Annotated in this window: 46 protein-coding genes and 1 tRNA gene (1 of these 47 only partly in view); 29 read left to right on the forward strand and 18 right to left on the reverse strand. The window is 56.2% G+C overall.

Annotated elements, in window-relative coordinates; genetic code table 11:
- The 16 genes from K3767_RS04345 to K3767_RS04420 all read left to right on the forward strand — a co-directional run.
- Nucleotides 1-3,191, forward strand: partial view of an acyl-CoA dehydratase activase gene (locus K3767_RS04345; RefSeq protein WP_221172318.1) — the 3' portion only. The gene continues 973 nt to the left of window position 1, outside the view; the window shows 3,191 of its 4,164 coding nt (coding positions 974-4,164); its start codon lies off the left edge, out of view; the stop codon is at nt 3,189-3,191.
- Nucleotides 3,192-3,319: 128 nt separating this feature from the next.
- Complete coding sequence (locus K3767_RS04350) at nt 3,320-3,559, forward strand: AtpZ/AtpI family protein (protein WP_221172319.1); 240 nt, start codon at nt 3,320-3,322, stop codon at nt 3,557-3,559.
- Nucleotides 3,556-3,987, forward strand: a complete 432-nt coding sequence (locus K3767_RS04355; protein WP_221172320.1) for an ATP synthase subunit I — start codon at nt 3,556-3,558, stop codon at nt 3,985-3,987. The genes K3767_RS04350 and K3767_RS04355 overlap by 4 nt, the downstream gene beginning before the upstream one ends.
- Nucleotides 3,980-4,759, forward strand: coding sequence for a F0F1 ATP synthase subunit A (gene atpB / locus K3767_RS04360; protein WP_221172321.1), 780 nt, complete (start codon nt 3,980-3,982; stop codon nt 4,757-4,759). The genes K3767_RS04355 and atpB overlap by 8 nt, the downstream gene beginning before the upstream one ends.
- An 80-nt stretch (nt 4,760-4,839) precedes the next feature.
- Nucleotides 4,840-5,199 (forward strand): ATP synthase F0 subunit C, encoded by a 360-nt coding sequence (gene atpE, locus K3767_RS04365; protein ID WP_221172322.1) that lies wholly within the window; start codon nt 4,840-4,842, stop codon nt 5,197-5,199.
- A gap of 81 nt (nt 5,200-5,280) precedes the next feature.
- Nucleotides 5,281-6,804 carry a YifB family Mg chelatase-like AAA ATPase gene (locus K3767_RS04370; protein ID WP_221172323.1) on the forward strand — a complete coding sequence of 508 codons (1,524 nt, stop codon included), beginning with the start codon at nt 5,281-5,283 and terminating at the stop codon, nt 6,802-6,804.
- Nucleotides 6,805-6,818: 14 nt separating this feature from the next.
- On the forward strand, nt 6,819-7,400 hold the full coding sequence (locus K3767_RS04375) for a CDP-alcohol phosphatidyltransferase family protein (protein ID WP_221172324.1): 582 nt from the start codon (nt 6,819-6,821) through the stop codon (nt 7,398-7,400).
- Nucleotides 7,375-8,274 (forward strand): 16S rRNA (cytidine(1402)-2'-O)-methyltransferase, encoded by a 900-nt coding sequence (gene rsmI, locus K3767_RS04380; protein WP_221172325.1) that lies wholly within the window; start codon nt 7,375-7,377, stop codon nt 8,272-8,274. The genes K3767_RS04375 and rsmI overlap by 26 nt, the downstream gene beginning before the upstream one ends.
- The gene (locus tag K3767_RS04385; RefSeq protein WP_221172326.1) at nt 8,234-9,244 is read left to right on the forward strand and encodes a radical SAM protein; all 1,011 of its coding nucleotides are present in this window, start codon (nt 8,234-8,236) and stop codon (nt 9,242-9,244) included. Before rsmI ends, K3767_RS04385 begins: the two co-directional genes overlap by 41 nt.
- Nucleotides 9,201-9,539 (forward strand): hypothetical protein, encoded by a 339-nt coding sequence (locus tag K3767_RS04390; RefSeq protein WP_221172327.1) that lies wholly within the window; start codon nt 9,201-9,203, stop codon nt 9,537-9,539. The genes K3767_RS04385 and K3767_RS04390 overlap by 44 nt, the downstream gene beginning before the upstream one ends.
- Nucleotides 9,540-9,557: 18 nt before the next feature.
- The gene (locus tag K3767_RS04395; protein ID WP_221172328.1) at nt 9,558-10,565 is read left to right on the forward strand and encodes a glycosyltransferase family 4 protein; all 1,008 of its coding nucleotides are present in this window, start codon (nt 9,558-9,560) and stop codon (nt 10,563-10,565) included.
- Nucleotides 10,562-11,635 carry a glycosyltransferase gene (locus tag K3767_RS04400; RefSeq protein WP_221172329.1) on the forward strand — a complete coding sequence of 358 codons (1,074 nt, stop codon included), beginning with the start codon at nt 10,562-10,564 and terminating at the stop codon, nt 11,633-11,635. Before K3767_RS04395 ends, K3767_RS04400 begins: the two co-directional genes overlap by 4 nt.
- Nucleotides 11,632-12,339, forward strand: a complete 708-nt coding sequence (locus K3767_RS04405) for a class I SAM-dependent methyltransferase (RefSeq protein ID WP_221172330.1) — start codon at nt 11,632-11,634, stop codon at nt 12,337-12,339. The genes K3767_RS04400 and K3767_RS04405 overlap by 4 nt, the downstream gene beginning before the upstream one ends.
- A 95-nt stretch (nt 12,340-12,434) precedes the next feature.
- A complete protein-coding gene (locus K3767_RS04410) occupies nt 12,435-13,898 on the forward strand; it encodes a glycosyltransferase family 39 protein (protein ID WP_221172331.1) in 1,464 nt (487 codons plus the stop codon).
- Complete coding sequence (locus K3767_RS04415) at nt 13,895-14,599, forward strand: lipopolysaccharide kinase InaA family protein (RefSeq protein ID WP_221172332.1); 705 nt, start codon at nt 13,895-13,897, stop codon at nt 14,597-14,599. The genes K3767_RS04410 and K3767_RS04415 overlap by 4 nt, the downstream gene beginning before the upstream one ends.
- Entirely contained in the window at nt 14,572-16,059 is a 1,488-nt protein-coding gene (locus K3767_RS04420) for an asparagine synthase C-terminal domain-containing protein (RefSeq protein WP_221172333.1), read from the forward strand. The genes K3767_RS04415 and K3767_RS04420 overlap by 28 nt, the downstream gene beginning before the upstream one ends.
- Here K3767_RS04420 and K3767_RS04425 read toward each other — a convergent pair.
- Genes K3767_RS04425 through K3767_RS04460 form a run of 8 tightly spaced genes read right to left on the reverse strand, consistent with a single transcriptional unit; the run spans nt 16,049 to nt 24,573 of the window.
- Nucleotides 16,049-17,185 carry a glycosyltransferase family 4 protein gene (locus tag K3767_RS04425; RefSeq protein WP_221172334.1) on the reverse strand — a complete coding sequence of 379 codons (1,137 nt, stop codon included), beginning with the start codon at nt 17,183-17,185 and terminating at the stop codon, nt 16,049-16,051. The two genes, K3767_RS04420 and K3767_RS04425, sit on opposite strands and share 11 nt — an antisense overlap.
- The gene (locus K3767_RS04430; RefSeq protein ID WP_221172335.1) at nt 17,151-18,419 is read right to left on the reverse strand and encodes an O-antigen ligase; all 1,269 of its coding nucleotides are present in this window, start codon (nt 18,417-18,419) and stop codon (nt 17,151-17,153) included. The genes K3767_RS04425 and K3767_RS04430 overlap by 35 nt, the downstream gene beginning before the upstream one ends.
- Nucleotides 18,403-19,305: a glycosyltransferase family 2 protein gene (locus tag K3767_RS04435; protein ID WP_221172336.1), complete on the reverse strand. Its 903-nt coding sequence runs from the start codon at nt 19,303-19,305 to the stop codon at nt 18,403-18,405. Before K3767_RS04435 ends, K3767_RS04430 begins: the two co-directional genes overlap by 17 nt.
- Entirely contained in the window at nt 19,302-19,685 is a 384-nt protein-coding gene (locus K3767_RS04440; protein ID WP_221172337.1) for a retropepsin-like aspartic protease, read from the reverse strand. Before K3767_RS04440 ends, K3767_RS04435 begins: the two co-directional genes overlap by 4 nt.
- 8 nt (nt 19,686-19,693) lie before the next feature.
- Nucleotides 19,694-20,812, reverse strand: coding sequence for a DegT/DnrJ/EryC1/StrS aminotransferase family protein (locus K3767_RS04445; RefSeq protein WP_221172338.1), 1,119 nt, complete (start codon nt 20,810-20,812; stop codon nt 19,694-19,696).
- Nucleotides 20,813-20,816: 4 nt separating this feature from the next.
- Complete coding sequence (locus tag K3767_RS04450) at nt 20,817-21,908, reverse strand: Gfo/Idh/MocA family protein (protein WP_221172339.1); 1,092 nt, start codon at nt 21,906-21,908, stop codon at nt 20,817-20,819.
- On the reverse strand, nt 21,884-23,509 hold the full coding sequence (locus K3767_RS04455) for a glycosyltransferase family 39 protein (protein ID WP_221172340.1): 1,626 nt from the start codon (nt 23,507-23,509) through the stop codon (nt 21,884-21,886). The genes K3767_RS04450 and K3767_RS04455 overlap by 25 nt, the downstream gene beginning before the upstream one ends.
- Nucleotides 23,509-24,573 carry a glycosyltransferase family 39 protein gene (locus K3767_RS04460; RefSeq protein ID WP_221172341.1) on the reverse strand — a complete coding sequence of 355 codons (1,065 nt, stop codon included), beginning with the start codon at nt 24,571-24,573 and terminating at the stop codon, nt 23,509-23,511. Before K3767_RS04460 ends, K3767_RS04455 begins: the two co-directional genes overlap by 1 nt.
- Nucleotides 24,574-24,683: 110 nt before the next feature.
- On the opposite strand from K3767_RS04460, the gene K3767_RS04465 reads away from it, so the two are divergent.
- Genes K3767_RS04465 through K3767_RS04495 form a run of 7 tightly spaced genes read left to right on the forward strand, consistent with a single transcriptional unit; the run spans nt 24,684 to nt 34,555 of the window.
- Nucleotides 24,684-25,370 (forward strand): response regulator transcription factor, encoded by a 687-nt coding sequence (locus tag K3767_RS04465; protein ID WP_221172342.1) that lies wholly within the window; start codon nt 24,684-24,686, stop codon nt 25,368-25,370.
- A 28-nt stretch (nt 25,371-25,398) separates the two neighbouring features.
- A complete protein-coding gene (locus K3767_RS04470) occupies nt 25,399-26,730 on the forward strand; it encodes a sensor histidine kinase KdpD (RefSeq protein ID WP_221172343.1) in 1,332 nt (443 codons plus the stop codon).
- A complete protein-coding gene (locus K3767_RS04475) occupies nt 26,727-28,112 on the forward strand; it encodes a TolC family protein (protein WP_221172344.1) in 1,386 nt (461 codons plus the stop codon). The genes K3767_RS04470 and K3767_RS04475 overlap by 4 nt, the downstream gene beginning before the upstream one ends.
- The gene (locus K3767_RS04480) at nt 28,102-29,151 is read left to right on the forward strand and encodes an efflux RND transporter periplasmic adaptor subunit (protein WP_221172345.1); all 1,050 of its coding nucleotides are present in this window, start codon (nt 28,102-28,104) and stop codon (nt 29,149-29,151) included. The genes K3767_RS04475 and K3767_RS04480 overlap by 11 nt, the downstream gene beginning before the upstream one ends.
- An 8-nt stretch (nt 29,152-29,159) precedes the next feature.
- Nucleotides 29,160-30,158, forward strand: coding sequence for a metallophosphoesterase (locus K3767_RS04485; RefSeq protein WP_221172346.1), 999 nt, complete (start codon nt 29,160-29,162; stop codon nt 30,156-30,158).
- Nucleotides 30,159-33,194 carry an efflux RND transporter permease subunit gene (locus tag K3767_RS04490; protein WP_221172347.1) on the forward strand — a complete coding sequence of 1,012 codons (3,036 nt, stop codon included), beginning with the start codon at nt 30,159-30,161 and terminating at the stop codon, nt 33,192-33,194.
- 17 nt (nt 33,195-33,211) lie between these two features.
- Nucleotides 33,212-34,555 (forward strand): glycosyltransferase family 39 protein, encoded by a 1,344-nt coding sequence (locus K3767_RS04495; RefSeq protein ID WP_221172348.1) that lies wholly within the window; start codon nt 33,212-33,214, stop codon nt 34,553-34,555.
- On the opposite strand, the gene K3767_RS04500 is transcribed toward K3767_RS04495, so the two are convergent.
- The 8 genes from K3767_RS04500 to K3767_RS04535 all read right to left on the reverse strand — a co-directional run bounded on the left by K3767_RS04500 (nt 34,501) and on the right by K3767_RS04535 (nt 42,463).
- Nucleotides 34,501-35,259, reverse strand: a complete 759-nt coding sequence (locus tag K3767_RS04500) for a zinc ribbon domain-containing protein (RefSeq protein ID WP_221172349.1) — start codon at nt 35,257-35,259, stop codon at nt 34,501-34,503. The genes K3767_RS04495 and K3767_RS04500 overlap by 55 nt on opposite strands.
- Before the next feature lies 1 nt (nt 35,260).
- Nucleotides 35,261-36,064, reverse strand: coding sequence for a Nif3-like dinuclear metal center hexameric protein (locus K3767_RS04505; protein WP_221172350.1), 804 nt, complete (start codon nt 36,062-36,064; stop codon nt 35,261-35,263).
- Nucleotides 36,065-36,086: 22 nt separating this feature from the next.
- Nucleotides 36,087-36,160, reverse strand: a tRNA-Ile gene (locus K3767_RS04510).
- Between the two features lie 45 nt (nt 36,161-36,205).
- The gene (rpoD, locus tag K3767_RS12195) at nt 36,206-37,786 is read right to left on the reverse strand and encodes an RNA polymerase sigma factor RpoD (RefSeq protein WP_221172351.1); all 1,581 of its coding nucleotides are present in this window, start codon (nt 37,784-37,786) and stop codon (nt 36,206-36,208) included.
- Entirely contained in the window at nt 37,752-39,506 is a 1,755-nt protein-coding gene (dnaG, locus tag K3767_RS04520; protein WP_221172352.1) for a DNA primase, read from the reverse strand. The genes rpoD and dnaG overlap by 35 nt, the downstream gene beginning before the upstream one ends.
- Nucleotides 39,503-41,800, reverse strand: a complete 2,298-nt coding sequence (locus tag K3767_RS04525) for an endonuclease MutS2 (RefSeq protein ID WP_221172353.1) — start codon at nt 41,798-41,800, stop codon at nt 39,503-39,505. The genes dnaG and K3767_RS04525 overlap by 4 nt, the downstream gene beginning before the upstream one ends.
- A gap of 4 nt (nt 41,801-41,804) precedes the next feature.
- Complete coding sequence (rpsU, locus tag K3767_RS04530) at nt 41,805-42,008, reverse strand: 30S ribosomal protein S21 (protein WP_221172354.1); 204 nt, start codon at nt 42,006-42,008, stop codon at nt 41,805-41,807.
- 56 nt (nt 42,009-42,064) lie between these two features.
- Nucleotides 42,065-42,463: a thioesterase family protein gene (locus K3767_RS04535; RefSeq protein ID WP_221172355.1), complete on the reverse strand. Its 399-nt coding sequence runs from the start codon at nt 42,461-42,463 to the stop codon at nt 42,065-42,067.
- A gap of 219 nt (nt 42,464-42,682) precedes the next feature.
- On the opposite strand from K3767_RS04535, the gene K3767_RS04540 reads away from it, so the two are divergent.
- From K3767_RS04540 to K3767_RS04565, 6 genes are read left to right on the forward strand one after another with little or no spacing between them, the layout of a single operon-like run.
- Nucleotides 42,683-44,167, forward strand: coding sequence for a glutamate synthase-related protein (locus K3767_RS04540; protein ID WP_370630438.1), 1,485 nt, complete (start codon nt 42,683-42,685; stop codon nt 44,165-44,167).
- 1 nt (nt 44,168) lies between these two features.
- Nucleotides 44,169-45,326 carry a glutamine amidotransferase family protein gene (locus tag K3767_RS04545; protein WP_221172357.1) on the forward strand — a complete coding sequence of 386 codons (1,158 nt, stop codon included), beginning with the start codon at nt 44,169-44,171 and terminating at the stop codon, nt 45,324-45,326.
- Nucleotides 45,327-45,342: 16 nt separating this feature from the next.
- Nucleotides 45,343-46,086, forward strand: coding sequence for a hypothetical protein (locus tag K3767_RS04550; RefSeq protein WP_221172358.1), 744 nt, complete (start codon nt 45,343-45,345; stop codon nt 46,084-46,086).
- Between the two features lie 7 nt (nt 46,087-46,093).
- Nucleotides 46,094-47,140 (forward strand): phosphoribosylformylglycinamidine cyclo-ligase, encoded by a 1,047-nt coding sequence (gene purM, locus K3767_RS04555; RefSeq protein ID WP_221172359.1) that lies wholly within the window; start codon nt 46,094-46,096, stop codon nt 47,138-47,140.
- A complete protein-coding gene (locus K3767_RS04560) occupies nt 47,137-47,547 on the forward strand; it encodes a DUF523 domain-containing protein (RefSeq protein ID WP_221172360.1) in 411 nt (136 codons plus the stop codon). The genes purM and K3767_RS04560 overlap by 4 nt, the downstream gene beginning before the upstream one ends.
- 32 nt (nt 47,548-47,579) lie before the next feature.
- Nucleotides 47,580-48,155 (forward strand): Uma2 family endonuclease, encoded by a 576-nt coding sequence (locus K3767_RS04565; protein ID WP_221172361.1) that lies wholly within the window; start codon nt 47,580-47,582, stop codon nt 48,153-48,155.
- Here the strand turns inward: K3767_RS04565 and K3767_RS04570 are convergent.
- Complete coding sequence (locus K3767_RS04570; RefSeq protein WP_370630439.1) at nt 48,148-49,617, reverse strand: menaquinone biosynthesis decarboxylase; 1,470 nt, start codon at nt 49,615-49,617, stop codon at nt 48,148-48,150. The two genes, K3767_RS04565 and K3767_RS04570, sit on opposite strands and share 8 nt — an antisense overlap.
- The gene (purF, locus tag K3767_RS04575; protein ID WP_221172363.1) at nt 49,617-50,993 is read right to left on the reverse strand and encodes an amidophosphoribosyltransferase; all 1,377 of its coding nucleotides are present in this window, start codon (nt 50,991-50,993) and stop codon (nt 49,617-49,619) included. Before purF ends, K3767_RS04570 begins: the two co-directional genes overlap by 1 nt.
- Between the last annotated feature and the right edge of the window lie 187 nt (nt 50,994-51,180).

The following is a 51,180-nucleotide window of genomic DNA, read 5'->3' on the forward strand; positions in this document are numbered from 1 at the left end:
AGTTGGTGGCCGTAAGCGAAGAGGGGGCCCTGGTGGCCAAGGTTTACATGCTCCATCACGGCAAACCCCTTGAAAGCGTAAAGGAAGGACTGGCCCGCCTGGCGGAAAAACTCCCCCCCGAGGTGGAGGTCCTGGGGGTGGGCACCACCGGCTCGGGGCGCTATCTCGTGGGAGACTTCGTGGGAGCGGATGTGATCCGCAACGAGATCACCGCCCAGGCCACCGGAGCCCTGGCCCTGGATCCCGAGGTGGACACCATCTTCGAGATCGGCGGTCAGGACTCCAAGTACATTCGTCTGGAAAAGGGCACCGTGGTGGACTTCACCATGAACAAGGCCTGCGCCGCCGGCACCGGTTCCTTCCTGGAGGAGCAGGCCGTGCGGCTGGGGGTCCCCATCGAACGGTTCGGAGAGTTCGCCTTAAAGAGCGAGGCCCCCCTCCGGATGGGCGAGCGCTGCACGGTGTTCATGCAGTCGGACCTCCTTCACTACCAGCAGCAGGGACTTCCCAAGGAGGACCTCATCGCCGGGCTCTGTTACGCCATCGTTTACAACTATCTGAACAAGGTGGTGGAGGATCGCCGGATCGGCAGGAGGATCTTCTTCCAGGGGGCCACGGCCTTCAACCGGGGTATCGTGGCGGCCTTCGAGAAGGTCCTGGGGCGCCCCATTACCGTCCCTCCCCATCACGAGGTCACCGGAGCCATAGGAGCGGCGTTGCTGGCCCGCAACGAGCGCACCTGGGAAAAGAGTCGCTTCAAGGGGTTTGACCTCACCCGGGTGCGTTACGAGATCTCCACCTTCGAGTGTCGGGCCTGTCCCAACCGGTGCGAAATCCACAGGGTATCCGTGGAGGGACACCCCCCCTATTACTACGGGGGACGCTGCGAGCGTTACGAGGTCGAACACCGGAAACCCCCGGCCCACCTCCCCAATCCGGTTCTGGAGCGGGAACGCAGGTTGCTTTCCTATGTAAAGGAGGACGGAAACTTCCCCCGCGGAGAAATCGGGATCCCTCGCCTCTTATTCTTCTGGGAAAGACTTCCCTTTTTCGCCACCCTGTTTCAGGAGCTGGGGTTTCGGGTGGTGCTTTCCTCTCCCACCAGCAAGGAGGTCATCCGGGAGGGTTGCGAGATAGTGGCCGCGGAGACCTGCTTTCCGGTAAAGCTCGCTCACGGACATGTTCTGGACCTTCTGAAGCGCGGAATAAAACGGATTTTCGTGCCCCAGATCACCGATCTTCCCTCGGATCATCCCCGGCTTGGCAGCGGGAAGATATGTCCCTATGTGCAGGGCTTTCCCTGGGCCATGCACGCGTCCATTTCCTTCAGGGACTTCGGGGCCGAGGCCATCTCCCCGGTCTTTCACTTCGGCACCGGGGGGGCGCTTCTGCGGGAGGAGTTTCGGGAACTGGCCCGGAAACTCGAGGTCTCCTGGAGGGAAATGAAGCGGGCCCTTGAGGCGGCCTTTGCCGCCCAGGAGGACTTTCAGCGCTGGTGCCGGGAGCGTGGGCGGGAGATCCTGGAGGGTCTTTCCGGAGACGAGGTGGCTCTGGTAATCGTGGGGCGTCCCTACAACGCCTTCGATCCCGGGGCCAATCTGGCCATTCACAACAAGATCCGGAGTCTGGGGGTGGTGGGGCTTCCGGTGGACATGTTGCCCCTTGACGAGATCAAGGATCTCGACGGCCTCGAGGGCATGTACTGGCGCTACGGTCAGAGGATCCTCCTTGCGGCCCATTACTGCCGGGAACACCCCCGGCTCTTTCCGCTCTTTATCACCAACTTTTCCTGCGGGCCGGATTCCTTCATCGAGCACTTCTTTGAGGAACTGCTGGCGGGCAAACCCTATCTCCAGATCGAAATCGACGAACACAGTGCCGACGCCGGGGTGGTCACCCGGATAGAGGCCTTTCTGGACAGCATAAGGGGGAAGAGCGCCCGTTATCCCAGGCCGCAGAAGCCGCCCCGGCCCAGGGTTCGGCCCGGAGACGGAAGAATTCTTTACATCCCCTACATGGCGGATCACGCCCGGGTGCTGGCGGCGGCCTTCAGGGCCTGCGGGGTACACGCCGAGGTGCTTCCCGAGCCCGACGAGGAGGTTCTTCTTCTGGGAAGACGCTACACCAGCGGAAAGGAATGCTATCCCACGGTGCTCACCACCGGCGACATGCTCAAACTCCTAAATCAACCGGGGATAGATCCCCGGCGGGTAGCTTTCTTCATGCCCTCCGGGGCCGGCCCCTGTCGTTTCGGCCAGTACAACCGTCTTCACCGCAAGATCCTGGACGAGCTGGGCTATCAGGATGTTCCCATCTACTCTCCCACCCAGGATGTGAAGCTCTACGAGGACCTGGGTATGATCGGAGGCGACTTCACCCGGCTCACCTGGAAAGGGCTCATCTGCATGGATCTTCTGGACAAGCTCCTGCGCGAGACCCGTCCCTACGAGGAAAATCCCGGTGAGACCGAGAAGGTCTATTGGGAATGCGTGGCCCGTCTGGAGCGGGCCGTGGAGAGACGAGAGGATCTCCTTGCGGTCATGGGGGAGATACGGGATCGGTTTGCCGCCATCCCCACCCGGGGCCGGGGGGAAAAGCCCGTGGTGGGCATAGTGGGGGAAATATATGTGCGTTCCAATCGGTTCGCCAACGAGAACATCGTGAAGGTTCTGGAGGGTCTGGGGGCCGAGGTGTGGCTGCCCACCATTGCGGAGTGGTTTTATTACATCAACTACACCTCCAAGCGCTGGGCCAAGCGTTTCCGGCTCTACAGGAATCTCCTAAAACTCGTCATAGAGAATCGGGTGCAACTTCAGGACGAACATCGGTTCGTGGAGATCGTGAGGGATCTCCTGCGCACCGCCGAGGAACCCACGGTGGAGGAACTGCTGTCCCTGGCCCGCAGGTACATGAACGACGAATTCGAGGGCGAGGCCATCCTTTCGGTGGGAAAGTCCCTGGACTATCTCCGGCACGGGGTAAACGGCATCGTGAATGTGATCCCCTTCACCTGCATGCCCGGCACGGTGGCGGGGATGCTCCTCAAACGGGTGCGGGAGGACCGGGGTTATGTTCCGGTTCTTACGGTGCCGTGCGACGGGCAGCGCTCCATGGGCACCCGCATGCGGATCGAGGCCTTTATGTATCAGGTGCGCGAGCACTTTGAGGGACGGGGATCTCGAGAAGTCTGAGGGAAGGCAAAAGAGAAATTCGGGGCCTGCGGGGCTAAAAAGCGGACCTCTTTTCCGATTTTTTTGCGGAACGCCGTTTATTTCCGGTTGACTTAAAGGGGCTTTCCTGCTAAGCGTAAGGGGCGTGAATGGGAAAAGGGACCTGGGAGTATTTCTGGGAGCTGGTGGGCGAGGCCTTCAGCGTGGGTCTCGCCATGGTGGGCTCGGTGCTGGCCGGGGCGGTGTTCGGGTGGCTGCTAGACGAAAAGGTCTTTCACGGTCGCACCTCTCCCTGGTTCACCGTGATAGGAATAGGTCTGGGGGCGGCAGGGGGCATTAAAAATGTGTTTTACTTTCAGCGTCGCATGAACCGGGAGAAGGAAAGGTGAACTTCGCGCAGGCCCCGGAAAAGGTATTGCGGGAATTCGAGGTGCGCAATGTGGTACTGGGGGTGTCCATGGCCGCGGCGGTGGCGGTTTTCACCCGGGATCCCGGGGCCACGGGGAGCGTGCTCGCCGGGCTCTTTCTGAGTCTCCTTCTCTTCCAGTACCTCAAGAAGGACGGCCGATGGATTGCCTCGCAGGCCATGGCCGGAGTTCCCCACGGAAAGATAGTGCGCGGTTTCCTGATCAAGTATTACCTGCGACTCCTGGTGGTGGGTTTTCTTATGGGGTTTGCGTTTTACTTCCGGATACTTCATCCCCTTTATCTCACCCTCGGGCTTTCGGTGGTGGTCATTCAGGGCTTCCTGGTGGTGGCCGAAGCCCTTTTTAACCGAATTTTTCCAATAGCCCGCAAGGAGGTCGTCCATGACTGAGCCGCTTTATCTGTTGTGTCTTCTTCTTCAAAAACTGGGACTTCCCTCCGGAGAGCACTTCTATGTCCATGCGCATCCGGAGGGCAGTCTCTTTGCGGATCTTTTCCGCCTGAAGCTGGAATATCTGGTGGCGCCGCACATGGTTTACGGGTATCTCACGCTGGCCATCATCCTGGTGCTCACCTTTCTAGGGGCTCGACGGGGGGAGTTCATTCCCAGCGGTCTTCAGAACTTCTGGGAGTTCGTGATGGAGACCCTCTACAACTTCACGCGGGAAAACCTGCCCGATCCCAAGCACCTCAAGCGGGATGTGTTTCCTCTGGTCTTTCCCCTTATCGTTTACTTTGCCCTCTTTATCGGCATTTCCAACTTTATGGGGCTCATTCCGGGGTTTGCCTGTCCCACGGCCAACATCAATGTGACCCTGGGGCTTACCCTCATTACCATCGTTTACTATCACATTCTGGGAATCTGGTTTCACGGACCGGGGTACATCAAACACTTTCTCGGGCCCATCAAGTGGCTGGCTCCGCTCATGTTCTTCATCGAGGTCTTCAGTCATCTGGGGCGGATTATTTCCCTGTCGGTACGACTCTTTGCCAACATGTATTCCAAGGAGCTTCTGGTGGGAATTCTTCTCTTTCTGGCCGGGAAGTATCTGGCGCCGCTGCCCATTCTCCTTCTGGGTGTAATTGTGGCCTTCGTGCAGATGCTGATCTTTATTGCGCTTTCGCTGGCCTACTTTGCGGGTGCGGTGGAGGAGGCCCATTAAAGGAGGCGAAGGGTGCGGGGGAGGACCTCGCATTCGGTGGAGATACGAAAATCTAAAATCTCAAAAGAAGGAGGGAGGAGATGCGGAAGGTTTTGGGATTGATGGCCATGTTCGTGCTGATGGGAGCCGGTCTTGCCTTCGCGGCGGAGGGTGGAGCGGCCACCCAGCTGGGTTTCGGGTTCCTGGGAGCCGTGGTGCTGGGGGCCTGTCTGGGAGTGGGTATCGCGGCCAGTGGCTGCGGAGTGGGCATGGGTCACGCCACCCGGGGTGCCTGTGAGGGTATCGCCCGGAATCCGGAGCTGGCCGGAAAGCTCACCGTGACCATGATTCTGGGTCTGGCCTTCATCGAGGCGCTGACCCTTTACGCTCTGGTGCTGGGCTTCTACCTGATCTTCGCGAAGCTCGGAAGCTTCATGGCGCTGGCCGGGCTCGGCGGCTAGAGAGAACTTACTTTCCCGATCATCCGGGCCGTGGGGGGACAAGACTTCCACGGCCCTTTTTCTTTTGTTATAACCTTTCCCATGCCCCGTCGGGTATTCACCGCCACGGTGGTGGGAATCGAGGCCTTTCCCGTGGAGGTGGAGGTGGATCTCGCCTTCGGCCTTCCGGGGACCACCATCGTGGGGCTTCCGGACAGTGCCGTTCGGGAAAGCCGGGAACGCATCCGGGCGGCCCTGCGCAATTCCGGTTACGATTATCCGGACCGCAAGATCACCATTAACCTGGCTCCGGCGGATGTGCGCAAGGAGGGGGCGGGGTTCGATCTGCCCATGGCCGTGGGATTGCTCGCCGCCACCGGAAGCCTGCCGGAGACCGCGGTGGAAGGACGAATCTTCCTGGGGGAACTGGCCCTTGACGGTCGTCTCAAGCCGGTTCGGGGCGTGCTTCCCGTGGCCCTTCTCGCCCGCCGGAAGGGGTTCTCCGAGCTGGTGGTGCCCCGGGAAAACGGTCCGGAGGCGGCCCTGGTGCCGGGGGTGCGGGTGCTGGCCTTTGCTCATCTCAGCGAACTGGTGGAGTTTTTTCACGGCCGCTTCGAGCCGGAACCGGTGACCCCCCCCTCCTTCTCCTCGGGATCCCTCGCGGAGGTGGATCTCGCGGACATTATCGGGCAGGAGGCGGCCCGGCGGGCGCTTGAGGTGGCCGCAGCCGGAGGTCACAACCTCCTGATGATCGGTCCTCCCGGAGCGGGAAAGACCATGCTTGCCCGGCGACTTCCCACCATCCTTCCGGAAATGAGTTTCGAGGAGGCCCTGGAGACCACCCGTATTTACAGCGTGGCCGGACTGCTTTCCCCGGAACGGCCTTTCATCACCGTCCGCCCCTTTCGCAGCCCGCACCACACCATTTCCGAGGTGGGTCTAATAGGAGGGGGAACCCAGCCCCGGCCCGGGGAAATTTCCCTGGCCCACAACGGGGTGCTCTTTCTGGACGAGCTCCCGGAATTCAATCGCCGGGCTCTCGAGGCCCTGCGCGAACCCCTCGAGGAAGGCCGGGTCACCATCACCCGCGCCACGGGGAGCCTCACCTTTCCGGCCCGGTTCATGCTGGTCTGCGCCATGAATCCCTGCCGGTGCGGATACTACGGAGACACCCGCCGGGCCTGCCGGTGTAGTCCCCAGGAAATCCGGCGCTATCGTTCTCGTCTCTCCGGTCCTCTTCTCGATCGGCTGGACATTCACCTGGAGGTTCCGGCGGTGGACTGGCGGGAACTTTCCGCGGACAGACGGGGAGAACCCTCCGAGGTGGTGCGGGAGCGGGTGCTTCAGGCCCGTCTCAGACAGGAAAGACGCTATGGAATCCCGGGAAAGCTCAACGCCCACCTTTCCGCCCGGGAGGTGCAGGAGTGGTGCCGGCCGGATGAGGCCGGACGCAGGCTCCTCGAGAAGGCCTGTGAAAGACTGGGGCTTTCGGCCCGGGCCTATCACCGCGTCCTCAAGCTGGCCCGAACCATTGCCGACCTCGAGGGCTCGGAGGTCATAAAAGCCTCGCACCTTTCGGAGGCCATCCAGTATCGAACCCTGGATCGTCCGCTCTACGGGTATTAGAATAGGGACTGGAGATGACCTTTACGGAAAGGATCAAGGCCAAGAGCGAGCCCTTTTTTCTCCCGATGGTTCGGGGGCTGGCCAGACTGCGCGTGCATCCCAATGTGGTCTCGGTGTGCGGATTTCTGGGGGTGGCCATGGCCGGGATGGCCATCGGGATGGGCAGAACCTTCCTGGGAGGAGTGTTGCTGGCCCTTTTCGGTCCGCTGGATGCGGTGGACGGTTTGCTCGCCCGCCGAACCAATCGGGCCTCCACCTTCGGGGCCTTTCTGGATTCCACTCTGGATCGCTACGCCGAAATCGCCCTCTTCCTGGGACTGACCTTTCACTTTCTGCGTCTGGGGTCCGTGGCCGGGGTGTTGCTTTCCCTTTTGACCCTGGGAGGGTCGCTTATGGTCAGTTACACCCGCGCCCGGGCCGAAGGCCTGGGGCTCTCCTGCAAGGTGGGGCTCTTCACCAGGTTCGAGCGACTTCTGGCTCTCACCCTGGGACTCCTTACCGGGTGGGTGTTGCCGGTGCTTGCCGCCCTGGCTTTGCTCACCCACCTCACCGCCTTTCAGCGCATCCTGCATGTCTACCGCGAAAGCCGCAAATAGGGGCACCCTTTTCGTGGTGGCCACCCCTATCGGGAACCTGCGGGACATATCCCTGCGGGCCCTCGAGGTCCTGCGGGAGGCCGATCTTCTCCTGTGCGAGGACACCCGCACCGCCCGCAAACTCCTTTCGCGGTACCGCATCAGAGGGAAGAAGCTTCTGAGTCTTTATCGGGAAAACGAGAGGAAACGCCTGCGGGAGGTCCTGGCCGCCCTGGGCAGAGGGGGGCGGGTGGTCCTGCTTTCCGAGGCCGGCACCCCGGGAATCTCCGATCCGGGGGCCCTGGTGGTGGCGAAGGTCAGGGAGGCGGGGTATCCGGTGGTGCCGGTGCCCGGTCCCTCGGCCCTCACGGCTCTTCTTTCGGTTTCGGGGTTCGACGCGGGAAAGGGTTTCGTCTTTCTCGGATTTCCCCCGGCACGAAGGGGGGAAAGGCTTAAATGGCTCGAGAGCGTGAAAGGTCTTCCTTTTCTTCTGGTCTTTTTCGTGCCACCTCATCGTCTGTGCACCTTTCTGGAGGACGCTCTTGCCGTACTGGGAAACCGGCGAGCCGTGCTGGGACGCGAACTGACCAAGGTGTTCGAGGAGATTCTGGCGCTGCACCTTGAGGAGCTCGTCCGGCTCTTTCGGAAACGGGAGGCCCGGGGGGAGTTCGTGCTCGTAGTTGAGGGAGCACTTTCGGGGACCGGAAGGGGTTCCGTGGAGGAAGCGGTGGAGGAGGTGCGGGCTCTGCGCCGGAAGGGGCGTTCCCTCCGGGAAGCCGTTAAGGAGGTGGCCTTCCGGCGCAATCTTTCGGCCAAAGAACTCTATCGCCGGGTGGTTGACGCGGAGGGCCGGGATGCACCTTCGGAAGGTAATTCGCCGGAGCCCGGTGCTTAAGGCCCCGGCCTTCGGGTGCCTCCGGGGGATACCCTCGGTGAACCTCACCCGGGGGTGTTTGCACGCCTGCGTTTACTGCTACGCCCGGGCCTTTCCGGAAACGCCGCGGGGTGAGGTGTGGCTCTACGGCAATCTCGCCGAAAGGCTGAGAACCGAGCTCCGGCGGCTTTCGGCCCGGGGGCGGCTCCCTCGCGCCGTGACCTTCTCCACGGCCTCGGACCTCTTCCAGCCCCACCCGGAAGTAAGGCGTCTTGCGGTGGAAATTCTCAAGCTCGTGCTTTCCGCCGGTCTCCGGGTCTCCTTCCTCACCAAAGGTTACATACCGGAGGAGACCTGGCCCCTCTTTGCAGATTTTTCCTCACAGATAAGACCGCGGGTGGGGCTGGTCTCGATCTCGCGAGACTACCACCGGCTTTTTGAACCCCGCACGGCCCCGCCCTCGGTTCGCCTCTCCCAGATCGAGCGACTTTCCGCCATGGGACTTGAGCCTTCCGTAAGAATTGACCCCGTGATCCCGGGCCTTACCGACCGGGAGGAGGCCCTTGAGGCCCTGTTTCGAAGGCTTTCTCTCGGGGGAGTGAAGGAGGTTTCGGTAAGTTATCTCGTTCTGCGCCCGGGGGTTATCCGGCAAATGGCCCGGGAACTCCCCGCCGGGATTTTCAGAGCCATCCTGAAGTGCTACGAAGGACAGCCCTGGCAGAAGGTCATCACCTCCGCCACCACCAAACTGGCCAAAAGGGAGATCCGCGAGAGGGGCTATGCTCTCTTTCGGGAGGTGGGTCGGGCTTACGGTCTCAGGGTAAGGATCTGCGGGTGCAAAAATCCGGATCTCCCCTTCGAGGACTGTGTACCCTGGGAAAGGGGGACTCCCGACGAAAATCTCTGGGATCTTCCTCTTTTTTCCCGAAAGATTTATAGTGTGAAGTATGCAGATAAATTTTCAGGATCCGGAATTTCGGAAACTGCTTGAGGAACTGGTCTCCCAGGCCGTGGCCCGTTTCGTGGCCGAAAACGAGCTGAAGGCCCGGGAGATCTCCCTGGTGAAAAGGCTCATCCGGGTGGAGGAGGAGCTCAAAGCCCTGCGGGAGATCATGTTCGAATATATGAAGATGACGGATAAGCGCTTCGAATTGATGGAAGAGGCCAATCGGAAACGCTTTGAAGCCATTGAGAAACGCCTCTCTTTTCTTCAGTGGTTTATGGGTTTCGGGTTTACCTTTATTGCCTCCCTTATCGGAATAGCCACCTACCTTCTGGCCTGTTGATCCGTGAGGATCGCCCTGGTGCGTCCTAAAGTGGGGTTCGGTCTGGGCGGGGCGGAGAACTACACCGCCTGGGTGGCGCGGGAGCTCGTGCGTGCCGGCCACGAGGTGGCGGTGGTGGCGGACCGGTGTGAGGTTCCCGGAGTGCGACACCTGCGGGCGAGGATTTTAGGCCGGGGAAGTCTGGCCAAGACTCTTTCCTTTTTCTTCGCCGCCCGACGGGTGCTTGCCCGGGAGCGCTTCGATGTGGTTTACGCCACGGGACGGTTTTCCCCGGCGGACTGGGTGAGGATTTCGGATCCGCTTCACATCGTCTGGCTCAGGCTGGGCTACGAGAGACCGCCTGTCCTGTGGCCTCTCAGGCCCCGGCACCGGCTGATCCTCTGGCTTGAGCGGGAAAGCCTTCGGCAGGCCCGCCGCGTGATCGCCAACTCAAGGCTCGTAGCCCGGCAGGTGGGCGAATATTATCCCGGGGTCGCGGAAAAGGTGGAGGTAATTTACAACGGGGTGGACCTCGAGCGTTTCAACCCCTCGGTGCGCCGTTTTCGGGCCGGGGTGAGGAGGGAACTCGGCCTCAGCGAGGAGGACCGGGTGCTTCTTTTCGCGGGGTCCGACTGGCGGAGGAAGGGGTTGCCACTTCTTCTTTCGGCCCTTGAAAAACTCCCGGAAACGGTCAAACTTGTAGTGGCCGGAGGGAAGAGGTTGGGGAAGCGTGAGCGCGTGTACTACCTGGGGCCGGTGAGAGAGATAGAGAAACTTTACGGAGCCGCGGATCTCTTCGTGCTTCCCACCCGGTACGATCCCTTTGCCAATGTGGTGCTTGAGGCCCTGGCCTGCGGCCTTCCGGTCATAACCACCCCCGAAAACGGCGCGGCGGAGCTCATCAGGGAAGGGATTACGGGATACATCTGTCCCCAAGATACTTTTTTCTTGCCCCAAACTTTTTTGTTTGCTGCTCTACCTGAAAAATGTTTTTGTTCAGTAGAAAACTTGTCTTGGGAAAGACACCTTAGATACTTACTCCTATGAAAATTCTTTATGCCTTTTCAGAAGAACTTCCTATTCCTAAAGCCAGAGGTTTGCAATCGTGTGCAACAGTTTATGCTTTAGGAAAAAAAGGTACGGTATGGTTAGTAGCTCCCTTCCAAAAAGATCCCTTTTATTTTTATCAGATACCTAAATCTCCAGGGATAAAATTAGTAAATCTTTCTCGGAGGATAAGTTTTTTTAAGTCCACTATTCTATGGGCCTTAAAGCTCCGCTTATTGATTGCTAAAATTAGACCTCATGTTATTTTTCTTCGACATTTTAAGTTGGCTTATTATCTTTCGAAGTGGAAAGTCAAGCCTTTAGTTTTTGAGGTGCATGAAATTTTGCGAGATAAACATCCTGATTGGAAGAATTTACATGAACAAGAAGATATTCTTTATAGAAAAGTTGCTGGTTTGGTTTTTATTTCTCAAGGTTTGAGAAAGAGAGCCCTAGAAGTTTATAACTTTAAAAAACCTTGGGTGGTTGTTCCTTCAGGAACTTTTCTTTGTCACCAATGTGCGAACAAAAAGTTAGAAGGAGAAACTAAAGACATTTATTATGTAGGTACCGCTCATTACTCCTGGAAGGGCATAGCTACTCTTTTTGAAGCCTTAACTAAAACAAATCTTCATTTACATCTTATAGGTCCATTCTCACAAGATAATATTCCTTCAGTTTTAAAAAATCGCGTGAAAATCTATGGCTGGCAATCTCTAAGAAAGATCTATCATCTTCTTTATTTTGCCCAAATAGGTATATTGCCCAATACCAGGCAGATACCAGTAAGTTGCCTTTATACTAGTCCCATGAAACTATTAGATTATATGGCTACCAAGACTGCTATTGTAGCCGCAGATCTTCCGAGTGTGCGAGAACTGGTCTCTGAAGAAGAAGCTCTTTTTTTTGAGCCTGATAATCCATCTTCGTTAGCTAAAGCTTTAAAAGAATTAGCCCAAAATCCTTCTTTAAGAGAATGGTTAGCTTCAAATGCTTATCGAAAAGCTCAATATTTCACCTGGGACCAACGAGCTAATCATCTCTATCAATTTTTTGAGGAACTCTTATGAGGTTAGTATCCTTAATCGAAGATCGGAAATTTCGTCTCCCCAGAAAATGGTCTAATCAGGAGCTTCAGAAATTTGCTCCCTTATTTCGGGGTAAGGTAATTAATGTAAGTGCCTGGAAAGATCAAGACAAAGAAGGCCGCCGCTATAAAGATTATTTCGAAAATGCCTCTGAATATTGTATTTCAAATTATTATAGCGAGTTTCGGGGGTTTCAAGGCAATCTTGAGAAAGAAATTTTTCTAGATCTCACAATTCCTATTCCTAAAGAATTAGAAAATCAATTCGATGTAGTTTTTAACCATACTACTTTAGAACATATTTTCGATGTTTTTACTGCTTTTCAAAACCTTTGTCGTCTTACTAAAGATATTCTCATAATTGTAGTTCCTTTTTTGCAAGAGCAACATGAAGATTTTGGAGACTATTGGAGATTTACTCCTCTTACCCTTAAAAAGTTGATGCAGCAAAACAATTTAGAAATGATTTATATAAATTACAACGATACAGGCAACACAAGCATTTATTTATTTGCCATAGGATCTAAAAACCCCGAAAAATGGGAAAAAATTCGCCAAGATCCAAACAATAAACTTGCTTTTATTAATAACCATAAATTAGGACAAAAAACAATTAAAAATTCACTTATTTTTCAATTAATTAAATGCTTAAAATCACCCAAGAATTTATGGAAAAGAAAAACTTAATTCTAGGTTTCGTCATTATTGTACTCTACTCCCTTGCCCTCAACCTCCCCTATCTCTGGGAAAGGGAGTTTCAGGGGGAGGCCGCCCGCAGGGTGGTGGCCGCCCTCGAGATGATGGAGCGGGGCGAATATGTCATCCCCTATATCGAGGGCCGGCCCTATCTCCTGAAACCTCCCTTTTACAACTGGGTGCTCATCGGCTTTTTCAAGACCTTCGGGAGCCACTCGGAGTTCGTGGCCCGGCTTAGTTCCGTGACCGCGGCCACCCTCACGGCCTTCTTCCTGGCCCTGATCTTCCGGGCCGTGGCCCGTCCGCCGGGACTCCTCTGGGTCCTCCCCGGCCTGGTCTTTCTTTCCACGCCCGAGGTCCTGGACAAGGCCTGCCGGGCCGAAATAGACATGACCTACACTTTTCTAGTCACGGTATCCGTCTTTTCGTGGTTTTACTTTCACGAAGTACGACAACGCCCTTATGTAGCCTGGGTGCTGGGGCTGGGATTTACCGCCCTTGCCACCCTGACCAAGACCTTTCAGGCCGTGGCGTTTTTTTATACCCCGGTAATCCCCTATCTTTTGGTCAAAAAGCGCTTTAGAGAGCTTTTTTCCTTGGCCCATTTTGTAGGACTCGTCATATACGCGAGTATCTTTGCCTTATGGTTAGTGCCGGCCTCCCAAAGGGTGGGGGTCAAAACCATTCTTCAGGCCTGGTTTGGAGAATACCTCGCCAAAAAAAATCCTCTTGACTCCTCGGGGTTTTGGGGGCATTTCCTCAAATTTCCTCTGGAGTACATTCAAGGATATCTTCCCTGGATTGTTTTTTTGCCGGGGTGGTCGAACAGAAAAGTCAGAGAAGTTTCTACTTCGAGTATTAAGTTTTTAGCTTTATTTTCGTTTTTTTTAGTGGCTTTTTCTTTTCCTTTCTACTGGTTTTCCCCGGGAAGCCGATTGCGTTATATTCTTCCCACTGCCGGGGGATTTTCCTTTTTAGTTAGTATCCCCATCTGTGTGTTTTGGCAGGAAAATCACTCTCCCGGATTTATTCGCCTGCCGATTAATGTTCTGATAGCATTAACTACACTAACCATACCAATATTTGCCTATTTGAGCTGCAGGAAATTGCATCTTAATGAAAATTTTCAGGCAATATTTGTCCTGAGTCTTTTTTTTATTGTGGGAATATTGTTTTTTACGGCCAAAGAATTTAGATCTTGGCTTGTTAAACTTTTTGTTTATATGTTAATGGCAAAGCTTAGTTTTGCGGCGGTCTACTTTACGTATCAGGATCGCTATCGCGATCATTATCGGCGCGCCTCCCGTATTCTTCTGTCCCATCTTCAAGCGAATGAGACTTTATGTGATTACGGTGTAAACACTCCTCACATTACTTATTACCTTCGCTATGCTTTTAAGTCCAGAATCCGCCTAAAGCTCGTTGGTCGAGAAGAACTTTCACAATGTAACACGGTTCTCACCCGAGGAGGAATAAACCTTTCGGGATTCAATCCTCTTTTGCATTTCAGGGCTCGCCATACTCCTTTGGTCTTGTGGAAAAGAAAATGAATGATTTTATAAATTTATATTCTGTTAGAAAGGTTTATTCTGTGGTTGAATTATGGGGAAGATCCCATCGAATTATAAATATACTGGAACAGCTACTGGTAATACGGAAAGACTTTCAGAGATCGCTTATTAAAGAGGGTAAATCTACCAGGGCGGAAAAACTCAAGACCGATGACGGCGCGCTGTGGTTTTTGAAGTGGTATAAAGTTAAAGGAATTTTTAATTTTATTTTTTATCGTGTGGGTATGGCCCCCCCTTTTAGGGCTGTTTACAATGCTCGTTTGATTAGAGAAAAAGGCTTTCCGGTACTTGTACCGGAAGGGATCTGGCTTTTTCGGAGCCCCCTCTCCGAAGGGTTCTGGGGAGGGCTAATTTTTTCTTATGTAGAAGATTTTGAAAAACTTCCTTTCTTGTGGGAAAAGGCTCGCAGAGATCCAAAATTTTTAGATGTCATTCTTTCCGATCTTATCATGCTTTTAGAAAGACTTCACGCGAGAGGAATTTACATCCGGGATACCAAGGCCAACAACTTTCTTTTACGCCCGGGTAAAGATCCCCTTCTTTTTGATCTCGATGCGGTAAAATTTTTTCCGGGGTGCGTTCCCGATAGGTTTCGGCGCAAAAATTTTAGAGTATTAATAAAAACTCTAAAACGAAAAAATATACCGGAAGAGTGGCTTCAATCGTGGTTCGAAAGATAACACCGGAACAAACGCCGTTAAAATTCGAAGGACCTCCTGCCGGAGAAAGACCTCTTTATCTCTACCTGGATAAAGAACGGCGTTTTATTATCGTTTCGGATAATATACTTACTCTTTTCCGGCATCCGGAAGTAGATACACCCCTTGAGATCTCCCCGGAGGGTATCTCGTTTCTCCTTCAGAGCGGGGTAATTCCCACTCCCCGGACCATTTTTAAAAACTTGTTCGTACTTAATATTGGGGACTTTGCGGAAGTAAAAGCCGGAAAGAAAGGTCTTGAGATCTTCTTCGGGCACGAATTTCTCTATCCCGCTTCCCGCAGAAATCCGGAAGTTATTCCGGACGAGAAACGATTACTTGAGCTTCTGGCGCAGGCGGTTCTAACGAGGCTTCAACCGGGAGCTCCGGTTTATCTCTTCCAGAGTTTGGGAAAAGATAGCAATACTATCGCTCTGGCTTTAGCTGAAGCCGGATTCAAAGAAGTTACCTGCCTTACGCTTTCTACGGGAGACCGTAAAGACGAAAGTGAAATAGCAGCTAAAATTGCCCGGAAACTCGGTTTTCCTCATCGCAAACTCCCTGTACCAGAGAAGATTTCTAAACGACATAAGGACGAAATAATTTTCTATTTCGAAAATATTCCTCTCCCATGTGTGGACGGTGTTTCCCTAGCCTATCCCCTCTATGCCACCCAGCTCGATTTTCGAGGAACAAATATTATTGATGGAAGTGGGAATGATATTTATATGGGCCATGTTCCCAGAAAAATAGAATATCAGCGTCAAAAAATTTATCCACATTTTCTTTTTCTGCGTTTGTTCGCCGAAAAACTCCCTACCGGAAATGCCTTTCAAAAGCTGGCCCGAACCAGGACGGAAATGGTAGGAGCTCTGGGCTTTTCTTACCGGGATGCACGGCGGATTTATCCCCTAGCCGAACCGGTTTTCCCGTTCTGGCAAGCGGAGGATCGGAAGCGCAGGGGCTGGGACTACTTCGATCTCAAAGCCGATGTATGGGGCCCCAATTTTGAGTTCGATCTCGTCATGCGCAAGGTCCGCAATTTTGCCGCGGTTTATAAAGCTCATCTCATTATGCCCTGGACCGATGCCGAAGTAGCCGCTTATGTAGCCAGCTTTCCAGAAAAGTATCTATATGATCGTAAAAATTTCAAAAACAAATTATTTCTTCGGCAAATTTTGAAAAAATATCTCGGAATTGACAGCGATGCTCTGGGAAAGTATTCCTATGGATTTAATGCCTACCTATTTCTTCAGAAAATGTCTCCCGAAGCCGAGGAAGAAATTTTGAAATGTTCTCTTTGGAATCCTAAAGGAGTAAAAAAAGTTTTAGACCGGCTCTCCATTCTAGCCCGCCAGGGGAACCGAATGGCCCGCAAGTTATGGGTAAGGCTTTATCTCCTTTCGGCCTGGTACAATTACAACCGTTACATCAAGCGCTGAGGAGGTTTCGGACAATTTCCACCGTGCGTTGTTTCAGAACTTCTGCGGAAAAGGCTTCTTCCAGTCGTTGGCGAGCTGCCGCCCCCAGCTTAGCTTTGTCTTCTTCGGTCAGGGAAAAGACCTCGAACATAGCCTGAGCCAGTCTCTCGGGGTCGCCGGGTGGAAGAAGCCGGCCGAATTCAAGGGGGGTATCAAAGAGATCTGGAAGACCTTCAGCCTCGGTGGCTATGATCGGAAGCCCCGCGGCCATGGCCTCCATTACCGCCATTGGCATCCCCTCCCGAAAGGTGGGATAAACGAACACATCCAGCGTGCGGAGAAGGTAAGGGACTTCCTTCATGGGTACTCGTCCTAAAAACCGTACTCTTTCCACAAGATGCAGATTGTGGGCAAGCTCTCGAATCTCCGCCTCAAGGGGACCATCTCCGGCGAGAATTAATGAGGCCTTTCCTCCTTGATCGAGAAAGAGGCGAAAGGCTCTCAAGAGCCCGGCATGATCTTTTTCCTTCCGGAACCGGGCCACCATACCGAACAAAAACTCCCTCTCTGGGAATCCAAATCGCCTGCGAGCCTCTTTCTTGGAGACCGAAAGATCAAATTCGGAAACCTCTAACCCGGAATAGAGAATGTCCACCTTTTCAGGGGAAACAAATCCGAGAGAAAGGACTTCTTCTTTTAGGTGGCGGCTGTTTACCAGTATCAGATCTACGAAAGGTTGTGCCAGGCGGAAAAAAAGACGCCTTCCCGGAGAGCGAAAGACATTTCCAATAACTAGATAAAAAATGATACGAAGTCGGGGTCGGTAAATCTTAAGGGGGATCAGATAACGCAGAAGTCGAATCCTCTGGGTAAGAATCACCCGAATATCCTCCTCTTGTATCATCCGCATGAGCCGATAAAAGGCCTTCGTGGAAAAACTTCGGAAAACCCTATCTCTAGAGAATTTTAAAGAACGAAAAAAATTAGCGTGTCCTTTAAGCTCTAGGTAACAGCCCGAAGGATCGCCAGAGAGAAAAATTACCCGAGGCTCGAAACCGGCCTCTTTGAGGGCCTGGAGCTGGAGGTGATGTCTTCGATTACCCTTGGCCGGGCTATCCAGAAGAAGTGCTACTCGCCCGCGCGGCATATCCCCACACCAACCCGCTCCCGATCCAGAAAGGGGTAAAGCGGGTGAGTTCTTCTAATCCTTCAAAGCAGCTCATTACTAAAAAAGCAATCAAGAAGGCAAAAAGCGCTGTACCCAAGTGATGTTTAATTTGTACCAATTTTAGAGCTTTACGGAGAGTCCAGAAATAAAAAATAACTAATGGTATTACAGCCTGTATCCCTGCCTGAAGCCACAAATTTAAGAAAAGATTGTGGGCATGTTCTAAATTTAGAGCTTTGCGATTCAATTCTCGTAGAACTCTTTTTTGAACCCTGCGGGCTAATCCTGTTCCTCGAAATGGATGGCTTAGGGCTTCTTTAAAGTATAAAGGCCAAATGTAAAATCTTTGTCCTAACGAACCTGCTTGAGGCCAGTTTTCATATCGTGAGCTAAGCAAGAGAAAAATTTTATCGCTACGAATAAAAATACTTCGTCCATAATAAGAAAATGAGATAACAACTATTAAAGTCGTTATTAAAATGGTTAAATATAGAATGTAATTCGAGAATTTACGAGAAGGGTGATATAAAGCTACTAAAAAGGAGCCCAGAATTATTCCTAATATAGCTGCTCTTCGTCCAAACCATAAAATAAAAGCAAAATCCATAAAAGATACTATCAAAGATAAGTACCTCTTAAAACCTTTAAAGTTAATTCCGAGGCTTACAAAATAGAAAAAACACAAAACAAATACAGTAGATGTAGAAACAAGGCCTTTTAGTAAATTGGGGCCAATAAAATTTATGCCTATTGTAAACAAACACTTCCACTTTAAAGAGCATATTTTTAAGGATTTTACTAAACAAAATAGACATACAAACAGATTGATGATTAGTGGAATTATCCAAATTGCATCTAGAATTATAAAAGAAGAAAAACGACTAATTAATCCATAAATTAAGAAAAAGAGAGATATGTGAAAAAAATAATTCAATAAAAACGCATCTAGAGAGGCTTCTGGATATGGGCTGTATGCTACGGCAATAAGTAGGGCTAACAGAAAAATTGTTTGCAAAAACACTAATTTTTTATCAGAATAAAGTATAGATTTAATCTCGGAATAGAATAATAAAAAAGAAAGAAGTAAGGCTATATGTCCACCATAAAGAAGGCCTCTGGTATGTTTAAAAAAAAGAGAAATCCATAAAGAAGAGTATCCTAAAACGAAGAAAAATAGGGCAAAAAATTTCCTAAACTCAAACCTGAGCAGCATGTATTACTTCCTGGACTACAAAAACGCCTCTTTCCTGGGCCTGGTTAAAGCGGTGTAGGTTACGGTAAATAAGAAAGGCCAGGGCCGCCAAGACCAAAAAGGCCAACGAAAACCACGGTCGGAAGTTCGGAAAGACCAGGTATGTCGCCGGGGAAAGAACGGCTAGAATCAGAAAACTCAGAAATAACCGTCTCTCCTTGGCCGGGCGATTCCCCAACACAAACCGGATGGTGAGGAGTTCGCGCAGGACCTCGAAGGTGCGTTTCAGGCCGTAATGACTGCGCCCGAAACGGCGGGGGCGGTCCACGATCCGCACCTCGGCCACCTCGTGGTTCTTCACCCCGAAGACCGCCGGGATGAACCGGTGAAAACCGTGGGGAATCTGCACCCTCTTCACCACCTCCGCCCGGTAAACCTTGAGGCTGCACCCGTTGTCGTGCACCCGCACCCCGGTGATGAGCCCGATGATCCGGTTGGCAATCCAGGAGGGAATACGCCGGGTAAAAAGGGGTTCCTTTCGCTTCATGCGCCAGCCGGAGACCACGGCGTAGCCCCCTTCACGGAGCCTGCGGATCATCTCCGGAAGATAGGCCGGATCGTTCTGGCCGTCGCCGTCCATGCTGGCCACGATTTCACCCCGGGCATGAAAAAAACCCGCCGTAAGGGCCGCGGCCTCGCCCCGGTTGCGATCCATCTCAAGGATCCGCACCCGGGGATCCCCCATTTTTAGCCTCCGCAGGACCTCCCCCGTCCCGTCGGTGCTTCCGTCGTTCACGAAGATGATCTCGAACTCCTCCCCCAGGGGCTCAAGCGCCGCCACTATCTCCCGATAAAGGGGCTCTATGTTCTTTTCCTCGTTGTGAACGGGAATCACCACGGAGATCATTTGAGCATGTGTTTTTTCACCTTGCGGACGCTGTAAACATCCTCCTTTTCGAAATCCAGCACCAGACGCCACTTCTGAAGGGTGGAAGCCCCGATGACCACCTCCTCAGTGGCCACCTCGTCGGGAAGAACCAGGAATTCGTCGGACAGACGATCCCCGTTGAGGTAAAAATCCAGCCGGACGGCCTCCCGGGCTTCGATTATTCTTCCCGCCTCCGCGGTTTCAAACCGATAAGGTCTGGGAAGGACCTCCACCAGGCCAAGGCGTTCCGCAAGCCCCCGTCTTATGAAGGACATGCTGGCTCCGGAGTCAAACAGGACCTCCACCTCGGCCTCACCCTTCGAACCCTCGAGTCGTACCCTCTTTACTATTACGCCCATATTTTCAATTATACTCCGAAAAACTCCCTTACGGCTGCGATTACCTCCCGGATCTCGGCCTCGGTCATCTCCGGGAACATGGGAAGGGCAAGCCCCTCCCCGCAGAGCCTTTCGGCCACCGGAAAGGTCCCCCGGGGAAGTTCGGGGAATCCGGCCGCACGCCAGGCCGGCTGAAGGTGAAGCGGTACCGGATAATAAATCCCGGTGCCGATTCCCCGTTCCTTCAGGTAGGCCTGGAGTTCATTCCGACGGGGAGTGAAGATTACGAAGCGGTGGTATACGCTCACCCGATCCGCCCCGTCCCCCGGCGGGAGACGCAGATCCGGAAGCCCCGAAAGCTCCCGCCGGTAGATCTCCGCGATCTCTCGCCGGCGGGCGTTTTTCTCCGAAAGGCGCCGGAGTCTTGCCCGCAGGACCACCGCCTGAAGCTCGTCGAGACGACTGTTAAACCCGTAAAATTCGTGTTCGTTCTTGCGGACCTGACCGTGCACCCGAAGGTAACGCAGACGATGGGCCACCTCCTCGTCGTCCGTTAGCACGAATCCGGCATCCCCCAGGGCGTTCAGGTTCTTTACCGGCCCGCAGCTGAAACATCCCACCTTCCCGAAGGTGCCCACCTTGCGACCGCGGTATTCCGCCCCGTGGGCATGAGAGGCGTCCTCGATGAGGACGAGACCGTGACGACGACAGATCTCCGAAAGTTCCCCGATGTGGGCCGGGTGGCCGTACATGTGAACCACGATGAGGGCCTTGGTTCGGGGACCTATGGCTCGCTCCACCGCCGCCGGATCCGGCCCGAAAAACTCCTCCTCGGCCTCCACCAGCACCGGACGGGCCCCGGCCCAGACCACGGCCTCCACATCGGCCACGAAACCGTTGGCCTGGATAAGGACCTCATCTCCGGGGCCAATTCCGCAGGCGATGAGCGCTAGCCACAGGGCCGCCGTGCCGGAACCCACTCCGAAGGCAAAGCGGGCCCCGAAAAACCTCGCCACCTCCTCCTCGAAGGCCCGAAGATTCTCCCCGTTTAGGAGCCGCATGCTCTCCGTGACCTTCCGCCAGCCGGCCTCAACCTCCTCCCGAATCTCCGGCCAGTCCCGCCTCAAGTCCAGCAAAGGTACGGACATCTCCTCAAACTCCTTTTCCCAGACGGGATTTTTCAGGGGTGAAGGGGAAACGCACCGGCTCCCCCCGTTCGGCGGACTCGTAAAGGGCCTGGATCAATTCCAGGGAAGCCAGGGCCTCCCGTCCCAGACAGAGACGAGGATCCGGGGGTTCTCCCGAAAAATAGCGCAGGGCCGCCCGGAGACATTCCCGGTGGGCGAAGCCCAGGGGATCCTCGGGATTGCGGCGATGGGCCTCCACCTCCTCGCCGGGAGGGCCTCCGTTCTCGAAGGCGAGATGCGTGAGCTCGTTCATGGCAAATCCCCCGAGCCGGGCCGAGCCCTTTTCCCCCAGAAGGACCAGTTCCGCTCCCAGATCCCGGGGACGGGCACAGGTGGTGGCCTCGATGGTCCCCAGGGCCCCATTCTTAAACCGTATGGTCCCCACCAGAAGATCCTCGGCCTCCAGGCGATTGAGACGGGTGGCCATTTCGGCGTAAACGCTTTCCACCTCCCCGCCGAGCCAGCGCAGCATGTCCACATGATGGGCTCCCTGCTGGGCGAGAGCCCCGCCGTCAAGGGCCCAGGTCCCCCTCCAGGCCGCGCTGTCGTAATAGTCCTGCCGGCGACACCAGTAAAATCGGGCCGAAAAGAGAACCGGTTTTCCGAATAGCCCGGAAAGCAAAGCCTCACGCACCAGCTTTACCGGAAGATTGAAGCGATTCTGGTAGACCGTAACCAGTTTCAACCCCAGGGCCTCGGCGGTGTCCACCATTTCCCGGGCCTCGTCGAGAAGAAGGGCGATGGGTTTTTCAAGAAGCACATGCTTGCGGTACTCCCGCATCACCGGAAGGGCCACCCGGGCGTGAAGCCCCGAGGGAACCGCTATGTCCACCACCTCAATTTCGGGATGACGCTCGAGCATCTCCCGCCAGTCCGTATACCAGGCCGAGCGGAGATCCTCCGCAAAGTCCCGGGCCTTGTCCGGATTGAGGTCCGAGACCGCCACCACCCTCACCCCCGGCATCTCCCGGAATAGACGCCGGTGCCTGCTGGCGGCCTTGCCGCAGCCTATAAGGGCCAGTCTTACCTCTTTCATGGATACAACCTGAAGGGCCATTTTAACCGCCACTTCCCCGGAACGGCAAGGAGATAATTCTTGTTCGTGTCCCGGGAAAGGAGGGGATCCGCAAGACCGTACACCCTGAAGCCCTTTTCCCGAAGTGCGGTTCCGAGGAGAGTCTCTTTTCTGTAAAGTGATTCCCGGAAAAATACCATCCGACACCGGGAGGGCCAGTCCTCAGGGGTTTGAAAGACGGGAATCGGCCCCGGCCACTCAAGATAGAAAAACAGATTGGCCGAAACCTTTCCCAGGGCACAGGGAGTCTCACCGCGGGCACGGGCGAGACGAGCCAGTTCTCGCCCGAACGCCTTTTCGGAGGGAGGGGTGAGGGTCGGAGTCAGCACGGAGAGCCCCACCACCGCCATGGCCAGATAGGAAAAAATCAGCCCCCAGGGAGGGGTGGAACGCAACACGCAGAGGACGAGGGAGACCGTGGTTATCATTCCCGCAAGAGTTACGGCCAGTTTGAGGCGAAGGGATAAAGGGGGGAGAGACAACCATCCCCAGATGAACGGGGCCAGGCACAGGGCGACTCCTGCGAAAAAGGTCAGCGCCCCGTACAGGTAGAAGAGCCCCAGACTGTACCTTCCCGGGGTCCGGATGACCCGGGAGAGATAAGTGGAGGTGAGCAGCACGCAGAAGGGAAGAATGGGAAGGATGTAGTAAGAACGTCGGGCGCGGGCCAGGGTAAAGAGAAGGAAGACCGCCGCTATGGAGAGAAGGACCAGTCGTTCCCTTTCGGAAAGATTTCGCCACTGACCCATACCCCACGCGAGTGCCATCAGAAAGAAAGGCGTCCAGGGGAGAAGCAATTCCGGCACATAAAGAAAGTACACATAGAAGGGTTCGCGGTTGTCGTAGGGGGAGACCGCCTGGAGCAGGTTTTCGCGCACGAAGAGGTGGAAGGGGAGCTCGCTTCCCACGGCCCGGGAAAGGGCGTAGTAGTGGCCCAGATACACCGCCAGGGCCGTCCCTGCCGCCAGCAGGTTTTTAGCGTTCAGGTGGCGTGGATTCCGGTGGCGGGCCAGGTCCACCGCGGCCGTGAGCACCGGCACCGCGAGCCCCGGAAGTCCTTTGGAGAGGGCGGCAAAGACCGCTGAAAACCAGAAGCCCAGGTATCCGACGAGGGAGGTCCGTTCCCGATAACGAAAGTAAAAGGCCAGGGCGGCGGTGATCCCGGCCAGCTGGTAGATCTCGCTCTGGGCCACCCGGGCATAGGCCACAAAACCCCACGAGGTGGCCAGCATCCCGGTGGCTACCAGAGCCCAGTATCGTTCCAGAAAGACTCCGGCCAGGGCGTAAAAGGCGAGAAGGGTGGCCAAAGCGCACAGGACCACGGGCAGGCGCACGGTGAACTCGTTGAGCCCTCCGAAAAGGGAGGCCGAAAAGCGGATCAACCAGTAAGGGATGAGGGGTTTGGTGATGTGGGGTACGCCGTTTATGGTGGGCACCCACCAGTCCCCCCGGAGCATCATCTCCCGTACACCCTCGGCCCAGCGTCCTTCCACCCCCCAGAGAGGCCGGTCTCCCAGGTTCAAAAAGAGAAAAACCAGCACCCCCGCTCCAAAAAGGATAAGGATCTTTCCTTCCCGTTTCATTACTGCGGAAATATACCATGAATTTTGAGCCACCAGGAAAGTCCGGCTTTGAGAAGGAGCAGCCCGAGTATCCAGCTTACCCAGAAGGGTTTTCCCGGAAAAGGTCTTTTTCTCATCCTCAAAGCCGTTACCACTAGAACAAAGGGAGCGAACAGGGGCAAAATGTAAAGGGGAAGCCGGGACCTGGCCAGCCAGAAGACCGCAAGCGGAAGAAGATACCAGCCGGCCACCAGCCGAAACCTCCGGGAATGTTTCCACATCTCCGGCAGGACATCCCGATCCTTCACCAGGAAATAGAATCCCGGAAGGGCTCCCAGGGTAAGGAGAGGGAGATACAAGTAAAGGGGGGCGTACCAGGCGCTGTTGCGGTGGTAGTAGTTAAAGAAGAGTCTTCCCGTGACCTGTTCCCGGAGGAAAAGTTTCCAGAACCAGGGGAACTTAAATTGAATGTAAAGATACCAGGGGAAGGCTACCGTCGAAAAAAGGATTATGCCGAAAAGTAATCCCCGCCAGTTCCGTCTGGAGATCCATCCGTAGTAGACAAAGGGGGTCATCACCGGAAGGACCGCGGTGCCCTTGGTCATGAAGGCCAGGGCCCAGAAAATCCAGACCAGGATGGATCTCCTGAAGAAGGCCCATGCGGCCAGAACCTCCCACATTATCAGCAGGGTATCCGGAGTCACGATATTGGCGGCCACGAAGGGAGTGAGGGTGCAGGCATAGAGGAGACCGGCTATTTCTCCGGCTTCACCAAAAAGGATTTTTCCGCAGGCGCCTACTGCCCAGGAGGTCACGGCGTAGGACACGGCATTGGGGACTCTGATCCCCCAAGGATGATTTCCGAATAGGGCTTCTCCGGCCGCCAGGAACCAGTAAAAGAGTGGAGGTTTGGTCAGGTGAGGATGCCCCTGCCAGTAGGGAACTATGAATTCCCTACGGATCAACATTTCGTGGGCAATCTGTGGATACCGATGTTCGTCCCGTCCCATAAGGGGCCGCGTTCCCTGAAACCAGAGACCCATGAAGAGAGCCAGCACAAAGAGCAACTTCAGAGAAGGTTTCATGTCTTACGAAATTAATCCGGTGCTTTTGAAGAGGAATTAAGGTCAAATTAAAATACCTTCAGGTGCTATTCATGAACCGTTAAGGAAACGATCCTAGTATTGAAGTTCGAATGCGAAAGATCCTGGTGATCGAGGACGACGCGAACCTGCGGGCCTTTCTTTCCCGGGGACTCAGGGAGGCGGGTTTTTCCGTGGAGGAGGCCCCGGATGCCCTGTCCGCGGAATTCCTTCTAGGGGAGACCGAGGTGGATCTGGTAATTCTGGACCTTATGCTTCCGGATATAGACGGATTTGATCTCCTACGGAGAATTCGACGGCGTTATCCCCGTCTTCCAGTTCTCATTTTAAGCGCCCGTAGCACCGTGGAGGATCGGGTTCGGGGCCTTGAGCTCGGAAGTGACGATTATCTCACCAAGCCCTTTTCCTTTGCCGAATTGTTGGCCCGGGTGAAAGCCCTCCTGCGACGAACCGCTCCAGGCCCCGAGCCGGAGGAGATCCTTCGAGCCGGTTCGCTGGAGATGGATCTCAAACGCCGGGAGGTAAGGGTGGATGGGCGTGCGGTGGAACTTTCTCCCAAAGAGTTTGCTCTTCTGGAGTATCTCCTCCGAAATCGAGGAAGGGTGCTTACCAAGATTCAGATCCTGGAACGCATATGGGGATACCAATTTTCTCCGGAGTCTAACATCGTAGAGGTATATATCTGTCGGCTCCGGGACAAATTGGGACTGAAACAGGGACGACGCCCTCTTATTCGCACCATCCGCCAGGTGGGCTATATTCTCACCGATGAGACCTGAACTCCCTTTAAAATCTCTGTCCTTTAGAATGACGGTCCTCTATACCATTCTCTTCTTTGTGAGCACTATTTTCCTTTTTGGTGTGGTCCATGTTCTACTCCGGGAACGATTGCTTCAGTATCAGGATCTGGATCTTCGGGAAGACCTCTCCGAGATCTTCACCATTTATCAGCGAAAGGGTGTGGCGGGATTGAGGACCCTGGTGGCTGCCGAGATCAGGGAGGAGGGGCCGGAAAATTATTTTTTCCGTCTGATGGATCCCGCAGGCCGCCTGATCCTTCAGGAGGGGTCCTCCAGATTCTCGCGGCTGCCCTGGCCGGAGGGATACCCCTCGGAACCGCGTTTTTTCCTCTTCAGGTTGCCCGATGGCCTCCGGGTAAGAGGGGTCCTTTTTAGGGTGGGGCCCTATCGGGCCGAAATGGCCGTGCCTCTTCGTTTCAATCGTCATCTTCTCCGGGAAGTCCACCGTGCCTTCCTCTGGGCCGGAGGTCTGGCGTTATTTCTTAGTATTCCTCTGGGATTCTGGCTTTCCCGTCGTTCCCTCCGTCAGATCACCGAAATGGAAAAGGTGACCCGGGAGATCATGGAAAACCGGGATTTTTCCCGAAGGATTCCTCTTTCCGGACGGAAAGACGAGGCCGATCGCCTGGCCCAGACCCTTAACCGCATGCTCGAGACCCTGGAGATTTACCTTCGAGAATTGCGCCAGATTTTCGACAACCTGGCCCACGATTTCAAGAACCTTCTGGCTCATCTGCGTCTCCTGGCCGAAAGGGCCCTGGAGAGGACCGGTCCGGAAAGGGAGGAGCTTATCGTGAGTATTCTTTACGAAAGCGATAGATTCCTGCATCTGTTGAATACCCTCCTCGACATCTCCGAGGCCGAGACCGGTCTTCTCAAGCTCAATCGGGAACGCTTCCCGGTGGCGGAGCTTCTGGAGGAAATTCGACAAATCTTTGAACTCCTGGCCGGTGAAAAGGGGTTGCGCTTCGAGATTCATTATCCTCCACGGGAGTTATACCTTGCCGGGGATCGGGCCCGTCTGCTGCGGGCCCTCTTTAACCTGGTGGACAACGCCTTCAAGTACACACCCCCCGGCGGGCGGGTGATCCTTAAAACGGAAAAGGAAGAAGAGTGGATCAAGATTACGGTTGAGGATACCGGGCCCGGTCTCAGCCCGGAGGAACGGTCCCGGATCTTTGAGAGATTCTACACCGGAAAACGAGGGGCCAGAGGACGGGGTCTGGGCCTGGCCCTGGTTAAGGCCTATATCGAAGCCCACGGAGGAGAAGTGAAAGCAATAAGCAAACCCGGACACGGAACCGCATTTGAGATCCGTCTGCCCGGTGGAGAGAAATGAAACTTTCACGACCGATCTGGTATATGGTTTTTCTTCTTGCGGTGATAAGCGCCTGTACGAAATATAATCCCCATCCCTTGGAGCAAAAATCGCTGGGGGAAGACCTGCTTCCGCTGGATTCGGAAACGCTTAAGTTGAAAATTTCTGCCCTTCACCATCCGCTACTTCCTTCGCTTCCCTTCGATCTGAGAGACGGACTCTCTCCGGACGAGGCGGCCCTGCTTGCCGTGGTAACCAATCCCGAACTCCGGGTGATAAGGGATGAGAAAGGAATAGCCTCCGCCCAGGTGCTCAAGGCCGGACTTCTTCCCAATCCCCGGCTCGGGCTGGAGTACGAGGTTCCCACCGGAGGGGAGACCACCGGAACGGTAAACGCTTACACTCTTCACCTTGACTGGGAGATAACCGCCCTCCTTTCCAGAAGTGCCCGGGTTTCTTCGGCCCGTGCGAAGGAAAAGGCGGTGGATCTTGCCCTGGCCTGGAAGGAATGGCAGGTAGCCGAGGCCGCCAAGCTCCACACCCTGCGTCTTCTCTGGACGGAAAGGAAGATAATTCTCCTGCAGAAAACCGAGAAAGAATTGCAGAAAGAACTGGATCTTATCGAACGAGCCGTCTCCTTGGGGGAAAAGACAGCCGTGGATCTCGCCGCTGCCAGGGCCACCTACCAGAAGGTAAAGCTTGATCTTGAAAACATGAGAGAGAAAGAGGTCCGGGAAAGGCTGGCGCTAAATCGTATTTTCGGTTTTCCTCCGAACACTTACCTGAAGATTCAAAAGGATGTCCGGCTCCTCTCCTGGCCCCCACCCATTAAAAGAGAGAAGCTTCTTTCCGGACTTGCAGAAAGGAGGCTCGATCTGCTGGCCCTGAAGATGAGCTATCAGGCCCAGGAGGAAAGTCTTCGGGCGGCAGTGCTTTCCCAATTTCCCCGGATAACTGTAGGCCTTATCCGGGCCAGGGATACGGACAATGTATTGACCACCGGATTCGGTGTTTCCATAGAACTTCCCTTTTTTCATCGAGGCCGGGCCCGCATCGCTCTTGAAAAGGCCACCCGCCAGAAAATCTACGATGAATACCGGGCGAGATTCCTTTCCGCCCGGTCCGATGTGTTCGAAATACTTGAAAGGCTCTCCTTTGTGCGCAGAAAGATTGCCGCTTCCCGGCAGAGCATCACGGCTCTCGAAAGACTGCTGAGTACCTACAAAAAAGCTCTTGCTCAGGGTAATGCAGATCTCCTCGGCTATTATCGGCTGAGATACAGAATTTTAACCGAACGCCTTATCCTTCTTGATCTCAGGCAGACGGAGAGTGACCTGGGGGTAGCCCTGGAGATCGCCTCCGGGGTCTATCTTCCTATGGAGGTGATCAGCCATGCCCGATAACCTCCTTAGAACGATCTTTCGGGCCCTGCTATTCTTTCTGATAATAGGCGCTGTAGAAGCGGCCGCAGAGCCTCCCCTCTTTATCAGGATTTCTTTCCCGGAAAGAAGAAATTTTCGCCGAACGGTTCCCTTTGTGGGTAGAGTACTTCCCCGAAAGAGGGTAAGAATAACGGCCCCTATGGAAGGCCGGATCATCTCGATAGGAGCTCCGGACGAAAGTCCGGTGCGGGCCGGAATGATCCTTTTCGTTCTGGGCGGCCCGGAGGTGGAAAAGAGGCTTGCCAACCTAAAGTCACAGGTGGCCGTTCTTGAAAAGGAAATCTCTCTAGCCGAGGAGGCCGTGAGATTAAAGAGGGAAGGAGTCAGGGCCAAGATCATCCCTTACGGAGAGCTCCTTAACGCCGAAGAGCATCTTTTACAACTCGAAAACGAACTTGGGGCTCGTAGAAGTGAACTGCATTTCCTGAAAATCCGCGTGCGGATCAGGGCCCCGATTTCGGGCGTCTTTACAAGGCGTAGGGTATCTGTAGGTCAGAGAGTGAAAAAGGGAGCGGTTCTGGCGGAAATTCTGGATCCCAAGACCCTGTGGATCAGGGCCATGGTCTTTCCTCCGGAAGGAATCGGCCTCTGCGACAAACCGGCCATTATAAGGCTTGGAGGCCGGACCATCTCCGCCAGGGTGACAAAAGTAGCCCCCGAGCGGACTCCGGCGGGAGGGAGGGTGGTCTTTCTCGAGGGAAAGGATATTGCCGGTTTTCTGGGACCGGGTGAGGCGGTGAGTGGTGAAATAATTATCGAGGAACATCGTAAAGCCCTGGCCGTTCCCGAAGAGGCCCTCGTTTATGACGAATCGGGGAAGGCCTATGTCTTCGTCAAAAGCGAAAAGGGGTTTGAAAAGCGAATGGTCAAGACCGGGCTTTCCGGGGATGGTTTTGTAGAGGTCGTCTCTGGCCTCAGAGAAGGGGAAAAGGTGGTGGTCGAAGGAGCATACGAATTGTTCTATCGTAATTTTAGTCGGATTTATAGAGTTCCCGATTAGGAAGGTGCGTGAGGTTGCCTCTTAAAGAAACCAGGAAAATATCCCTGCGATTCTTTGTTCTTCTGGGGGTGTTGGGAGCCATTCTCGGGCTTGAGTTCCATGAACATGTTTGCACTCTTTCAGCTACAGATTGGAACACTCTCAATCTTTCTAAAATAAGGATTAAGGATCCGCGTGATTTTTCATTTGCCGTATTTGGAGATAACCAGTTCAGCATCTATGGCTTTGAAAGGCTCTTAAGGGACATTGACCGGGACCCTGAAATCTCCTTTGTCATTGCCTTGGGAGATATGGTCCATTCAGGAAGCAAGATATCGTATTTCCTTTTTTTGGATCTTATTCAAAAAAACCTCCACAAACCCCTGGTTACGGTCATCGGCAATCACGAACTAAAAGGAGGCGGTTATCTGCTTTATACTCGGATCTTCGGCCGGCCTTATTACTCTTTTCGTATCGGAAGGACCTGTTTCTTGATCCTGGATGATGCCGCAAGAAAAGTGACCATTAGAGAAAGGACATGGCTTGAAGGAGAACTCAGGAAGAGCCAGGACCGCTGCGACCACCGTTTGGTTTTTCTCCATATCCCTCTTTATGATCCCCGGCCTTCCGAACACCATTGTCTTCCCAAAAAAGAGGCCGCATTTCTTTCGGAGGTTTTCAGGATCTACGGCGTTTCTCATGTATTTGCTGGACATATTCACGGCTATTTTCAGGGAAAGTGGAACGGCACCCCTTATACCATAACCGGTGGGGCGGGAGCGGCACTTTACGGCGAGGATCCGAAACACTTTTTCTATCATTATCTCAAAGTGAAGGTCATAAACGGCGTGCTTGATGTAAAGGTAAAACGCATCCCCGTTCCGAGTCCAAAATGGTTCGATCATACCCTTTACTTGTTCTACACTCATTTCTTGGATCCTCATTGGTTGAAACCAGTCCTTTTGCTTACTGTCACGGGTCTCTTTCTTTCTCTATCATTGAAAAAAATTTCGCAAGGTATTCCGTAAATGAGAGGAGCTCTGCGCTGGCTCATTGCCAATCCGCGCCTCATGCTTCTTTTGGTCGTATCTATCGTGTTTACCGGGTTGTATGCCCTCTGGCACCTCCCCGTGGATCTTTTCCCCAATCTCGATCTTCCGGTAGCAAACATTATCGCCCATTATCCCGGAGCCGCGCCTGAGGACATAGAGCTGCTCATTACCCGTCCCATTGAGGACGAATTGCGGGGCCTGCCCGGGGTCAAACGGATATCCTCGGTCTCAATCCAGGGAATCTCCAGGGTTACCGTGGTCTTCGGCCCCGGTACTTCGATCAGGGAAGCCCGTGAACTGATTCAGGCAAGGCTTGCCCGAATCGCCGGTCTCCTGCCGCCGGGAGTCATTCCCCGGATGGAAAACATCGGTACCACCCTTCAGGAGGTGGTCGGATATGTGGTTTATGGCTCAAGGGATCTGGTGAAACTGCGAAATTTGATCCGGTTAACCCTTTACAATCGACTCATGAGCATTCCCGGGGTTTCCTCGGTGGAGGTTCTGGGGGGAGACAGGCGGGCCTTCATTGTGCGGATAAGGCCGGAGACTCTTATGGCTATGGGTATGGGCATTTCCGATCTCAAGAGGGCTCTGGCCCGGAGCAATACCTCTCAGGTGGCCGGAATCGTTACCCGGGGTGGGCGGGAGTATGTAATCCGGGGCGATGCCCGTCTGGAGGCCCTTGAAGACCTGAAAGACTTTTACATAAGAAATTCCCGCGGAGAAAACGTTCCTCTTTCCTCCGTAGCCGAGGTCCTCCAGGGCGTGGTTCCCAGACATTACGAGGTCCGGGGGGATGGTCATCCGGCGGTGGCCTTTTATGTATGCAAACAACCCGGTGCCAGTTCCATTGAAGTTGCCCGGGCCGTAGAAACTGCGGTGAAAGAGTTTAAAGCCTTTCTTCCCCCGGGGACAAGGATCAAAAAGTTTTACGATCAGTCCGAGATCCTGGAAGAGGCTCGAAAGACCATCCTGGATGATCTCTTGCTCGGGGCGTTCCTGGCCGTGGGTGTTCTTTATCTTTTTATGGGGACGATGGGGCCTACCCTCGTGGTGTCAGCAACCATTCCTCTTACCCTGCTGGCCACCTTGATCTCGATGAAAATCCTGGGTCTTTCCCTTAATATCGTAACTCTTTCGGCACTAGCCCTTGCCGTAGGAATGATCGTGGACGATGCTATCGTGGTTGCAGAGAACATTTTCCGGCATCTGGAGATGGGAGAACCGCCCGCGAAGGCCGCTTTGACCGGCACTACAGAGATTGCCCCCCCCGATGCCGCCGGGACCTTCACCACCGTAGCGGCCTTCCTTCCCCTAGGTCTGGTGACCGGCATCCTCGGGCTATTCCTGAGACCCTTCGGTCTGGTGGTAAGTCTGGCCCTTCTCATTTCTCTCCTTCTTTCCCTATCCTTTGTACCCGTGCTTCTGGGGAATATGTCTCTACCGCAGAAATCCATCCATCCTCCGGCTGCTCATCTCCTTTCATCCTTGAGGTCATTCCTTTTAAAAATCCTCTCCCGGAGCCTCAATCATCCCCGGAAGACTATCGCCGGAAGTGCGGTGATCCCTGTGGTGATCGGGATTTTGATTTTCGGCTCTTTCCACCTGAAGTTCCTTCCCCCGGTAGACGAAGGAGCCCTTTTGATAGAATACACCCTGCCTCCGGGGACCTCCCTTAGAGAGAGCAATCGAATCGGAGAAGAGCTTGTTCACCTGGCCATGACTGAGCCGGATGTAGCCTGTGTATATCGTCGTACCGGTTCTCCGGAGGTGGGACATCAAATTGAAGGGGTCAACAGAGGAGAAATGATCATCAAGCTCAAGCCCCGGGGCGAGCGCACCCGGAAGGCCGGGGAAATTATGGCCGATCTCAAGAAGGTCTATTCTCGTTTTCCCGGCATGGTCCTCGTTTATCATCAGCCCACTCAGGAAAAAATGGATGAGAGCCTTTCCGGACTTCCGGCCCTTTTCGGGGTAACGATCTACGGGAGAGATCTGAATATCCTGGCCTCGCTGGCCGGAAGAGTAGAGAAGATTATGGAAAATGAGCCGGGTATTTCAAATGTAGTGAATCCTCTGAAAGTAAAAAGACCTCAGATAACCGTAAAGTTAAGATATTCCGATCTAGCTCGTTTTGGAGTAAGTCCGGAGGAGGTGTTTTCCACCCTGAGGGCGGCCTTCTGGGGGCTTGAAGCCACACGCATAATAAAACCGCAGGGAGAGATTCGCGTTCTCCTTCAATTTGATCGGTCTCGGATCTCAAATCCCAGAGAGCTTTCTTCCCTTCCTATCCGAACATCAAGGGGGCAATGGGTTCCCCTACGAAAGGTGGCCGACATACGGGTGGAATACCTGCCTGGAGAAATTACCAGGCTCAACGGAGAACGGGAGGTTACTCTGCTGGCGGAAGTGGAAGGGAACCTGTTCACGATAGCCTCAAGACTTAAGAGACATCTTCAGGCCCTATCACTTCCCGGGGGATACAGGGTGGAAATAACCGGACAGTACAGAGTTCTTAAGAGGAGTCTCCGGGAGATGGCGTTCATCCTTGCGGGGGCGCTTATTCTCGTATTTCTCATATTACTCGTGGAATTCAATTCCTGGAAACCTCCTTTAGTGATCCTGATCACGGCTCCATTTTCTCTGACTGGAGCACTAGTGGCCCTCTGGATGACCCGTCAGGATCTGGACCTTTCCGTGGCTATGGGAATGCTCACCCTTATAGGGATATGCGTCAATAATGCCATTGTTCTCCTTGACTTTGTCGAACAGAAGACAAAAGAAGGGACAGACCTAAGGGTCGCCTTTCTTGAGGCGATCCGAATCAGGCTTCGCCCCATTCTGCTTACCAGCCTGACCACCATCTTTGCCCTTATGCCTGCTGCTATAGGCCTTGGAGCCGGGGCGGAGTACTTTCAGGGATTTGCTATAGCCGTTATGGGTGGACTCGTGGCGGCCACCTTTGTTTCCTTTATACTGGTACCATGTCTGAGTCTGTGGGCTCTTTCCTGAAACGAGGAATACCGTGGGTGATTATAGGGGGGCTTTACCTCCTCCCCCTCTTTCTGCCCCTGACCTCCGTCCAGGAGGCCCGCAGGGCCGAGATCGTTCAGGAGGCCGTCAAATTCGGTCACTGGCTCCTTCCGTACCTGAACGGTGAACCTTATGTAACCAAGCCCCCACTTCACACCTGGGTGGCCGGCTTTATTTCCTGGCTCTGCGGAACAGGCGAAGCGGTGCTTCGCCTTCCTTCCCTCCTTTTTGCCGGAGCCCTTCTCTTCGTGACCTTTCTTCTGGCCAGGCGGGTGGGGGGAGGTCTGTGTGCTTTTCTGGCGGTTCTTTTTCTCGCCGGGGCCCCGCGGTTCTACTTTTTTGCCCACCGGGTGGACATAGAGATGCTTATGGCTCTCTGGTTCGGACTCTATGTGTACGGGGCCTTCCTCTTCCTGGAATCCGGTAAAAAACGATTTATCCTGATGGCCTTTGCCTCTCTGGGAGCCGGCTTTCTCACCAAAGGGCCCTTTATCCTCCTGGCCCTTCCCCCGATCCTGCTTTACGGATGGATCACCGGAAACCGGCACACGCTTTACCTTTTGCATCCCCTCGGGTGGATGCTGGCCCTGACTCCGGCCATCCTCTGGTATCTCTATGTCTACCACGGCCTGGGTGGTGGTGGTTTTACGGAATTTCTCCGGGAGGACCTTCTGGGAAGACTGGCCACGGGAAAAAGAGACCCCTTTTACCACTACGCCGGGGCCCTTCTGGCCGGTTTCCTTCCGGAAAGTATCCTCGTTCTGCGACTACCCTCCTTCGTGAGACTTCACCTCCGGGATCATCCCAAACTCTTTACCTTTCTGGCTTGGTTCGTGCCCTTAAGTCTTCTCAGTTTCACGGCGGCCAAATTCAGCAAGTATCTCCTTTCCATCTATCCCTTTTTCGCCCTGTCCCTGGCCCTTTCCGCCTCCGAATGGTTCCGATCCCGGGAGTCCCTTCTGCGTTCCCTGACTCCCATCTTAACCCTGATTCTCCTCACCGGGGCCATCATGGTGGAGTGGAGGGGGAACGCTCTGCGATTCGAATCTATAAAGAGGGTTCGCCCCTATCTGGGGTTCCACCCCCTCTATCTTTACCGTCATCCCGACTACCTTCTGATTTTCTACCACGGAGGACCCATACCGGTGGTTAAGACCCCACCTTTTCCCCGGGGGATTCTTTTCGTGGAAACTCAGAAGGGATCCTCGTTATTTGAGGGAAGGGGAGACCTCAGGCTCCTTGCCGAGATCTCCCCCTTTTACCGTCGTCACAGGGTGTTGCGCATTTATGTTTCCGAGGGGGCGGTATCCTCGGAAGAATCCTCGGCTTCCGGAAAGTAAATCTTCTTGTAGTAAATAAGCCGGCGACACAGGGGGCATTCGTAATAACGGTCGTCGCGCTGGAGTTCGTTGAAGAGCTGCGGCGGGATGTGCATGTGACAGCCCTCACAGGTGCCGTTTTCCACCGCCACGATGGCCAAGCCCCCGCGCCTCTGCCGGATAAACTCGTATCGGTTCAACAGATTCTGAGGCACCGCCTCGGCCAGGGCCTCCCTTTCCCGCAAATACCCGGTCTTCTCTTCTTCCAGCCTGCGGCACTGGGCCTCGTAATGGGCCCTTTCGTCCGCCACCTTCTTTTCCAGCTCTTCGATCTCCCGGCGAAGGGTTTCCTCCTCTTTCTTGAGAGTCTCCTGTTCCTCCATTAACCTGAGAAGATTTTCCTCCCGCTGCTTGTTGGCCTTCTTGATCTCCTCTATCTCCCGTAGAAGAGCCTGGTATTCCCGGCTGCCCCGAATCTGCATGAGGCGCGTCTGGGTCTTGCGCAGACGCTGGTACTCCTCCTCGAGCTCTTCCTCCTCGGTCTTCCTTTTGAGATCGATTTCTTCCAGCCGGCGTGAAATTTCTTCAAACTGCTGTCTTTTCCGGGAAAGGGTTTCTTCGGCCTGGCGCAGGGTCTCCGGCAACTCGTTTTTGCGCCTTTCTATTTCGATGATTTTCAGGTCTATTTCCTGAAGTTTGATAAGGGTGGCGATCTCCTCTCGCACTTCATCCTCCTCCTTGGATGTGATGTGGTTTAAAGGGACTACTCTCCTCGAAGAAACTTACGGTAAGGCCCGGAAAATGCTCCGCCACTTGCCGGGCCAGTCGTCGCCAGAAGAAGTTCTCCATGGCGAAGTGGTCACTCACCAGAAGGGACACACCCGTCACCTCGGCCTCCCGGGCGGCGTGATGTTTGACCTCCCCGGTTATAAATACTTCCGCTCCCTTTGACAAGACCTCCGGCCAGAGATCCCATCCCGAGCCCGCGCACAGGGCCACCCGGGACACCTCGCGTTCCTCGCCCACCACAGCCACGGGAGCCCGAATAAGCGAGCCCAGACGCCGGGCCATTTCGGAAAGGGGCACGGGGGGATCGCACCTTCCCACCCTCCCCAGGCCGGCCCGCGGTTCTTCCGGGGAACACGGACGAAGAGGAGCCTCGCAGGAGATCCCCAGGGCCTCGGCCAGGGTCTCGGTCACCCCTCCGGGAGCGGCGTCCAGGTTGGTGTGATAAGAGATTACGGTCTTTCCGGCCCGGATCAGCTCAAGGACCATCCCCTCCCAGGGATCCTCGGCCAGAAGCCTCTTTAAAGGACGAAAAAAGACGGGATGGTGGGTGAGCAGACAATCCACCTGCCTCTCCAGCATCCAGGAGGCCACCTTAGGGGTGAGCTCGAGGGACAGACCAAGGTGTTTTATCGGAGCACCGAGGGCTCCGAATTGCAGCCCAACCCGATCCCACTCCTCCGCCCAGGAGACCGGAGCCCAGCTTTCGATGTACTCACATATGTCTTCGGCCGTGATCGCCATTTCGAGTAAAAACGAAAATAAGTGGGCCTGGGAGGATTCGAACCTCCGACCTCCCGGTTATGAGCCGGTGGCTCTAACCAGCTGAGCTACAGGCCCACGCTTTAGCTTTAATGTAGCCCTCACCCTATTTTTGTCAAGAAATCACGAGGTTAGATAGTACTTAAGGTGCTTGCTCCGATGGGGGTGGCGTAGCTTCCGCAGGGCCTTGGATTCGATCTGTCGGATCCGCTCCCTCGTGACCCCGAAGGCCTTGCCCACCTCCTCCAGGGTGTGTTCGTACTTCTCACCTATTCCGAAACGCAACCGCAACACCTTTTCTTCCCTGGGGGAGAGACAGGAGAGAAGTTTGCGCACCTCCTCCACCATGGAAAGATCCTCCGTGGCCTGGTGCGGTCCCAGAATCATCTCGTCCTCTATGAAGTCCCCCAGGAGTGAATCCTCGTCGTCGCCCACCGGTGTCTCGAGCGACACCGGATCCTTGGTGATCTTGAGAATGGTCTTGACCTTTTCCACCGGAAGTCCCATTTCCCGGGCCAGTACCTCGGGAGTGGGTTCCTCGCCCTTCTCCTGGTAGTAACGAAGGGAGGTGCGCACCAGTTTGTTGATGAGCTCGATCATGTGGACCGGAATGCGAATGGTGCGGGCCTGATCGGCGATGGCCCGGGTGATGGCCTGCCGGATCCACCAGGTGGCGTAGGTGCTGAACTTGTATCCCCTGCGGTAATCGAACTTTTCCACCGCCTTCATGAGACCGATGTTGCCCTCCTGGATGAGGTCCAGGAAAGGAAGCCCTCTTCCCACATACTTCTTGGCCACGGATACCACCAGGCGGAGGTTGGCCCGCACCAGGGACTCCTTGGCCTCCCGGGCCCGGGAAAGGCCTCTTTCCATATCCGAGAGAACCTCTCGAAAGGTGGGAAGACTTACTCCGAAGCGCAGTGGAATCTCCCGTTGAAGGGCTTTAAAACGCTCATAGCGTTCCCGAAACTCCAGAAATCTCTTTGGAGAGAGCCCCACCCTGGCTGCTGCTTCCTCCAATCGGACATAATCTCCGTTGCTGCGAATGAAGTGCTGGATCAGGACCGAGAGCCGGTATCCGGATTCCTCCACTCCCTTAAGATCCCTTTCCGCCCGCCGGAGCTCGCAACCCTTTTCCAAAGGTTCGCGGCAGAGTGCTTCGATAAATCTGCGAGCCAGTCTCCTTTCAAAAAGATGTCTCTCCAAATGCGTCCGTAATCTGGAAAGAGTTCTGTAGTGAGAAAGTCGAGCTCCTCTGCCCGAGGGGAGGTCATCCCATTGTCGGAGGAGTGAATCGGCGAGATTTCTTATTTCCTGTGCCCATTCACCAATACCCTTGTCGTCCTCTCCCGGTGTTTCCTCCGAGAATTCGTCGGCATCCCGAAGGACCTCGCGCACTCTTATCCGGCCCTCAAGCAACTTTGCAAAGGTTTCACCTACCCTTTGGACTCCTGTCCGAAAACGCAGGGCCGCTCGTACCGCCTGCTGTTCCCCTTCTTCCATTTCGCGAGCCAGTCGCACCTCCTCCTCTCGAGAAAGAAGAGGAATGTCCCCCATGTCCCTAAGGTAGTACTTGACCGGATCAAAGCCGCTCTCTTCCTCAATTTCTGGAAGACCGGAATCAAAACCATAGGTCTCCTCAATCTCCCGAAGACAGCTTACTCCTTCCTCAAAAACCTGAAGTTCGTTGTGAGAACGACTCATAAGCCCCCTCCCCGCGGCAGTTTAAGGATTTTTTACAGATTTCGGCGTAGGCCCTGAGGAGCCTCGCCAGGGTTTCTCTTTTCCCCATGCTTTCGGCCTGCCGGATTTCTTCGATAAGTCGATCCATTTTGCGAAAACGCCGTAAAGTTACGGTGCGTTCTATCTCGGAGAGGACTTCCTCCTCCGGCTTTTCCGGCGGGGGTGAAAAGAGGAGCTCGCCGTAAAGGTCCTGTAGCTCCGGATCGTCCAGGGTGAGGTTTTCCGGAGACCGCCCTTCCTCAACGGCCTCCATGATGCGGGCATAAAGGCGTTTTTCGGTGTCTTTGCTTAAAAATTCCTCCACGCCGAGACGCTTGAGTCGTGCCGCGCAGGAAGGGAGGTGCAGTAGGACCTGAAGGATGAGTCTTCCGAAGGGGTCATCTGATGAGACGGGTCTTTCCGGGGAAGAGGTCCGGGGGCGTGCGGATAGAAGGAGATCCTCCGGGACGCGCAACCTTTCCGCCGCCAGGCGCAGATATTCGTGGCGGGCCACCGGATCAGGAATACCGGAAAGGATCTCCCGAAGTTCCCGGGCCGTGGCGCTCTTGCCCTGGGGATCGTCTCCGTAGAGCCTGCGCAGGTGGTCCACCAGGAAGGAAAGGGGTTCGAGAGCACTGGCGAGAAGCTCCTCCAGGGCCTCGATCCCGGCCCGGCGTACCAGACTGTCTGGATCCTCTCCCTCGGGAAGAAAGACCACCCTGGGAAAAACCCCCTCCCGGAAGAACACCGCCAGGGCCCGGGCCGCTGCCTTGCGTCCGGCCTCGTCGCCGTCGAAAACCAGATACCAGTTCCGGCAGAGCCTCCTTAAGAGCCGTACATGTTCCTGGGTGAGGGCCGTGCCGCAGGTGGCCATCACATTCCGGACCCCTCGGTCCCACAGCGAGAGGAGGTCGAAGTATCCCTCGACTACCAGGCCGGTCCCTTTTTCCCGCACATGGACGCGGGCCTCGTAAAGCCCGTAGAGAACCCGGCTCTTCCGGTAGATCGGAGTCTCCGGGGAGTTGAGGTACTTGGGATCCCCCTCCCCGAGAATCCTCCCGGCCAGGGCTACCGTCTTGCCTGCGGCGTTGCGAATGGGAAAGATGAGCCGCTTCCGAAAACGGTCGTAGTAGGAACCGTCCTCCCGGCGCACCACCACTCCCGCTTCCTCGGCCCGGGCCAGGTCCACCCCGGAAAGCCGCAGGTGGGAGGCCAGCGCCCCGCCTTCCTCCGGCGCAAACCCCAGCCTAAAGGTCTTCACCGTTTCCGGAGAAAGTCCCCTCTCCCGCAGGTGCTCCCGGGCCTCTTCGGCTTCGGAGGAGGTGTTCAGGAGGTGCCCGTAGAAGCGAGCCGCCTTTTCGTTGATCTCGTAGAGAAGGCGATGCCTTTCCTCGGAGGAAGACTCACCGGTCCCCTCCGGAAGGGGAAGGTTGTAGCGACGGGCCAGCTCCCGGACCGCCTCGGCGAAGGTAAGTCCCTCCGCCCTCATGAAAAAACCGATCACATCCCCGCCGGCACCGCAGCCGAAACAACGGAAGATCTGCTTTTCCTCGTTTACCGCAAAGGAGGGCTTGGTTTCGGAATGAAAGGGGCAGAGCCCCATGTAGTTGCGCCCCACCTTTTTGAGGGCCACATAATCGGAGACGAGATCCACGATGTTTACGGTGTCGCGAATACGGGCTGCGGCCTCCCTTAGGTTCACGACCCCCTCCGGCGGTGGACCCCTGAGGTCCCGGAAGAGAGCCTGACCACCGTTACCCCTTCGCCCCCCTCAAAGGGGGCACCGGGCCGGATTGCCTCTACCGCCTCGTGTCCCCTGAGGTAGGCCCTTACCGCCCGCATGAGCCTACCGGTGCCGAGACCGTGAACGATGCGCACCTCCTTTTTTCCGGAAAGAAGGGCCCGGTTGAGAAAGGTTTCGAGCTGAGACAGGGCTTCGTCCACCGTAAGCCCGCGAAGATGCAGCTCGTCCGCGGAAGGAGCTTCGGAGGAAACCGAAACTTGGAAACGCGGGCCCTCGCGAACATCCGAAAGGACTTTAATACCTTTTTTGGAAAGCGCAAGTCTGAAGTGCCCCACCCGCACCTCCACCTCCTCTCCCAGGTCCCGAAGGACCACTCCCTCCCGCCCCAGATCCCTTAGGAGGACCTTTTGTCCCGGGGTAAGTTCCCCTATATCTGTGGCTTCCGAGAGGGATTCGAGGATCTCTCGCACCTCCTCTTGCCACCGTCCCTCCACTCGACGACGCCCCAGCCGGCGATATTCCTGCATCATCTCCACGAGCCGCCCCTCAAGCTCCCGGATCCGGTCCTCCACTTTTTTTCGTAGTGCCTCTTTTTCTCGGCGGAATTCCTCCTCGAGCTCCCGCCGGCGGTGCTCAAGAGCCTCCCTCTCCCGCCTGAGGCTCTCTTTTTCGGCGGAAAGGGCCTTCTCCTTTAGGCGAAGCTCCTGCTCAAGAGACCGGAGCTTTTCCAGATAGGCCTCCCCGGTATCCTCTCCGGAAAGAAGGCTTTCCGCCCGTTTTATTATTGGCTGAGGCAGCACCTCCCGGGCCAAGACCAGCCCCCGAGAGGATCCGAGCACTCCATAGATAAGACGATAAGTGGGGCATCCCTCCTCTTCCTTAAAGGCCATGGAGGCTGGGACCGCCTTTTCGCTAACCACGGCGTACCGTTTTACCTCCGGAAGGTGGGTGGTGGCAGCCACGAAGGCTCCGGAATCCTCCAGGGCTTCCAGTATTGCCACCGCCAGGGCCGCCCCCTCCCGGGGGTCGGTGGCCCTTCCGGGTTCGTCGAGAAGCACAAGACTTTCCGGATCGGCCTCAAAGAGGATCTCCCGTACGGCCCGAACATGCGCCGAAAAGGAACTTTCATGGGCCTGAAGGGTCTGGTCGTCGCCCAGGTCTACCAGAATCTTCCGGAAAACCGGAATGATCGAACCCTCGGCCGCCGGAATAGGGAGCCCGGCCTGGGCTAGGAGCACGCACATTCCCATGGTTTTCAGGGCCACGGTCTTTCCCCCGAAGTTCGGACCGCTAATCACCAATATCGGTTTTTCCGGGGAAAGCCTGAAATCGTTGGGCACGGCCTCCTCTCTCCGAAGGAGAAAAAAGGGATGTATCGCTCGCAGGATTTTCAGAGCGCCCGAGGGGCGGAGCTCCGGGAAGTTCCCTCGGTATTCCCGGGCGAGTTTCAGCGCGGAAAGTCCTAAGTCCACCTCGGCCAAAGCCTCCTCCAGCTCCCGAAGAGGAGTCCGGAATTCTCCTATTAGTCTAGAGAGCCGTTCCAGAACTTTTCGACGAGCTTGTTCCTCTTCGAGACGGGCTATTTCTAGCTCATTGGAGATGGGCACGGCCTCGGCAGGCTCGATGAAGACCGTAGCTCCCGATTGTGAAACATCGTGGAGAATTCCCGGAACCCGGTGGCGATGTTCAGAACGCACTGGCAGTACCAGGCGTCCCTTGCGCTGGAAGATGTGGTCCTCCTGAAGGTAGCCCTTTCGGGAGTATCGTCTCAAGGTCTCCTCCAGAACCCGATGCAGTCGCTCGAAGAAATGACGGTAGCGCCGGCGAACTTCGGCGAGTTCCGGGGAGGCTCTATCAGAAAGGTCTTTTCCGCCAGGCTCAAGCGAAAGGGAGAGTTCTGCCCGAAGGGCCTCCAGGGTGGAAATATCGGGAAAGAAGGAAAGTTCCTTAAGGGAGCGAGCCGTCTCAAGATGCCGGAGGATGACCTGGAGTTCTTCGGGATGAAGAATCCCTCCCCGTGCAGCCCGTTCCACCAGAGGCTCGAGGAGGGGAAGTTCTGGAAGAGAGGTGAGACCAGAGCGAGCGGAAAAATCTGCAAGCTCTCGCAGGCGGTTCTGTCTTTCCAGGGCCTCCTCAAAGGAAAAAGCCGGAGAGAAGGAAGCTAGACGCTTCTCTCCGGCTTCGGTACGGAGGTACGGTTTGAAGTGTTCAAGGAATCCGGGCCACTCGAGTTTTTCCAGTGTGCCCGGCATTCAATCAATCGTATTGACGCATTTTTTTGAGTTTCTTGAGGAGCCGCTTGCGCGCCGCCATGAGTTTTTTGCGCCGCCGCACCCCCGGTTTCTCGTAGAATTCCCGCTTCTTGACCTCCGAAAGGATCTTGTCCCTTTCCACCTGTTTCTTGAAACGCTTGAGAGCCTGTTCAAAGGGTTCGTCTTCGCGCACGATTACTCCGGGCAAAACACATCCCTCCTTTCCTCCGGGTTTCCGGCATATTAACATCCCCCGGGGGGCTGTCAACTTTGGACCAGCGCGGAGAGCCTTCGCCTTAGATCCTCGGGGAAACGGGTGAGACGCCCCTTCCGGTTTACCGGGGCGTGTACGGTGTAGCCCCGGGCCAGGATTTCCGCACCCCGCCGGATCTCGTATTCGAACCGAACCCGGTGAGGGGCCACCTCGGTAACCCGGGTCTCTATCTCCAGGAGATCGTCGTAACGGGCCGGGGCCTTGTAACGCACATGGACCTCCACCACGGGAAGGATCAGCCCCTCCTTTTCCTCGATCTCCCGATAGGTGAGTCCCCGGGCCCGGAGAAGCTCCGTGCGGCCGATCTCAAAAAGACGCAGGTAGTTTCCGTAATACATGACCCCGCCGCAGTCCGTATCCCCGTATATCACCCGGTAGGTGACCACCATGTCCCTCTTTATTACTTTCTCGCCCCTGCTCCCGCAACCCCCTTGAAAATTAGGATCCGATTCTGTTTTTCGGGAGACAACTTGAAACATTTAAAATTTCCATTAAAGTGGCTTCTTACCGGACGGATAAGGAGGGCTTCGGTGGGCGAAAGAGAAAAGACCCCAAAGAGCCGCAAGAAGAAAGTCCCCCAGTGGGCCAGGTTCTTCCCCGACTTCGTCATCGAAAGGGATCCGGAGAGGTGTATCAAGTGCCGGATCTGCGTAAAGGAGTGTTCTTACGGGGCCCACATCTGGAACGCCAAAAAGAAGGAGCTTTCCGAAGACCCCACCAAGTGCGTGGGGTGTCATCGCTGCGAGGCCATGTGCCCCACCAGGGCCCTGGTGATCCGGCGCAATCCCTCGGATTTCCGGGAACACGCGGTCTGGACCCCCTGGTTCATCAAAAATGTTTACAAGCAGGCCGATCAGGGCGGGGTGCTCCTCACCTCCACCGGATGCACCATCCCCTTCCGGAGCTACTTCGATCATCTGGTGCTTGACGCCTGCCAGGTCACCAACCCGCCCATTGATCCCCTGCGGGAGCCCATGGAGCTCAGAACCTATCTGGGGCCGCGGCCGGACGCCCTGGAGGTGGAGCCCGGGCCGGAGGGGAAATTCCGGCTCAAGACCAGAATGCCCCGCCAGATCAAGCTGGAAGTCCCCATCATGTTTGCGGCCATGAGCTACGGGGCCATAAGTCTCCATGTGCACCAGGGGCTGGCCCGGGCCGCCCGCGAACTGGGGACCCTCTACAACACCGGTGAGGGTGGGCTTCACGCTTCCCTTTACGAATACGGGTCAAACACCATCGTGCAGTGCGCCTCCGGGCGCTTCGGGCTGCATGTGGACTACCTCAACGCCGGGGTGGCCATCGAGATCAAGATCGGTCAGGGGGCCAAACCCGGCATAGGCGGGCATCTTCCCGGGGAAAAGGTCACGGAGGAGATCTCGAAGACCCGGATGATCCCGGTGGGCTCGGACGCCATCTCCCCGGCCCCGCACCACGACATTTACTCCATCGAGGACCTGCGCGGTCTCATCTACGCCCTGAAGGAGGCCACGGAGTACAGGAAGCTGGTCTTCGTAAAGATCGCGGCGGTGCACAATGTGGCGGCCATTGCCTCGGGGATCGTACGGGCCGGGGCCGACGCCGTGGTCATAGACGGTCTCAAGGGGGGCACCGGTGCGGCCCCCACCATGTTCCGGGACTACATCGGGATCCCCATCGAGCTTGCGGTGGCCGCGGTGGACCAGAGGCTCCGCGAGGAGGGCATCCGCAACCGGGCCTCGGTGATCGCTTCAGGGGGTATCCGCTGCAGCGCCGATGTGATCAAGCTCATCGCCCTGGGGGCGGACGCGGTCTACATCGGCACCCCGGCCCTCATCGCCTGCGGCTGCACCATGTGTCAGCACTGTTTCACCGGAAAGTGCCCCTGGGGTATCGCCACCAACGATCCGGAACTCATCAAAAGGCTCCCGCCGGAGGTGGCCTTCGAGAAGATCTACAACCTGGTCCACGGATGGGCCCACGAGATGAAGGAAATGCTCGGGGCCATGGGGCTTAACTCCATAGAGAGCCTGCGGGGCAACCGGGATAAACTCAGGGCCGTGGGACTCACCGAAACCGAGATGAAAATCCTCGGGGTAAAACACGCGGGGGAATAAGATGAAGGACATTTCGGGTTGCGGACTTTCCGGGGTCATACATCGCAAGGGGGAACTCATTCCCGGTGAGGTCATCATCCGGTCCATCTGCTGCCAGGAGGAACGGGGAAACGGTCTGGGGGCCGGGTTCGCGGCTTACGGCATCTATCCGGATCTCGCCGACTACTACGCCCTCCATGTCATGGCCGATCACCGCAAGGCCCTGGAAGATGTGGAGGAGCTTCTGGCCCATCGGACCTACATGGCCCACGAGGAACCCATCCCCACCAGGCGCACCCCCGGGATCGAGAATCCCCCTCTATTTAAGAGGTACTTCGTGAAACCCAAGTACGAGGGCGAGGTCCGCGAGGTGTGTGAGGGCACGGAGGACGAGGACGATTACATGGTCTCGCTGGTCATGGAGATCAACACCAGAATCGATGGGGCCTATGTGATTTCCTCCGGGAAGAACATGGGGGCTTTCAAGGGGGTGGGGTTCCCGCATCAGATCGCGGACTTCTTTCGCATCGAGGAATACAAGGCCTACATCTGGACCGCGCACAACCGTTTCCCCACCAACACTCCGGGCTGGTGGGGGGGAGCGCATCCCTTTACCATTCTGGACTGGTCCATCGTGCACAACGGTGAGATCTCCAGTTACGGTACCAACCGGCGGTATCTGGAGATGTTCGGCTACCACTGCACCCTTCTCACCGACACCGAGGTGGTGGCCTATCTTCTGGATCTCCTCATTCGTCGCCATCGACTTCCCATCGAGGTGGCCTGTATGGCGCTGGCTCCGCCCTTCTGGGAGGAGATTGACCGGATGCCCGAGGAGGAGAGGGAACTGGCCCGGGCCGTGCGCGTGGTTTACGGGGCGGCCATGCTGAACGGTCCCTTCGCCATACTTTTCGCCTACAACGGGGGGCTGGTGGGGCTCAACGATCGGGTGAAACTACGGCCTCTCGTGGCGGCGGAAAAGGGCGATATGGTTTACATGGCCAGCGAGGAGGCGGCCATACGGGCCATCTGCCCTGATCCGGATCGGGTGTGGGCTCCCAAGGCCGGGGAACCGGTGATCGTGGAACTGGAGCCGGGAAGCGTACCCCATCAGAGAAGCTATCTTCGGGGACCGGGAGAGCGGGCCGCGGCCGCGGTCTGCCGGTATCCCCAGGAGTGACACCGGGAGGTTTCCGATGCCCACGGAAATAGACGCCAGGGATCTGCACTATCGGGATCTCAATCGGCTGCTTCGGGCCAGGATTGAGGAGGGCGAACGGGAATTCATCCTCCGCAATGTGAACGGCCAGCGTTACATCGCCGCCGGGGTCTCGGCGGACATCCGGATTGACCTTTACGGTACCCCGGGGCTGGATCTGGGGGCCTTCATGCGGGGGCCGGAGATCGTCGTTCACGGCAATGCCCAGGACGGCGCCGGGAACACCATGGACGAGGGCAAGATCGTCATCCACGGCATGGCCGGGGATGTGGTGGGCTACGCCATGCGCGGGGGAAAGATCCATGTGTACTCCGATGTGGGCTACCGGGTAGGCATCCACATGAAGGCCTACATGGATAAGGTTCCGGTGATCGTGATCGGGGGCAAGGCCGGGGATTTCCTGGGCGAATACATGGCCGGGGGGATCATCATCCTTCTGGGCATGTTCTCCCGTTATCCCGAGCGCCCCATCGCCGGAATCTACCTGGGCACCGGCATGCACGGTGGCACCATTTACATCCGGGGAAGGGTCTCCGAGCATCAGCTCGGCCTGGGGCTCAAACCCCACGAAATCACCGATCAGGACGAGGCCCTGTTGCGCAAACACCTCGCCGAATACTGTGCGGACTTCAACCTGGATCTCGAGGAGATCATGAAGGAACCTTTCACCAAGGTCGAACCCTACACCCATCGCCCCTACGGAAAACTCTACGCCTATTGACGAGAAGATGAGCGCGGGTTCCCGTTACGCCGAAGCCGGGGTGGACATAGACAAGGCCAACCGCCTGGTGGAGGAGATCCGGCGGCTGGTGAAGAGCACCCCCAGGCGTGGGGTGCTGGCGGACATAGGCGGGTTTTCCGGGCTCTTCGCCCTGGACCTCAATCATTTCCGGGAGCCGGTCCTCTGCGCCACCACCGACGGGGTGGGCACGAAGATAAAGCTGGCGGTAGCCGCCGGGAGGCACCGGGGCATAGGCCTCGATCTAGTGGCCATGTGCGTGAACGATCTCATCGTTTGCGGAGCCAGACCCCTCTTTTTCCTGGACTATCTGGCCTTCGGAAGGCTCGACGAAACCGTTTACCTCGAGCTCCTTTCGGGTATCGCCGAGGGATGTCGCCAGGCCGAATGCGCCCTTCTCGGCGGGGAGACCGCGGAGATGCCCGGCATGTATCCCCCGGGGGAATATGACTGTGCGGGGTTCGCCGTGGGGGTGGTGGACCGGGATCAGGTTATCGACGGCTCCGAGGTCTCGGTGGGAGATGTGATCCTGGGCCTGGCCTCGAACGGGCTTCATTCCAACGGGTTTTCCCTGGTGCGAAAGATCGTGCTCGAGGAACTCAAACTGGATCTCTCCACCGAGATCCCCGAGATCGGGGGACCGCTGGCCGAGGAACTCCTTAAACCCACCCGTATCTATGTGCGCACGGTGCTGAACCTCCTCCACCGGGGCACCAGGGTCAAGGCCATGGCCCACATCACCGGAGGGGGCTTTTACGACAATCTCTCCAGGGTTCTACCCCGGGGGGTGCAGGCGGTTATCGAAAAGTCGGCCTGGGAGATGCCCCCGATCTTCCGATTCCTCATGGAAAGAGGGGAGATTTCCGAGGAGGAAATGTATCGGGTCTTCAACTGCGGGATCGGTTTCGTGCTGGTGATTCCGGAGGAGGCGGTGGAGGAGGTGGAGGCGGTGTGTCGGGGGCTCGGCGAGACGGTGTACCGCATCGGGGTCGTCGAGACGGCTTCCGGGGGATCCCCGCGGGTGATCCTGGTGTGAGGGAGCCGGTCCTGGTCTCGGCCTGTCTTCTGGGTTTAGCCACCCGCTACGACGGGAAGATCCTTTTCGAGCCGGCCGTAAGCTCCTTAAAGGAACGGTACCTTCTCGTTCCGGCCTGTCCCGAACAGCTGGGAGGGCTTCCCACGCCGCGTCCGGCGGCCGAAATCCTCGAAGGGGACGGTTTTGCCGTCCTTTCCGGCAGGGCCCGGGTGGTAAACCGGCGCGGTGAGGAGGTCACCGGGGCCTTCGTGGAGGGAGCCAGAGAGGTTTTAAAGATCTGCCGGTTCCTCGGGATAAAACGGGCCTTTCTCAAGGCCCGGAGCCCTTCCTGCGGTCTTACCCCCGCGGTGGGAGTCACCGCCGCCCTTTTGCTTTCGGCGGGCCTTGAGGTTTACGAACTGGGTTAAGGGGAGTAGAAAAAGGTGAGGGGGTGATAAGAATGGCCGCCGCCCCTGCCGCACCGCAGGCCGAATCCGGAAAGAAGGGGCTCGCGTTTTCCCTCACCTCGACCCGCTATACCTACCGGGACCTTCTGGAGGGCAACATCCCCTCCGGGCTCTACGAGATCGTAAACGGGGAGGTCGTGCCCATGGCTCCGGCGGGTTTCATGCACGGAGACTGGGAATTCGAGGTGGCCGTAAAACTAAAACAGATCCTGGGTAAAAAAGGCTGGCTTGCGGTGGGGGAGGTGGGGATCGTGATTTCGAAGGAACCGCTCACCCTGCGGGCGGCGGACATCGTGTTCGTCTCCCGGGAGAGGTGCCCGGAACGGCCGCGGGGGTTCCTTGAGGTGGCTCCGGATCTCGTGGTGGAGATCGAAGGCCCGGGCTCGGGGGACCTGCATCCCAAGATCAGGGATTACCTCTCCCTGGGGGTATCGCGGGTCCTGGTGATAAATCCGGAGGAAAGGACCCTGGCCCTCTACACCTCCGAGGGTCGGGTGTCCTTCCACACTCCGGAGGAAGAGCTGGAGATCCTTCCCGGGGTGAAACTCTCCCTCAGGGACCTTACTTAGCCCCGGCCAGAAACCTCTCCACCCCGAGTTTCTTCCAGAGGCGATCCACCCGTTCCCTGACCTCCGGAGTCATTTCGATGACCTCCGGCCAGTCGCGGCCGAAGCCCTCCTCCGGCCACTTGCGGGTAGCGTCGATGGCCATCTTCGAGCCGTAGAAGGGGTAGGGCGAGGCATGATCCAGGGCGTCCACCGGCCCCTGCACGAAGAACACATCCCGGGCCGGGTCCACATTGTTGCCGAGCCGCCAGAGACACTCCGAAAGATCCTGCACATTTACCTCTTTGTCGAAGATTACGATGATCTTGGTGAACATCATCTGACCGAGGCCCCAGAGGGCGCAGGCCACCTTGCGGGCGTGCCCGGGGTAGCGCTTGTCTATGGAAACGAAGGCCAGGTTGTGGAAGACCCCCTCGATGGGAAGATTTATGTCCACGATCTCGGGAAGGGTCTTCCTGATGAGGGGGAGAAACAGCCTTTCGGTGGCCTTGGCCATGTAGCAGTCCTCCTGCGGGGGGCGCCCCACGATGGTGGCGGGATAGATGGCGTCCCGCCGCATGGTCATGCAGGTCACATGAAAGACCGGGTAGTAGTCCGGAAGGGAGTAGTAGCCGGTGTGATCCCCGAAGGGGCCCTCAAGCCGCCTCTCCCCGGGCTCCACATAGCCTTCGAGCACGATCTGGCTTTCGGCCGGGACCTCAAGGGGCACGGTGAGGCACTTGACCAGCTCAACCGGTTTGCCTCGCAGGAATCCGGCAAAGACGAACTCGTCCACATCCTCGGGAAGGGGTGCGGTGGCGGCGTAGGTTACCGCCGGGTCCGGCCCTATGGCCACGGCCACCGGGAGGCGCTTTCCCAGGCGTTCGGCCACCCGAAAGTGCTGGGCCCCGCCCTTGTGCGTGTGCCAGTGCATGCCGGTGGTCTTCCGGTCAAAGACCTGCATGCGATACATCCCGGCATTCCTTATCCCGGTCTCCGGGTGCCTGGTGATCACCACCGGAAGGGTTATGAAGGGCCCGCCGTCCTTGGGCCAGCACTTGAGCACCGGAAGCCGCGTGAGATCCACCTCCTCGCCCCGGAGGACGACCTCCTGGCAGGGGGCCCTTTTCACCGTTCTGGGAAACATATTGGCCAGGCGCTTGAGCCTGGGCACCAGTTTCAATTTCTTGAAGAGCGAGTCCGGGGCCTCCACCTGAAGGAAATCGGCGATCTCAGCCGCCAGATCCTCAAGGCTTTCCACCCCCAGAGCTAGGCACATCCGCCGCATGCTCCCGAAGGCGTTGGTGAGGACCGGGAGATCGTGCCCCTTCACCCTTTCGAAGAGAAGGGCCGGGCCTCCGAGTTTGACCACCCGGTCGGTGATCTCCGTGATCTCGAGCTCGGCCGAGACCGGCTCCTTTACGCGTAGAAGTTCTCCCTCGGCTTCAAGTCTCTTTATGAATTCCTGAAGATTCCGGTAAGCCATCATGGGTTCTTCTCCAGAATGTCCTTGCGCAGGCCCTCCTTGACCGGAACGGGATACTGGCCGGTGAAACAGGCCAGACAGAAACGCTCACCGTTTCCCCCGGCGGCGGAAATGAGCCCCTCCAGAGACAGATAGTAGAGTTCGTCGAGTTCGAGATACCGGCGGATTTCCTCCACCGAGTGTTTGGCGGCGATGAGCTCCCCGGGGGTGGGGAAGTCTATCCCGTAAAAACAGGGGAACCGGATGGGAGGGCAGCTTATGAGCATGTGGATCTCGTGCGCCCCGGCCTCCCGTATGGCCTTCACCCGGGTGCGGCTGGTGGTCCCCCGCACCAGGGAATCGTCCACCACCGCCACCCGTCTGCCGTGGAGGATCTCGCGCACGGGATTGAGTTTCACCCTTACCGAAAAGTCCCGCATTCCGGCTGAGGGCTGGATAAAGGTGCGTCCCACATAGTGGTTCCGGATGACCCCCATCTCGAAGGGCAGCCCGGTGGCCTGGGCGTAGCCGATGGCGGCGTAGTTTCCGGAGTCGGGAAAGGGCATCACGAAGTCCACGGAGAGGGGTTTTTCCCGGGCCAGGACCTCGCCGAGCCGTTTGCGGAAGGCGTACACATTTTCGCCGAAGATGTAGCTGTCCGGCCGGGCGAAGTAGATGAACTCGAAAATGCAGTGGGCCGTGTGGCGACTTTCCGCCCCCTCGTGGGAGTGAAGACCGTCCTCGTCGATTACCAGGATCTCTCCCGGACGGATGTCCCTCAGGTACTGGGCCTGGATGAGGTCCAGGGCGCAGGTCTCCGAGGCCACCACATAGCCCCCGTTGACCATTCCCAGACACAGGGGCCGGAAACCGTAGGGATCGCGGAAGGCGATAAGTCGGTTCGGGAGGAGAAGGATTACCGAGTAAGCCCCGCGGATAATCCCCATGGCCTCGCGGATGGCCTCCACGATCCCCTTGCGGGCGGCCTTGGCCAGCAGGTGCACGATGACCTCGCTGTCCATGGTGGTCTGAAAGATGGACCCCTGCGCCTCGAGCTCGCACCGGATCTCGTGGGCGTTCACCAGGTTGCCGTTGTGGGCCAGGGCCAGGGTGACCCCTCCGTGGGTCACGCAGAAGGGCTGGGCGTTCTTTACGGTGGTGGAACCGGTGGTGGAATACCGCACATGGCCCACGGCGATGTGCCCGGGGAGGCGGGCCAGGATGTCCTCGTCAAAGACATCCGGTACCAGTCCCAGGGCCCGGTATTCCCGGACCTCCCGTCCGTCGGAGACCGCAATGCCCGCGCTTTCCTGGCCCCGGTGCTGGAGGGCGTAAAGCCCGAAGTAGGTGAGCTTGGCCGCCTCCCTGTGCCCGAAGACTCCGAAGATTCCGCACATCCCATCCGTCTCCTGTTTGATTTTATCGCCGGCTTATTTTACCAGAAAAAGATTCATATATCTCCCCACCCCAAAATCCGTTATCCCCGTGCTTCGTTATCTTGCGAGGAGTTCCAGCTGAAGATTTTTTCAAATTCAATCTGTGCTAATGTTTCTTTTCCTTTGCGATTGGGGAGGGGATTGCAGG

The sequence above is a fragment of the Thermosulfurimonas sp. F29 genome (assembly GCF_019688735.1).
Classification (GTDB): Bacteria; Desulfobacterota; Thermodesulfobacteria; order Thermodesulfobacteriales; family Thermodesulfobacteriaceae; genus Thermosulfurimonas_A.

Excerpts from the sequence above, each read along its gene's own strand:
- K3767_RS04535 (WP_221172355.1), bottom strand. The coding sequence starts at position 42,463 with ATGGTGGTCACCTACCGGGTGATATACGGGGATACGGACTGCGGCGGG.
- K3767_RS04525 (WP_221172353.1), bottom strand. The coding sequence starts at position 41,800 with ATGCCGGGCACACTGGAAAAACTCGAGTGGCCCGGATTCCTTGAACAC.
- K3767_RS04470 (WP_221172343.1), top strand. The coding sequence starts at position 25,399 with ATGACGGTCCTCTATACCATTCTCTTCTTTGTGAGCACTATTTTCCTT.
- K3767_RS04435 (WP_221172336.1), bottom strand. The coding sequence starts at position 19,305 with ATGATCTCCGTGGTGATTCCCGTTCACAACGAGGAAAAGAACATAGAG.
- K3767_RS04475 (WP_221172344.1), top strand. The coding sequence starts at position 26,727 with ATGAAACTTTCACGACCGATCTGGTATATGGTTTTTCTTCTTGCGGTG.
- K3767_RS04455 (WP_221172340.1), bottom strand. The coding sequence starts at position 23,509 with ATGAAACGGGAAGGAAAGATCCTTATCCTTTTTGGAGCGGGGGTGCTG.
- K3767_RS04385 (WP_221172326.1), top strand. The coding sequence starts at position 8,234 with ATGCACCTTCGGAAGGTAATTCGCCGGAGCCCGGTGCTTAAGGCCCCG.
- K3767_RS04350 (WP_221172319.1), top strand. The coding sequence starts at position 3,320 with ATGGGAAAAGGGACCTGGGAGTATTTCTGGGAGCTGGTGGGCGAGGCC.
- atpE (WP_221172322.1), top strand. The coding sequence starts at position 4,840 with ATGCGGAAGGTTTTGGGATTGATGGCCATGTTCGTGCTGATGGGAGCC.
- K3767_RS04505 (WP_221172350.1), bottom strand. The coding sequence starts at position 36,064 with ATGGCGATCACGGCCGAAGACATATGTGAGTACATCGAAAGCTGGGCT.
- K3767_RS04425 (WP_221172334.1), bottom strand. The coding sequence starts at position 17,185 with ATGCCGCGCGGGCGAGTAGCACTTCTTCTGGATAGCCCGGCCAAGGGT.
- K3767_RS04490 (WP_221172347.1), top strand. The coding sequence starts at position 30,159 with ATGAGAGGAGCTCTGCGCTGGCTCATTGCCAATCCGCGCCTCATGCTT.
- K3767_RS04565 (WP_221172361.1), top strand. The coding sequence starts at position 47,580 with ATGGCCGCCGCCCCTGCCGCACCGCAGGCCGAATCCGGAAAGAAGGGG.
- K3767_RS04440 (WP_221172337.1), bottom strand. The coding sequence starts at position 19,685 with ATGGGCGTAATAGTAAAGAGGGTACGACTCGAGGGTTCGAAGGGTGAG.
- K3767_RS04405 (WP_221172330.1), top strand. The coding sequence starts at position 11,632 with ATGAGGTTAGTATCCTTAATCGAAGATCGGAAATTTCGTCTCCCCAGA.
- K3767_RS04545 (WP_221172357.1), top strand. The coding sequence starts at position 44,169 with ATGAAGGACATTTCGGGTTGCGGACTTTCCGGGGTCATACATCGCAAG.
- K3767_RS04375 (WP_221172324.1), top strand. The coding sequence starts at position 6,819 with ATGACCTTTACGGAAAGGATCAAGGCCAAGAGCGAGCCCTTTTTTCTC.
- K3767_RS04430 (WP_221172335.1), bottom strand. The coding sequence starts at position 18,419 with ATGCTGCTCAGGTTTGAGTTTAGGAAATTTTTTGCCCTATTTTTCTTC.
- rsmI (WP_221172325.1), top strand. The coding sequence starts at position 7,375 with ATGTCTACCGCGAAAGCCGCAAATAGGGGCACCCTTTTCGTGGTGGCC.
- K3767_RS04400 (WP_221172329.1), top strand. The coding sequence starts at position 10,562 with ATGAAAATTCTTTATGCCTTTTCAGAAGAACTTCCTATTCCTAAAGCC.
- K3767_RS04465 (WP_221172342.1), top strand. The coding sequence starts at position 24,684 with ATGCGAAAGATCCTGGTGATCGAGGACGACGCGAACCTGCGGGCCTTT.
- K3767_RS04390 (WP_221172327.1), top strand. The coding sequence starts at position 9,201 with ATGCAGATAAATTTTCAGGATCCGGAATTTCGGAAACTGCTTGAGGAA.
- K3767_RS04570 (WP_370630439.1), bottom strand. The coding sequence starts at position 49,617 with ATGGCTTACCGGAATCTTCAGGAATTCATAAAGAGACTTGAAGCCGAG.
- K3767_RS04415 (WP_221172332.1), top strand. The coding sequence starts at position 13,895 with ATGAATGATTTTATAAATTTATATTCTGTTAGAAAGGTTTATTCTGTG.
- atpB (WP_221172321.1), top strand. The coding sequence starts at position 3,980 with ATGACTGAGCCGCTTTATCTGTTGTGTCTTCTTCTTCAAAAACTGGGA.
- K3767_RS04460 (WP_221172341.1), bottom strand. The coding sequence starts at position 24,573 with ATGAAACCTTCTCTGAAGTTGCTCTTTGTGCTGGCTCTCTTCATGGGT.
- purM (WP_221172359.1), top strand. The coding sequence starts at position 46,094 with ATGAGCGCGGGTTCCCGTTACGCCGAAGCCGGGGTGGACATAGACAAG.
- K3767_RS04480 (WP_221172345.1), top strand. The coding sequence starts at position 28,102 with ATGCCCGATAACCTCCTTAGAACGATCTTTCGGGCCCTGCTATTCTTT.
- K3767_RS04450 (WP_221172339.1), bottom strand. The coding sequence starts at position 21,908 with ATGGCCCTTCAGGTTGTATCCATGAAAGAGGTAAGACTGGCCCTTATA.
- K3767_RS04550 (WP_221172358.1), top strand. The coding sequence starts at position 45,343 with ATGCCCACGGAAATAGACGCCAGGGATCTGCACTATCGGGATCTCAAT.
- K3767_RS04370 (WP_221172323.1), top strand. The coding sequence starts at position 5,281 with ATGCCCCGTCGGGTATTCACCGCCACGGTGGTGGGAATCGAGGCCTTT.
- purF (WP_221172363.1), bottom strand. The coding sequence starts at position 50,993 with ATGTGCGGAATCTTCGGAGTCTTCGGGCACAGGGAGGCGGCCAAGCTC.
- rpoD (WP_221172351.1), bottom strand. The coding sequence starts at position 37,786 with ATGAGTCGTTCTCACAACGAACTTCAGGTTTTTGAGGAAGGAGTAAGC.
- K3767_RS04445 (WP_221172338.1), bottom strand. The coding sequence starts at position 20,812 with ATGTCCGTACCTTTGCTGGACTTGAGGCGGGACTGGCCGGAGATTCGG.